A 57,671-nucleotide genomic window follows, 5' to 3' on the forward strand; every position below is an offset into this window, starting at 1 on the left:
GCGGCCGAACAGGTCCTTGCCGTGCGCCGCGTCCTGCTGGGCGACCGTGAGCTCGGGCCTGACGTCGACGATCGTCACGTCCAGCTGCTGCTCGACGGCGTCCCGCGTCCCGACGGTCTCGGCGAAGTGGTAGCCCGTGTCGAGGAAGAGCACGTCGACCCAGGGGATCTGCGCCGCGACGACGTGGGGGAGCACCGCGTCGGCCATGGAGCACGCGACCGCGACGGACGTCCCGAACTCGCGCGCCGCCCAGGCGACCACCTCGTCGGCGGTCGCCTCCGGGCGCGTGGCGCCCTCGACGCCGGGCGTGCCCACGCCGTGCAGCAGCTCGGCGCCGCGCCGCGCGATCTCGCGCAGCTGGTCGGTCGAGCGCTTCTCCCGGCCCTGCGCGGCCTGCCGCGCACGCTCCGCGTGGTGCGCGGCCTTCGCGCCCTCGCGCTGCTCCGTCCGGGCCCGCGCCGCGGCGCGCAGCGCCGCGAGCGGGTCGGTGCCCGCGGGTGCGGCGCTCCCGCCGGTCAGGTCCGCGGTCATCGGAGCGCCTCCTCGTCCGCACGGTGCGCCCACTCGGCGAACGTCTCGGACCCGTCCTTGTCGCTCTCGTAGCGCCGGACGACGCGCTCGACGTAGTCGGTGAGGTCGTCCGCGGTCACCTTGAGCCCGCGCACGGTCCGGCCCAGCCCCGCGAGCTCGCGGTCGTCGGAGGCCAGCCCGCCGCCCAGGTGGACCTGGAAGCCCGGGACCTGCCGGCCGTCGTCGTCCATGACGAGCTGGCCCTTGAGGCCGATGTCCGCCGTCTGGATGCGCGCGCACGAGTTGGGGCAGCCGTTGACGTGCAGGGAGAGCGGCTTCATCTGGGACAGGTCCCCGAGCCGCTGCTCGAGCTCGTCGATCGTCGCGGTCGCGGTGTCCTTCGTGTCGACGATCGCGAGCTTGCAGTACTCGATGCCGGTGCACGCGATCATGCTGCGCCGGAACGGGCTCGGCCGGGCGTCGAGGCCGTTCTCCTTGAGCGTCGACACGACGTGCTCGACGTGCTCGTCCGGCACGTCGAGGACGAGGAGCTTCTGGTGCGGGGTGAGGCGCACGCGGTGCGACCCGACCGACTCCGCGAGGTCGGCGACGTTCGCGAGGATCGTGCCGGACACGCGCCCGACGTACGGCGCCGCCCCGACGTAGTTGAGCCCGTCCTTCTGCTTGTGCACGCCCACGTGGTCACCGGGGACGGTCGGCTTGGGCGCCGGGGGGCCGTCGGGCAGCGCGTACCCGAGGTACTCGGTCTCGAGGACCTCGCGGAACTTCTCCGGCCCCCAGTCGGCGAGCAGGAACTTCAGGCGCGCCTTGTTGCGCAGCCGGCGGTAGCCGTAGTCGCGGAAGATCTGCACGACGCCGTGCCACACGTCGGGCACCTGCTCCTCGGTGACGAACGCCCCGAGGCGCTCCCCGAGACGCGGGTTCGCGGACAGGCCGCCGCCGACCCACAGGTCGAACCCGACGCCCAGCTCGGGGTGGCGGTGCGCGACGAACGCGACGTCGTTGATCTCGTGGACGACGTCCTGGCTCGGGTGGCCGGTGAGCGCCGTCTTGAACTTGCGGGGCAGGTTCGCGAGCTCGGGGACGCCGATGTACTTCTCGGTGATCCCCGCGACGGCCGGGCCGATGTCGATGAGCTCGTCGGCGGCGATGCCCGCGACGGGGCTGCCGAGCACGACGCGCGGGACGTCGCCGCACGCCTCGGTCGTCTGCAGCCCGACGGACTCCAGGCGGCGCCAGATCTCGGGGACGTCCTCGACCTCGACCCAGTGGAGCTGGATGTTCTGGCGGTCGGTGATGTCCGCGCTGTCGCGGGCGAACTCCGTCGAGATGCCCGCGACGACGCGCAGCTGCTCGGTCGTGAGCGCCCCACCGTCGATGCGGACCCGGAGCATGAAGTACCGGTCCTCGAGCTCGTGCGGCTCGAGCGTCGCGGTCCTGCCGCCGTCGATCCCGGGCTTGCGCTGCGTGTACAGGCCCCACCAGCGGAAGCGTCCGTGCAGGTCGTCGCCGGGGATGGAGTCGAAGCCGTCGCGCGCGTAGATCGTCTCGATGCGCTCGCGGACGGACAGGCCGCCGTCCTCCTGCTTCCACTTCTCGTTCGCGTTGAGCGGCTCGGTGCCGTCGACCTTCCACTGCCCGTTCGGTCGAGCGGCGCGCGCGGGGCGCTCGGCGGTCCGCGGCGGACGGGCGGGAGGAGTGCTGCCGTCCGTGGCCTCGGGCGCAGTCGGTGCCTGCGTCATCGGGGTTCCTCGTGTCCTCGTTGGGGGGCGGGGACGCGCGACGGCGAGCGCTCAGCGAGGATGCTGCGAGTGGCTGAGGACCGACGGCGCGCGCCGGTTCTCAGGGGTTCTCGGGAAGAGAGGCGAGCGACGGCTCGCGCTGAGTCGGGCGCGGTTCAGCGACAACAGCTCAGACACGTGTGCGCGCACGCCGGCGTCCCGTGACCGGAGGTCACGAGGAGGGTGCGGGCAGCCGTGGTCATGCCGAGAACAGTAGCCGCGGTCCGGACGCGTGGACAGCCCCGGTCCGCATGGTGGGAAACCGAAAATAGTAGACCGATTCGGTCTGCTTTGTCGAGCGCCGTAGATCGCCGGGCGCATCTCACCTTGTGCAAAGTTTCACGACAGGGTCGTCAGCAAATACCATGGGGTCATGGAGTTCCTCTACAACGTCTTCGTCGCGCTGCACTTCATCGGGTGGGCCATCGTGCTCGGTGGCTACCTCGCGTCCCTGCGCTCGCCGGGCCTGTACAAGGGCGTCTTCCACGGGGCGCTCACCGCGCTCGTCGCGGGGATCGCCATGGTCGGGATCGGTGAGGCCTCGGTCTGGGGCGACGGTGGCCCGGACATGGCCAAGATCGGCGTCAAGCTGGTCGTCGCCCTCGTCATCGCCGTCCTCGCGTTCGTCGCCAAGCGCCAGGGGGCCAAGTCCTCCGACGGCGCCGTGGCGCCGGGCCTCAAGCACGCCATCGGCGGCCTGACCCTCGTCAACATCCTCGTCGCCGTGTTCTGGAACTGACCGCACCACCGGCACCCGGCCCGTCGACGCTCCGCGTCGGCGGGCCGTCGTCGTCTCGGGAAGCGTTGACCTGGTTCTAGGTGCATGGTCCACTAGTCGCATGGTCCTTCGATACCTCGTGCTCGGGCTCCTCACGGTCCGGCCCATGACCGGCTACGACCTCAAGCGCGCGTTCGACACCTCGGTGCACCACTTCTGGGCCGCGGACCGCTCGCAGCTCTACCGCACGCTCGCGGCCCTCGTCGACGCGCGCCTCGCGGAGGTGGAGGTCGTGCCGCAGGAGAGCTACCCCGACCGCAAGGTCCACACGATCACCGCCGCGGGCCGCGCGGCGCTCCGCGACTGGCTCGCCGCGCCGCTCGAGCCGGAGGACGCGCGCGAGCCCTTCCTCGGGCGGCTGTTCTTCGCCGACCAGCTCGACGACGCGGGCGTCGCGGAGCTCCTCGCGTCCCGCCGCGCGCAGGCGGAGGAGGCGGTCGCGGCGCTCGCCGCCGAGCACGAGCGCGTCGCCGCCGTCCTCGCCGACGGCGGTACCGACGCCGACCGCGTCCGCGGCACCCGGGGGCTCGCCCTGCGCCTCGCCACGCTCCGCCACGGCCTCGCGCACGCCCGGACCGAGCTCGCGTGGCTCGACGAGACCGAGCGGGAGGTGCTCCCGTGACCACGCCGGACGCCGTCGGGCGCCACCCCGCGACGCCGCCCGACGGGTCCGGGGCGGACGAGGTCTCCGTCGTCCTGCTGCACGGCGGCAACGTCGCGTCGTGGATGTGGGAGCCGCAGGTCGAGCACCTCGCCGACCTCGACGTCCGGACGCCGGACCTGCCCGGCTTCGGGTCCCGGGCGGCCGAGGACGTCGTGTCGCTGGACGCCACCGCCGACGACGTGGCCGCCCTCGTCGCGGCTCTGCCCGCGGGCCGGGCCGTGCACCTCGTCGGGCTGTCGTACGGCGGGATCGTCGCCCTCCGTGCCGCGGCGCGGCACCCCGGGCTCGTGCGCTCCGTCCTCGCGTCCGGCGCTGCGGTCGACGGCGTGCCGGGTCTCGCCGGGGCCGTCGGGCGCGCCCAGCTCCGGGTGTGGGACCGGCGCTGGTACTGGGAAGCGCAGGCCCGCGCTTTCCGCCTCCCCGCCGACGCGCGCGACGTCTTCGTCCGGACCGGCCTCGCGATCCGCCGCGACAACATGGCCCGCACCCTGCGTGACGTCTACGGCGGCTGCTGGCCGACCGGCCTCGAGGCGTCGGGTACGCGCGTCCTCGCCGTCGCGGGCTCGCGCGACCTGCGCGCCGCGCGCTCCGCGCTCGGGACGATCGCCCGCCGGGTGCCGGACGCCGTCGTCCGCCTGGCGCCCGGCATGCACCACCAGTGGAGCGCGGAGGACCCCGACCTGTTCAGCGCGATGATCCGCTCGTGGGTGGTCGACGGCGTCGCGCACCCCCGGCTGGTCCCGCCCGCGGGGCGTGCGTAGCGCGCCGGACGTGCGAGGGTTTCCCCCGTGAGCGTCGGTGGAGAGGTCCTCGTCGGGCTGGCGATCCTGGTCGGGCTGATCGGGATCGTCGTGCAGATCCTGCCCGGGAACGTGCTCGTGCTCGGGGCGATCCTCGTGTGGGCGATCGTCACGGGCGGCACGGCCGCCTGGGTCGTCTTCGCGGTCGCGGCCGTGCTCGTCGTCGCCGCGGAGGTGTCCCAGTACGTCCTCGCGGGTCGGCACATGCGCCGGGCGGACGTCCCGTGGTCGACGCTCGTGTGGGGCGGTATCGCGGGCGTCGTCGGGTTCTTCGTCATCCCGGTGGTCGGGCTCTTCATCGGGTTCGTGCTCGCCGTGTTCCTCGCCGAGCTCGTGCGCCGCCGCGACCGGCGCGCCGCCTGGCGCGCGACGGTCGCCGCGATGCAGGCGACCGGCATCACGATCCTCGTCCAGCTCCTCGGCGGGCTGCTCGCCGCCGCGACGTGGGGCGTCGGGCTCGCGATCACGTGACCCGGGGGTGTCCCCGGTCAGCCGGGGAGCCCCATCACGTAGAGGGTGTTGCCGTCGGCGTCGCGCAGAGCGAACATCGGCGGGACCCCCTCCCAGCGCAGGAGCTCGCCTGTGTCCGCGCCCGCCGCGGTGAGCGTCGCGTGGTCGCCGGCGGCGTCCGTCGTCGTGAGGCGGATGCCGGTGTCGACGCCCGCGCCGCGGCTGTCGTCGGCCGGGACGAGCGCGACGGACGTCCCGGCGCCCGGGGGCGCGACCTCGATCCAGCGGAAGCCCTCCTGGAGCTCGCCGTCCATGCGGAGCTCGAAGCCGAGCGTCCCGGTGTAGTAGGCGAGCGCGCGGTCCTGGTCGGTGACCGGGATCGCGACGGTGTGCACGCCCGTGAGGTGCGTCGTCGTCATGGGGACTCCTTCGTGGTGCGGGCCGTGCTGCGCGCACGTGCGGCGGACGAAGGAGAGACCGGACCGGGCGGCAGGACTCATCGGCACGACCCGCCGGTGAGGACCGTCGGCGGACGCGCCGGGCGGGCGGTGCCGGGTGTGGGCGCGGGCGCCTAGGCTGGAGGGGCTATGGCTTCGCTCTTCGAGAACCTCCCGCTGCCCGGCCTCGACACGCTGTTCGACGGCCCGCGCGTCGACCACGGCGGCGAGTCCCGCCTCCCGCGGACCGCCCCGCGCTGGACCGACGACCCGGCCGTGCCCGACGGCGCGGGGTCGCCCGCCGGGGACGGCGCGCCGGGCACGACCGGCGGTGCGCCGTCGGGCGAGCGCCGCGGGCGGTACGCGCACCTCGACCCCGACGCTCTGCTCGACGGGCTCAACCCGCAGCAGCGCGAGGCCGTCGTGCACGCGGGCGGGCCGCTGCTCATCGTCGCGGGCGCCGGGTCGGGCAAGACGCGCGTGCTGACGCACCGCATCGCGCACCTGCTCGCCACGGGCCGGGCGCGGGCGGGCCAGATCCTCGCGATCACGTTCACCAACAAGGCCGCGGCCGAGATGCGCGAGCGCGTCGAGGCGCTCGTCGGGCCGTCGGCGCGGAACATGTGGGTCTCCACGTTCCACTCGGCGTGCGTGCGCATCCTGCGGCGCGAGGCGAAGACGCTCGGCCTGCGGTCGAGCTTCTCGATCTACGACGCCGCGGACTCCCAGCGGCTCATCACCCTCGTCACGCGCGAGCTCGACCTGGACCCGAAGAAGTACCCGGCCCGGTCGCTCGCCAACAAGATCTCGGACCTCAAGAACGAGCTCATCGACCCCGAGACCTACGCGCGCGACTCCGGCGCCCACGCGACGGACGACGGCCTCGCGGCGCGGGCCGGCCAGCACGGCGCGAACGTGCCCGAGTTCGACCAGGTGCTCGCCGACGTCTACACGCGCTACCAGGCCCGTCTCGTCGCGGCCAGCGCGCTCGACTTCGACGACATCATCATGACCACGGTGAACCTGCTCCAGGCGTTCCCCGCGGTCGCCGAGCACTACCGCCGCCGGTTCCGCCACGTGCTCGTCGACGAGTACCAGGACACCAACCACGCGCAGTACGTGCTCGTGCGCGAGCTCGCGGGCGTGGGGGAGGACTCCGCGGCGACCGACGCGGCGACGAGCGGCACGGGCGAGGCGCAGGTCCCGGCGCTCGACCCGGCCGAGCTCACGGTAGTCGGCGACGCCGACCAGTCGATCTACGCGTTCCGCGGCGCGACGATCCGCAACATCCTCGAGTTCGAGGCCGACTACCCGGACGCCCGGACCATCCTGCTCGAGCAGAACTACCGCTCGACCCAGAACATCCTCTCGGCCGCCAACGCCGTCATCTCGCGCAACCCCGACCGCAAGCCCAAGCGCCTGTGGACGGACTCGGGCGCGGGCGCGAAGGTCATCGGCTACGTCGCGGACAACGAGCACGAGGAGGCGCGGTTCGTCGCGGAGGAGATCGACCGCCTCGGCGACACCGAGGGCGTGCGTCCCGGCGACGTCGCGGTCTTCTACCGCACGAACGCGCAGTCCCGGGCGCTGGAGGAGGTGCTCATCCGCGTCGGCCTGCCGTACAAGGTCGTCGGCGGCACGCGCTTCTACGAGCGGCGCGAGGTCAAGGACGCCGTGGCGTACCTGCGCGCGATCGACAACCTCGACGACGACGTCAACCTGCGCCGCGTCCTCAACGTGCCCAAGCGCGGTCTCGGCGACCGCGCCGAGGGTGCCGTCGCGGCGCTCGCGGACCGCGAGCGCATCTCGTTCGGCGCGGCGCTCGCCCGCATCGACGAGATCCCCGGCCTGACGAACCGCACGCTCAACCCGCTGCGCGCCTTCGCGGAGCTGATGACCGGGCTGCGCGAGCTCGCCGACTCCGGCGCGAGCCCGTCCGAGATCCTCGGCGCCGTCCTCGACCGCACGGGCTACCTCGCCGAGCTGCGCGCGAGCGACGACCCGCAGGACGCGACGCGCGTCGAGAACCTCGCCGAGCTGCACGCCGTCGCGACGGAGTTCAGCGAGCTCGACCCCGAGGGCACGCTGTCCGACTTCCTCGAGCGCGTCTCGCTCGTCGCCGACGCGGACCAGATCCCCGCGGACGACGGCGCCGACGAGGAGGACGAGGGCGAGGAGAAGGAGGACCCGGGCGTCGTCACCCTCATGACGCTGCACACCGCGAAGGGCCTCGAGTTCCCCGTCGTCTTCCTCACCGGCATGGAGGACGGCACGTTCCCGCACATGCGGTCCCTGCACGACGACGCCGAGCTCGCCGAGGAGCGCCGCCTCGCCTACGTGGGCATCACCCGCGCGCGCGAGCGGCTCTACGTGTCGCGGTCCGCGGTGCGCTCCGCGTGGGGCATGGCGAACGAGTTCCCGCCGAGCCGGTTCCTCGAGGAGATCCCCGAGGAGCTGTGGGACTGGCGGCGGCGCGAGTCGTCGATGGCGACGCTGCGCGCGGGCGGGTCCGTTTGGGGCCGCGGCTCGGGCTCGTGGTCAGGTTCGCGTTCGGGATTCGGGTCGGGGGCGCGGACAGGCGCCGACGACGACGGGTCTACCATCCGCGGCCCTCGTTCCTCGGGCCGCTCCCGCCAGACCCGCCACGACCCGTCGTCGTCGGCCCCTGCCCGCGCCGCGTTCGGCTCGCCGTCCGGCGGGGCGAAGTTCGGGTCCGCGACGCCGCGGGCCGACGGGGACGTGCCGAACCTCGCCGTCGGAGACAAGGTCACGCACGACGCGTACGGGCTCGGGACGGTCGTCTCGCTCGAGGGCGCGGGGCCGAACGCCGTCGCGAAGATCGACTTCGGCGCGGACGGCACCAAGCGGCTGCTGCTGCGGTACTCGCCCGTCACGAAGCTCTGACGCTCCACGCCCCGACGCACCACGCTCCGACACACAGGGCGCTCGACCGGCCGGTCGGGCGCCCTGTGCGCGTGGGCCGTCTGCCGCGTCAGCCGATCGTGCCGAGCGCGCGATAGGCGAGGACGAACGCCGTGGCGACGACGGCGGTGCCCCCCGCGGCGACGGCCACCGGGACGGGGCCGCGCAGGCGCCGGGCCAGCACGGCGCCGAGCAGGACGAGCGACGCGAGCCCGATCACCACCCAGTACGTGGCGCCCGTCGTCTCGACGACCGTGGTGAGCCCGTACACCGACTCGCCGAGGCCGATGCCCGCGAGCACCGCCGTGCCGAGAGCCGCGCGCACCCCTGCCCGCCACAGCCACGCCGCCGCGACCCCGACGAACGGGCCGACGACGAGACCGACCACCCCGAACAGCGTCGGGTCGTAGAAGAACCCGCGCAGGTCGGCGGCGACCGTGTACCCGAGGGTGAGCAGCACGAAGCTCGCGGCACCGAGCACGGCGGCGTGCCAGGTCCGCGTCCGCGCGTCGCGGGCGGCCCAGGCGACGAGGAGCGCCGTGAGCAGCGTCCAGCCGCTCGCCGAGTTCGCGAAGGGGGCCGCGGCGTCGGGCAGGAAGCCCTGGGCGAAGGAGGTGAGGCCGCCGAGCAGGAAGCTCGCGGCGAGCACGACGGCGCCCCGCGCCCACGGCTGCCCACCGAGCGCCGGGGCGTCGGCGTGGCGACCCGGCGCGGGGCGCGTGCGGAGGGCGGGGGCGTCGGAGCGGGCGTCCGAGCGGCGGGGGAGCGCAGTCTGGTCGGGCACACCCCGACGGTAGGTGCGTCGGCCGCCACGGGGCGTCAGCCCGTCGTCGGGCACGAGCGCGCGCCCGGTCCTCCCGTGGCAGGACGACCGAGCCCGAGGAGCCTGCCGTGACGCTGCCGTCGGCCGCCCGTCCCGTCCCTGGCCCGACCGCGACGTGCGGCGCTGCGTGCCGGTCAGGACGCCGCGCGGTGGCGGGTCGCGAGCGCCGCGCGCAGCCCGGCGTCGTCGGACCCGGCGGCCGCGAGCGCGCCGGTGAGCGCCCGGTGCGCCGTCGAGCCCGTGCTGCGCGCGACGGCGGCGAGGACGTGGCCCGAGTCGATCACGCGCGACGCGTCGTGCACTGCCTCGCGGAGCGAGAGCTCGAGCACCTTCTTCGCCTCGGGAGTGAACGGGACGTGCGAGCGGCTTCGACGGCGCCCGCGGCCCCGCGCCTCGTCCCCTGCCCGGTCGAGCGCGCCGGGGCCGAACGCGGCGTCCGTGCGGGCCCGGACCTGGTCCAGGTCGATCCCGAGCGCCGCGAGCGCGGGGCCGTCGAGGGGATCGAGCCCACCGGCTGCGTCGACCTCGCGCTCGAGGTCGGCCGGACTCACGCCGACCGCACCGAGCGCGGCCGCCCCGGCGCTGCCCTCCTGCCGGGCGAGCGACAGGAGCAGGTGCACCCCGTCGATCGTGTCGTCGCCGCGTTCCCGCGCGACCTCCTGGGCGCCGACCACGGTCTCCCGGGCGTCTGCGGCGAAGCGTTCGAACATGTCACGACCTCCTCGTGGTGCGGGACGAGCCGTACTTCTTGTGCACGGCCTGACGCGTGACGCCGAGCCGGTCGGCGATCTCCTGCCAGGACCAGCCGAGCGACCGGGCGTGCTCGACCTGGAGCGCCTCGAGGCGCTCGGCCAGCACGCGCAGCGACCGCACGGCCCGCAGCCCGACATCCGGGTCGGTGCTGCTCGCGGCGTCCATGTCGACGGGTTCCATGCGTGTCAATCTAGGTTGACGCTCGGCGTAATGTCAACGGTGGTTGACGCTCGTCGTGCGGGGTGACGAAGGGAACACCGGTCCGCGAGCCACCGCAGCGGCCCCGGATAGGCGCGCCCCGGAGCGGGGGCTACCCTGTACGGGGATGTCTTGATGTCGAGACATCGGTCATGCCGCACACGGCGCATCAGACGGAAGGACGCAGCAGGGTGGACCTGTTCGAATACCAGGCGCGTGACATCTTCGAGAAGCACGGCGTGCCCGTGCTGGGCGGGGTCGTCGCGACGACGCCCGAGGAGGCCCGCGCGGGAGCCGAGAAGCTCGGCGGGGGCACCGTGGTCGTCAAGGCCCAGGTGAAGACCGGCGGCCGCGGCAAGGCCGGCGGCGTCAAGCTCGCCCACTCGCCCGAGGAGGCCGCCGAGAAGGCGTCCGAGATCCTCGGCATGGACATCAAGGGCCACACCGTCCACCGCGTGATGGTGGCGCAGGGTGCCAAGATCGCCGAGGAGTTCTACTTCTCGGTGCTGCTGGACCGCTCGAACCGCAACTACCTCGCCATGTGCTCCGTCGAGGGCGGCATGGAGATCGAGCAGCTCGCCGTCGAGCGCCCCGAGGCGCTCGCCAAGGTCGCCGTCGACCCGATCGTGGGCATCGACGAGGCGAAGGCGCGCGAGATCGTCGACGCCGCGGGCTTCGCCGAGGAGCTCAAGGCGCCGGTCGCCGACGTCATCCGCTCGCTGTGGACCGTGTTCACGGCCGAGGACGCGACGCTCGTCGAGGTGAACCCGCTCGTCCGCACCGAGGACGGCTCGATCATCGCGCTCGACGGCAAGGTCACGCTGGACGACAACGCGTCGGAGGTCCGTCACCCGGACCACGAGGCGCTGGAGGACAAGGAGTCGACCGACCCGCTCGAGGCCAAGGCCAAGGAGAACGGCCTCAACTACGTCAAGCTCGACGGCGAGGTCGGCATCATCGGCAACGGCGCCGGGCTCGTCATGAGCACGCTCGACGTCGTCGCGTACGCGGGCGAGGAGCACGGCGGCGTCAAGCCGGCGAACTTCCTCGACATCGGCGGCGGCGCGAACGCGCAGGTCATGGCGAACGGTCTCGACGTCATCCTCAACGACCCGCAGGTCAAGTCGGTCTTCGTCAACGTCTTCGGTGGCATCACCGCGTGCGACGAGGTCGCGAAGGGCATCGTGGGCGCGCTCGAGATCCTCGGCGACGAGGCGACCAAGCCGCTCGTCGTGCGCCTCGACGGCAACAACGTGGAGCTCGGCCGCGCGATCCTGCGCGAGGCGAACCACCCGCTCGTGACCCTCGCCGAGACCATGGACGGCGGTGCCGCCAAGGCGGCCGAGCTGGCCAACGCCTGATCGCCCGTAGACGCGGAAAGCTGAGACAGAGAACACCATGTCGATCTACCTGAACTCCGACTCCAAGATCATCGTCCAGGGCATCACCGGCGGGATGGGTGCCAAGCACACCGCCCTCATGCTCGACTCGGGCGCGCAGATCGTCGGCGGCGTCAACGCCCGCAAGGCCGGCACGACCGTCACGCACAAGGACCACGAGGGCAACGACGTCACGCTGCCGGTGTTCGGCACCGTCGCCGAGGCGATGGCCGAGACGGGCGCGAACGTGTCCGTCCTGTTCGTCCCGCCGGCGTTCACCAAGGACGCCGCGATCGAGGCGATCGACGCCGAGATGCCGCTCATCGTCGTCATCACCGAGGGCGTGCCCGTCCAGGACACGGCCGAGGTCTGGGCGTATTTGCAGGGCAAGGGCACGCGCATGATCGGCCCGAACTGCCCCGGCATCATCACGCCGGGCGAGTCGCTCGCCGGCATCACCCCGCACACCATCACGGGCAAGGGCCCGGTCGGTCTCGTGTCGAAGTCGGGCACGCTGACCTACCAGATGATGTACGAGCTCAAGGACCTCGGCTTCTCGACCGCCATCGGCATCGGCGGCGACCCGATCGTCGGCACCACGCACATCGACGCGCTCGAGGCGTTCGAGAACGACCCCGAGACCAAGGCGATCGTCATGATCGGCGAGATCGGCGGGGACGCCGAGGAGCGCGCCGCGGCGTACATCAAGGAGCACGTCACGAAGCCGGTCGTCGGCTACGTCGCGGGCTTCACGGCTCCCGAGGGCAAGACGATGGGCCACGCCGGCGCCATCGTCTCCGGCTCCGCGGGCACCGCCCAGGCGAAGAAGGAGGCCCTGGAGGCCGTCGGCGTCAAGGTCGGCAAGACGCCGTCCGAGACCGCCGCGCTCCTGCGCGAGGTCCTCGCCTGACCCCTGGCTCCGTCGGGCCGCACGGCCCGCTGCCACGCCGTACGACGCCCCGCGACCGGTCCGCCGGTCGCGGGGCGTCGTCGTCCCCGGAGCCGGGGGCGCCGGTAGTCTGGCGCGCCGGGGCGAATGCCCTGAACCGACCTCTCGATCGACGACGATGGGCACCATGAGCACCACCAGCACGACTCGCGGTGCGCGCACGCGCACCGTGGAAGGCAGCCCGGCACCCGCACCCGTCGGGGTGCGTCGTGCACCGTCCGGCGTGCTCGCCGCGCTCCAGGCGCTCACCCTGTCGCTCGCCGTCGTCGTGCTCCCGGGCGTCGTCGCCTTCCTGGCGTCCTCGACCGGGGCGTCCGAGGGGACGGGCTGGGGGCAGTCGGTCACCGTCGCGGCGGGCTTCTGGCTCCTCGGCCACGGCGTCCCGCTCGTCGCGAGCGGCACGACGGTCACCCTCGTGCCGCTCGGTCTCACCGCCCTCGCGCTCTTCTGCTGCTTCGCGTCGGCACGCCGCTCGGCGCACACCGCGGTCTCCGCCTGGGTGGCCGGCACCGCCACGTACGCGCTCGCGACGCTCGGCGTCGCGCTGCTCGCCGGCTCGACGCCGCCCTGGGGGCTCGGGGTCGCCGTCGTCGGAGGAGCCGTCGTCGGGGGGCTCGGGCTCGGCGGCGGGATCCTCGCGCGCCCGGACGCGCCGTTCGTCGCCGACCTCGCCGGGCGTCTCGACCGGGTCGTACCGCCGACGGTGCGGCTCGGGCTGCGGGGCGGTCTGCTCGGCACGAGCCTGCTCGCCGGGGCGTCCGCCGTGGTCGTCGGCGCGTGGCTCGTCGCGGGCCGCGCGACGTCGGGCGACATCGTCGCCGGGCTCGTGCCCGGGACCGTCGGGGGGATCGTCCTCGCACTCGGCCAGCTCGCCGTGCTGCCCAACCTCGTGGCGTGGGCCGGGGCGTGGCTCGTCGGCCCCGGGTTCGCCGTGGGCGAGGGGAGCACGTTCGCGCCCGGCGGGTCGGAGCCGGGCGCGCTGCCCGCGATCCCGCTCCTCGGGGCGCTGCCCGGCGACGACTGGACCAACGCCCTCACGCCCTGGGTGCCGGCCGGCGTCGTCGCGCTCGGCGTCGTCGCGGGCGTGTTCGTCTGGCGGCGCCTGCGCGACGTGACGGGCACCCACCCGGACGACGTCGTCCCCTGGTCCGCCGTCGTCCTCGCGCTCGCCGGCGTCGCGCTCGCGTCCGGCCTGCTCGTCGGGCTCGTGAGCTGGCTCGCCGGGGGAGCGGTGGGCCCCGGCCGGCTCGAGGTCGTGGGCGCGGACGCGCTCCTCGTCGGCGCGCTCGCCGCGGCCGAGATCGGCGGCGGCGCCGCGCTCGCCGTCCTGTGGTCCCGGCTGGAGGTCCTGGGCCGGCGCCACGGCGACGCCGGCTGACCCTCGCGCAGGCGGGTCGCCGGGGCGGACCGGGCAGGAGCTGCCGCGCGGCGTCGTCCGCGGCGGCCGGCCCCCCGGGGTCGCCGGCACCGTCACGCGTTCACCGTCGACGAGCTGCGTCGTGAACGGGTGAGGAGCCTCGACGCGTCAGGAGGACGCGGGGGCGGGGGTCGGGAACCAGCGGGCGAACTTCTCCTCGAGCGCGTGCGTGCGCTCGACGTCGCAGCGCTTCTCGGCCGAGACGGTGATCGCGCCGTCGAGGCACTGCTGGTGCGCGAGCGCGACGTCCCACGTGACGAGCGTCGAGACCATCTGGAGCGCGAGCATGGCCGAGAGCCCGACGCCGATCCCGAGGGCCGGGACGAGCGCGCCGCGCACGCGGGCGCGCCAGACGGCCAGCAGCGCCCGGATGCCCACGACGATCGCGCCGAGCGCGAGCGCGAGGCTCACGGCCTGCCACGGGAACGGCATGGTGCTCACGACGATGACGGCGAGCAGGAGCAGGCCGAAGTGCAGGGTGCGCCGCGTCGCCTGCCGGGCGAGCTCCGGGTCGGGCTCCGCGGGCTCGGGCGGCGCGGGGCGCCGGTGGCCCGGCCCGGCCTGCTGGTCCGGGCGCGCGGGGGCCGGGGGGATCGGCGCGGGGGCGGGGCCCGGTGCAGGCGCCGGCGCGTCCGGACGCGCTCCGTCCTCCGGCTGCGCGGGCTCGGGTCGAGGCTGCTGCGGCGCGTCGGGACGGGGCGGTGCGTACGGGTTGCCCACGGGCAGCTCCTCGGTCGGTCGGGCGGCTCGCGGTACATTCTCCCATCGGAGGCTGCGTGCCCCGACGGGCGTCCCACCGGCCCGCCGCCGCGGTCGCGCTCCGTGACCCGCGACCCCTCGAAACCCCGCAGGAGCACCGTGCAGACGCCGTCCGGCCACCCCGTCGAGTCCACCTCCGCCGCCCGCGTCGTCGTGCTGGTGTCGGGGGCGGGCAGCAACCTCGCGGCGCTCCTCGCCGCGCACGACGACGCTGCGTACGGCGCGCGCGTCGTGGGCGTCGTCTCCGACAAGGCGGACGCCGGCGGCCTGGACCTCGCCCGCGAGGCGGGCGTCGCCGCCGTGGTCGTGGCCCCCGGGGACTTCGCGGACCGGGCCGCGTGGAACGAGGCCGTCGCGCAGGCGGTGGACGTGTTCCGGCCCGACCTCGTGGTCCTCGCCGGGTTCATGCGCATCCTCGGCCCCGCGTTCGTGGGCCGCTTCGCGGGCCGCACGCTCAACACCCACCCCGCGCTCCTGCCGTCCTTCCCCGGCGCGCACGGCGTGCGCGACGCGCTCGCCTACGGCGTGCGCGTCACGGGCTGCACGGTCCACGTGGTCGACGACGGCGTGGACACCGGCCCGATCGTCGCCCAGGTCGCGGTGCCGGTCGAGGACGGCGACGACGTGTCGTCGCTGCACGAGCGCATCAAGGTGGCCGAGCGCGCGCTGCTCGTCGAGACCGTGGGGCGCGTGGCGCGCGAGGGCCTGCGCGTCGACGGACGCCGGGTCGTGCTGGGCTAGTCGGCGGGCGTCTCGGCCCGTCGGCCGGAGGCGTCCTCTCCCGGCGGGGGCGTGGGGTCGTCGTCGTCCGCCGGGGGCAGGTCGCGCGGGGCGAGCACCGCGAGCACCTGGTAGGTCTCGCGGCGCGCCTCGGGGTCCGCGCGCCCCTCCTCGAGCGCGCGCGTGTTCCAGCGCCCGACGAGCTCCTGGAGCTCGCGCGACATCGTCGTCGCCTGCTCGGGGCTGAGCACGAGCGTGCTCAGCGCGAGGATCCGGTCCTCGCGCGCACCCATCGCGCTCCCGCGGCGGAACGTCTCCTCGGCCCAGGCGAGCGCCGGGCGGACGACGTGGCGCACCGCGTCCGGCGTCCCGGGCTCCACCGCGTAGGTCTCCGCGACGTTCTTCCAGACGCGGTCCCGCCGGTCCCGGGCGTGCTCGGGCGCCTCGACGATCATGCCCGCCCGGGCAAGGACCCGCAGGTGGAAGCTCACGGAGTTGGCGGGCTCCCCGGTGGCCCGGGCGAGGTCGGCCGCGCGCGCGTGCCCGAGGACGGCGAGCTCCATGAGGATCCGTTGGCGCAGCGGGTGCGCGATCGCGCGCAGCGCCGCGGGGTCCTGGACGTGGAAGGTCTCGAGCACAGGCCGAGGCTAGCAACGCCCAAGTGTTCCGCACGGGGGAGTGCTCACCACAAAGTGCGCAACGACTATTGCGCAACTCTCGTTGCGCACGTAGGTTCTCCTCCATGTCGAACCCACCCCCCGCGCCCCCGGGACCCCGCACCGCTCCGTCGTCCGACCCCGGTGCCACGGTCGGCCTCGCGCCGGACGCGCCGCCGTCGCTCCTGCGCAACCGGTCCTACCTGCTGCTCATGACCGGGCTGACCGCGGAGTCGCTCGGTGCCGGGGTGGCGCTCTTCGCGGTGCCGCTCGTGGCGTACGGGCTCACCGGGTCCGTCGTGCAGGCGGGGGTGGTGGCCGCCGTCGGGCAGGTGGGGGCGCTCCTGGCGACGCTGCCCGCGGGTGTCGTCGCCGACCGCGTGGACCGCCGCCGCCTCGTCGTGGCCGCGGCGACCGTCGGGGCGCTGCTCTGGACGACCGTCGCGGTGGCCGCCGGCGCCGGGTCGCACTCCGCGTGGCACCTCGCCGCCGTCCTGTTCGGGGCCTCGGTCGTCGGTGCGCTCGTGGACCCGGCGACGAGCGGCGCGTTCCGCTCGGTCGTGCCGGTGCCGCAGCTCCCGACGGCGCTCGCGGCCGCCCAGGGCCGGGACGCAGTGGCGAGCCTGCTCGCCGGCCCGCTCGGCGGGGCGCTCTACGCCGTCGCGCACGCCGTGCCGCTCGCCGGGGCCGCGATCGGGCACGCGGCGACCGCGGTGTGCACGTGGCTCGTGCGCGAGCCGCTCAACGGCGACGTCGCGGCCGCGCGCGCCACCCGGCCCGTCGCGGCGCTGCGCGAGGGGCTGCGCTTCGTGTGGTCCGTGCCGCTGTTCCGAGCGCTGCTCGGCCTGTTCGTCGTCATCAACGTCGCGTTCGGCAGCCTCATGGTCGGCATCAACCTCGAGCTCGTGCGGACGGGCACCGCGCCGCTCCTCATCGGCCTGGTCGACCTCGCGGTCGGCGTGGGCGTGCTCGTCGGGGCAGTGCTCGTACCCCGGCTCGTCGCGCGGGTCCGCGCGGGGGCGCTCGTCGTCGCGGCGCTCGGGGTGCTCGCCGCGGGGTCCGTCGTCATGGCCGTGCTGGAGTCGTACGCGGCCTACCTCGCGGTGCTGCCGTTCGCCCTCCTGCTCGTGCCGGCCGTGAACGCGGGCCTGTCGGGGTACGCCGCGGCCGTCACCCCGCCGCAGCTCCAGGGCCGGCTCGCGTCCGTGCTCGGGCTCACCGGCCTCGCGGCGGGCCCGCTCGTCCCGCTCGTCGGCAGCGGGCTCCTCGACCGGTTCGGGCTCGGGACCGCGCTCGCGGTGCTCGCGGGGCTCCTCGTCGTCACGGTCGCGGTCCTCAGCGCGGTCCGCCCGCTCTGGCGGGTCGGCACGCCCGACACCTGGGCCGACGACGCGGCCGCCCTCGCGGCGTCGGGGGTCGTGCCCGGTGCGGTCCCGGCCGAGCCGGGGGCGCCGCCGTCGGGCCGCTAGACTGGACGACGGCCGCGACTGGCGAGGGTGGGAACGACCACCGGGGAGCGGCCGGATCTACCTGCTGGAGCGTCGACCGCCTGGGCGCCTGGGTTCTGCCACTCGCGTCGGCTCCGTCGGCGCGGCGACCGCGACCCAGAGGAGCCCCTCGTCATGTCCCACCCGGCCCCGCACGTGCCCTCCGCCCCCGACGTCCAGCTCACCGACGACTCGCGGCGCCCCGTGCGCCGCGCGCTCCTGAGCGTCTACGACAAGACGGGCCTCGTCGAGCTCGCGACGGCGCTGCACGCCGCGGGTGTCGAGCTCGTCTCCACCGGCTCGACGGCGTCGACCGTCGCGGCCGCGGGCGTCCCGGTGACGAAGGTCGAGGACCTCACCGGGTTCCCCGAGTGCCTCGAGGGGCGGGTCAAGACGCTCCACCCGCGCGTGCACGCCGGCATCCTCGCGGACTCGCGCAAGGCCGACCACCTCGCGCAGCTCGACGAGCTCGGCATCGCGCCGTTCGAGCTCGTCGTCGTCAACCTCTACCCGTTCGCCGCGACCGTGGCGTCGGGCGCGGGACCGGACGAGGTCGTCGAGCAGATCGACATCGGCGGCCCGTCGATGGTCCGCGCGGCGGCGAAGAACCACCCGAGCGTCGCGGTCGTCGTGGACCCGGCCCGGTACGACGACGTCGTCGCGGCCGTGCAGGCGGGCGGCTTCACCTACGCGCAGCGCAAGGCGCTCGCCGCCGCGGCGTTCGTGCACACCGCGACCTACGACGTCGCCGTCGCGTCCTGGATGGGCAACGTCGTCGCGCCGACGGACGCGGTCCCGGTCGAGGGCGGCGCCGAGGGCGAGACGGTGAGCACGGGCTTCCCGGCGTGGATCGGCGCCACGTGGGACCGCGCCGACGTGCTGCGGTACGGCGAGAACCCGCACCAGCGCGCCGCGCTCTACACGGTCGGCCACGGCGCGACGGGGCTCGCCCAGGCGACGCAGCTCCACGGCAAGGCGATGAGCTACAACAACTACGTCGACGCCGACGCGGCGTGGCGCGCCGCGCACGACCACGACGAGCCGGCCGTCGCGATCATCAAGCACGCGAACCCGTGCGGCATCGCGGTCGGGACGGACGTCGCCGAGGCGCACGCGCGCGCCCACGCGACCGACCCCGTGTCGGCCTACGGCGGCGTCATCGCCGCGAACCGCGCGGTGACGAAGGCAGCCGCTGAGCAGATCGCGCCCGTCTTCACCGAGGTGGTCGTGGCGCCCGGGTTCGAGCCCGACGCGCTCGAGGTGCTGCGGGCGAAGAAGAACCTGCGTCTCCTCGTCGTCGACGCCCCGCCGACGACGACCGTCGAGACCCGCCCGGTCAGCGGCGGGCTGCTCGTGCAGAGCACGGACCGGGTCGACGCGGTCGTGACCGACGCCGAGGGGAACGTCACCGGCGGCGACGCGCCCGAGCACTGGACGCTCGTCACGGGGGACGCCGCCGACGACGCGACGCTCGCCGACCTCGCTTTCGCGTGGCGCGCGATCCGCGCGGCGAAGTCGAACGCGATCCTCCTCGCGCGCGACGGGGCCGCCGTCGGGGTCGGGATGGGGCAGGTCAACCGCGTCGACTCGTGCCGCCTCGCGGTCGAGCGCGCCAACACGCTCGCGGACGGCGAGGAGCGGGCCCGGGGCGCCGTCGCGGCGTCCGACGCGTTCTTCCCGTTCGCGGACGGCCTGCAGATCCTGCTCGACGCCGGCGTGCGCGCCGTCGTCGCGCCGGGTGGGTCCATCCGCGACGCCGAGGTGATCGAGGCCGCCCGGGCCGCGGGCGTGACGATGTACTTCACGGGGACGCGTCACTTCGCGCACTGACCCGTCCCGCTCGACGGCCCGCCGGTCCTCGGACCGGCGGGCCGTCGCGCTCGCGGTCGCGGGCGAGGGGGCGAGGCGAGGGCGTCAGGCGAGGGCGTCGCGCAGGCGCCGGGCCGGGTCGAGCGCGACGTCGAGGTCGACGCGCAGGCGGCCCGTCCGGTTCATCGCCTTGCGCACGGGACCGACGTCGCGCGGCGAGTCGACCAGGAGCACGGCCCGGACGTCGGTGCCCCGGGCGGTCGGGTCGTCGGCGGCGGGGCCGCCGGGCTCGGAGCGTGCCGCGGGCGCGAGGTAGAACGCGGCCCAGCCCTCGTGGCCGGTGGCGCCGCCCGCGGGGTCGCCGCGCAGCACGACCTCGTCGCCCTCGGCGGGCACGCCGAACAGCGCGAGGTCGTGCCCGAGCTGCTGGGAGAACACGTACGGCGCGTGCGCGGCCCGGTCGCCGCCGTCGCCGAGCAGCGCCGCGACGGTCGCGTCCGGGTCGTGGAGCGCCGCCGACCAGTGCCCGCCCGGGACAGGACCGAGCACGGGGTGGTCGCGGTTCGCGCAGTCGCCGACCGCCCAGAGGCCGGGCAGCCCCGGCACGGCGCCGTCCGCGTCCACGGTGACGCCGCCGCGCGCGTCGCGGGGCACGACGCTGTCGAGCCAGTCGGTGGCGGGGCGGGCGCCCACGGCGGCGAGCACGACGTCGGCCGGCAGCTCGCGGCCGTCGGCGAGCCGGACGCCGTCGGGCCGGACCTCCGCGACGGTGGCGCCGGTGACGAGCTCGGCACCCGCGGCCGCGTACCAGGGCGCGAGGTGCACCCCGACGTCCGGGCCGAGCTGGCGGTGCAGCGGCGCACCCGCGGCCTCGACGACGGTGACGTGCGCACCGGCGCCCGCCGCGACGCCGGCGAGCTCCGCGCCGATCCACCCGGCCCCGACGAGGACGAGGCGCAGGCCCGGCCGGAGCGCGGCGCGCAGGGCGTCGGCGTCGGCCGCGGTGTGGAGCACGCGCGCGTGCTCCCAGCCGCGCGGCCGCACGGGCACGGAGCCGACCGCGAGCACGACGGCGTCGGCGACGAGGCGGTCGCCCGACCGCGTCTCGACGGACCAGCCGGAAGCGTCGGCGGTCCCGACCCGCTCGAGGCGCACGGCCGGGTCGGCGAGGCGGACGTCGTCGGCGAGCGCGTCGACGTCCACCCCGAGGTCGTCGGCGAGCCACGCGGGGGAGGGCCGGCTGAGGAGCTCCTTCGACAGGGGCGGGCGGTCGTACGGCGGCACGCCCTCCGCGCCGAGCAGCGTGACGCGCCCGGTGTAGCCGCGGCGGCGGAGCGCGGCGAGGGTCTGGGCGCCCGCGAGCCCGGCGCCGACGACGACCACGGACGACGGCGGCCCGCCGTCGTGCCGGGTGGTCGCCGGGCCGGCCGCAGGGCCGGTCGCGGGATCGGTCGAGGTGGCGGGGGGAGCGGACGGGACCGGCGGCACGACGGACGGCATGCACGTCACGCTAGGGCACGACGGTAGGCTTCCGGGCGTGGAAGGTGCAGCAGCGTGAGCGACGTCACCGCGGACGGGGGGACGCGGCACCGGCCACGCGCGACGCTCGTGCCGGTGTGGCACCACGTCGACGACGAGACCGGCGACGGGACGGCTCCCGAGGGCGCCCCGGTGCCCGACGACGCGACCCCGCCCCCGGTGCCCGAGCCGCCCGCGAGCCTCGCGCCGTCCCGCCAGCCCGCGATGTGGCTGGTCCTCGCGGGCGTCGCCGTCGCCACGGTCGTGGCCGTCCTCGCCGGTGCGCGGGCGGGCTGCTTCGCGCTCTCCGGGCTGCTCGCCGTCGCGGGCGTGTGCCGCGCGGCGATCCCGGGCCCCGGCCCGGTCGGCATCACCGTCCGGTCGCGCGGGCTCGACGTCTTCTTCTTCCTCGCGCCCGCAGCGGTCATGGCGTTCCTCGCGCTGAGCCTGGACCAGGGCGAGCTCTGACGTCCCCGCGCGGAGCGCGGCCGACGTGCGGCCCGCGCGACGTGCGCACCCGCGCGACGAGCGACCCGCACGAGGTGCGGCCTGCACGAGGTGTGGCCTGCACGACGACGGGCCCGGACCGCGTGCGCGGTCCGGGCCCGTCGGGCGTGCGAGAGGGTCAGGCCCGCGGGGCCGTGCCCTCGCCGGGGGCCGGGGCGTCGGGGTCGTCGGTCTCGACCTCCGTCTCGACGACCTCCTCGACCGCGACCACGTCACCGTTCTCGTCCGTGACGACGACGGCCTCCTCGACGACGGTGCCCGCACCGGCGCCGACGACGGCCGCGCCCGCACCGGCGGCGGAGCCACCGGCGACCTCGGCCTCGGTCAGCGTGACGACGTGGTCCTCGCCGAGCAGGTCGTCCTGCTTCGGGGCGAACGCGAACGCCCGGTAGAAGAGGCCCGCGATCGCGGCGCCGAGGAGCGGCGCGACCCAGAAGACCCACTGCTGCTTCCACAGGTCCCCGTCGCCCGCGAAGACGGCCGACGCCATGGAGCGGGCCGGGTTGAGCGAGGCGTTCGTGACGGGCACCGCGACGAGGATCAGGGCGGTGAGGGTGAGGCCGATGACGACCGGCGCGTACTGCACGGTCGCGCGCTTGTCGGTCACGCCGAGGATCACGCCGACGAACACCGCGGTCGCGATGGTCTCGATGAGCAGCGCGGCGAGCAGCCCGAACTCGGTGCCGCCCTGCGACGCCGTGGAGAGGGACGAGAAGTCGCCGTAGCCGTTCGCGGTCGAGACGAACAGGCCGCCGCGGTCCTCCTGCCCGACGAGCGCGGGCAGCGAGTTCGGGACGGTGGCGAGCAGGACGAGGCCCGCGAGGAGCGCGCCGACGAGCTGCGCGACCCAGTAGGGCAGCACGTCGCGCCACGCGGTGCGGCCGCCGATGGCGGCGCCGAGCGTCACCGCCGGGTTGAAGTGGCCGCCGGAGACGTTGCCGACGGCGGCGGCGCCGGCGAGCAGCGCGAGGCCGCCCGCGAGAGCGACCGCGAGGGCGTTCTGCTGGCTGACGAAGGTGTACAGCGCCACACCGATGATCGCGAGGACGAGGAAGAACGTGCCGAAGACCTCGGCGCCGAGGCGCGCGAGGAGGCTGGGCTGGACGACAGCGACGGCCTCGGTCTGCGCGGGGCGCGCGTCGTCGACGTAGCCCTCCGGTGCGCCGGGAGCGGTGGTGTCCTGGGACATGATGATCCTGTCTGGTTCGGTGGGAACTTCGGGCAGTCCCGGCCCGGTGTGCCACGGTGCGGCACCGGCGGGCCGTCGGGACGACGGCACGATGCCTGACCGAGTGCCCGGCCATTCCGGCATCTGGGGGCATCTTGCCACCACCACCCGGGAGATGCGTGGAGATCTGCGGTGCTGCACCTGAGAACGGACGCCGGGTCTCACGATCCGAACGGTCCGCCGGGCGTCGCCAAAGTATCTTGACGTCGAGAAGTCGAGTACCCTGGACCGCGGTCAGCAACGCCCTCGTGTGCGACGGACCGGGCCCACGGGCCGCACGGTCGCCGTCCGACACCCGGGGGCTCCAGTCCCCGACAGTTGGAGCGATCTGCGCATGGGCAAGATCAAGGTCGTCAACCCGGTCGTCGAGCTCGACGGCGACGAGATGACGCGCATCATCTGGCAGTTCATCAAGGACCGCCTCATCCACCCGTACCTCGACGTGGACCTCAAGTACTACGACCTGTCGATCCAGAACCGCGACGCGACCGACGACCAGGTCACGATCGACGCCGCGCACGCGATCAAGCAGTACAACGTCGGCGTCAAGTGCGCGACGATCACGCCCGACGAGGCGCGCGTCGAGGAGTTCGGCCTGAAGAAGATGTGGGTCTCGCCGAACGGCACGATCCGCAACATCCTCGGTGGCGTCGTCTTCCGCGAGCCGATCATCATCTCCAACATCCCGCGCCTCGTGCCGGGCTGGAACAAGCCGATCATCATCGGCCGTCACGCCCACGGCGACCAGTACAAGTCGACGAACTTCAAGGTCCCCGGCCCGGGCAAGATCACGATGACCTTCGAGCCGGCCGACGGCTCCGAGGCGCAGAAGTTCGAGGTCGTGACCATGCCCGAGGAGGGCGGCGTCGCGATGGGCATGTACAACTTCAACGAGTCGATCCGCGACTTCGCGCGCGCCTCGTTCGCGTACGGCCTCCAGCGCGAGTACCCCGTGTACCTCTCGACGAAGAACACGATCCTCAAGGCCTACGACGGCGCCTTCAAGGACATCTTCCAGGAGGTGTTCGACGCCGAGTTCGCCGAGGCGTTCGCCGCCAAGGGCCTCACCTACGAGCACCGCCTCATCGACGACATGGTCGCCTCGGCCATGAAGTGGGAGGGCGGCTACGTCTGGGCCTGCAAGAACTACGACGGCGACGTCCAGTCCGACACCGTCGCGCAGGGCTTCGGCTCGCTCGGCCTCATGACGTCGGTCCTCATGACCCCGGACGGCCAGACCGTCGAGGCCGAGGCCGCGCACGGCACGGTGACGCGCCACTACCGCCAGCACCAGCAGGGCAAGCCGACGTCGACGAACCCGATCGCGTCGATCTTCGCCTGGACGCGTGGCCTCATGCACCGCGGCAAGCTCGACGGCACGCCGGAGGTCACCGAGTTCGCGCAGACGCTCGAGGACGTCGTCATCAAGACGGTCGAGTCCGGCAAGATGACGAAGGACCTCGCGCTCCTCATCGGCCCGGACCAGGAGTGGCTGACGACGGAGGAGTTCCTCGCCGCGCTCGACGAGAACCTCAAGGCGCGCCTGGGCTGATCCGGCCCGCACCGCACGCCCGACGGCGGCGTCCCCTGCGCAGGGGGGGGCGCCGCCGTCGTCGTTCCCGGGGGCCGCAGAGGCGGGAGTCGGCACCGGCGGGCGCGCCGCCCCGCGCGTCCGGGCGGGTCGCGTTGTGGGAGAGTGAGCGCATGACTTCCCCCGTGAACGTGACGGTGACCGGCGCGGCCGGTCAGATCGGTTACGCGCTGCTGTTCCGCATCGCGTCGGGCCAGATGCTCGGCCCCGACACCCCCGTGCGCCTGCGCCTCCTCGAGATCCCGCAGGGTGTGAAGGCCGCCGAGGGCACGGCCATGGAGCTGGACGACTGCGCGTTCCCGCTGCTCGCCGGCATCGACATCTTCGACGACCCGACGCCCGCGTTCGAGGGCACGAACGTCGCGCTGCTCGTCGGCGCCCGTCCGCGCGGCCCGGGCATGGAGCGCGGCGACCTGCTCGAGGCGAACGGCGGCATCTTCAAGCCGCAGGGCCAGGCGATCAACGCGGGCGCGGCGGACGACGTCCGCGTCCTCGTCGTCGGCAACCCCGCGAACACGAACGCGCTCATCGCGGCGTCGAACGCGCCCGACGTCCCGAAGGACCGGTTCACCGCGATGACGCGCCTGGACCACAACCGCGCGCTCACGCAGGTCGCGAAGCGTGCGGGCGTCCCGGTGTCCGAGGTGCGCAAGGTGACCATCTGGGGCAACCACTCGGCCACGCAGTACCCCGACCTCTTCCACGCGGACGTCGCGGGCACGCCGGGCGCGCGGCTCGCCGAGGACCGCGAGTGGCTGGAGAGCACGTTCATCCCGACGGTCGCGAAGCGCGGCGCGGCGATCATCGACGCGCGCGGCGCCTCGTCGGCGGCGTCGGCGGCGAACGCGGCGATCGACCACGTGCACGACTGGGTCCTCGGCACGCCCGAGGGCGACTGGACGAGCGCGGGCGTCGTGTCGGACGGGTCGTACGGCGTCCCGACCGGCCTCATCTCGTCGTTCCCGGTGGTCTCGCGCGGCGGGTCGTGGGAGATCGTCCAGGGCCTGGAGCTCTCGGAGTTCTCGCGCGGGCGCGTCGACGCGTCGGTCGCGGAGCTCCAGGAGGAGCGTCAGGCCGTCGAGGAGCTCGGCCTGGTCTGAGCCGTACCGCCGCGGCCCGGGTCCTTCGGGACCCGGGCCGCGCTGCGTCCGGGGCCGACCCGAGCCGACGCTGGCCGGCCCGGGTCGTCCCCGCGCCGACCGGGCCGGGCAGGGGCTGCGGGCGGCGAAAATCCCTGCGTCGGCGGGGGTGGGTCGCCGTAGGGTCGTGGGGCCATGATCGACGCCTCCCTGCCGACCGAGCAGCCCACGAACCCCCCGTCCGACCCGCACGCCGCGCCGTCGGCCGCCGCCCCGCGCTCGACCGACCCCGCCCGGCGCCTGGACTGGCGCCGCCTGCGCGGCCCGCAGGCCGTCCTCGCGCTGCTCGCGCTCACCGTCGGCGCGGTCGGCGCCGCGCTGGGCACCGTCATCGCCGGGTGGCTCGCCGAGGACCCGACGACGGCGACGCTCCAGCTCCTCGCCGCGTGCGTCGTCGGCGCGGCGCTGCTCGACACCGTCGGCCAGGTCGTGTGGGCGGGCGTCGTCGACCGCGCCGAGGGCCGCCTGCGCGGCGACCTCCTCACCGCGGCGCTGCACCAGCCGCTCGCCACGCTCACGGAGCAGGCGGTCGGCGAGGTGCTCGACCGTGTCGACGACGACACGCACGCCGTCGGCACGCTCGTGCGCCGTCAGCTCTGGGGCGCGGGCCGCACCGTCGTCGGCGTGCTGCCGATGTGGGTCGTCGCCGGCCTCACGTGGTGGCCCGCGTGGGTCCTCTTCCCGGTGCTGGGGGCGGTCGCGTGGTTCATCGTGCGCCCGATGCTGGGCGAGATCGCGCGCCGCAAGGTCATCGAGGAGATGGCGTGGACGGACCACGCGGCAGCGTTCGAGGAGTCCGTGGCCGCGCGGGACGACCTGCGCACGAGCCTCGGGCAGTCGTTCGCGATCCGGCGCCTCGCCGAGCGCTCGGCCCGGGTGCACCGGAAGTTCGAGGCCGTGCTCGTCGTCGAGGCGCGCATGCTCCGCCGCGCCGGTCTCGTGCTCGCCTCGCTGCTCGCGGGCGTGGCCCTGGCGGGCGCCGCGCTCGCCGCGGACGGCGACCTGGGCGTCGACCGGCTCGTCACCCTGTTCCTCGTGACCGCGCTCTTCGTCGGGCAGGTGGACAACCTGGTCCACCACCTCCCGGACATCCAGGAGGGCCTGGGCGCGCTCACGCGCATCCGGCAGATGCTCGCCGTCGAGCCCGAGCCGACGGGCGGGCGCACGCTGCCCGCCGGGCCGGTCGGGATCGAGGTGCGCGACCTGCACTTCTCCTACGCCGAGGGCACGTTCGCGCTCGACGGGGTGGACCTGCACGTGCCCGCGGGGGAGACGGTCGCACTCGTCGGGCGCACCGGCTCGGGCAAGTCGACCCTCGCGTCGCTGCTCTCGCGCGCGGTCGAGCCGCCGCGCGGCGCCGTGCTCGTCGGCGGCGTGGACGTGCGCGACCTCGACCTCCAGGCGCTGCGCGCGGCGGTCGGCGTCGTCACGCAGCGCACCGAGATCCTCGCGGGCACGCTCGCGGAGAACGTCGCGCTGTTCGCGGACGTCCCGCGCTCCGACGTCGAGGCCGCCGTGCGCGAGCTGCGGCTCGACGACTGGGTCGCGGGCCTGCCCGACGGCCTGGACACCCTGCTCGGTCCCGGCGGGACGTCGCTCTCGGCGGGGGAGGAGCAGCTCGTCGCGTTCGCGCGCCTGCTGGTCCGCGACGTGCAGGTCGTCGTGCTCGACGAGGCGACGGCGCGCATGGACCCGCTCACGGAGGCGCGCGTCGTCGCCGCGTCGGAGCGGCTGCTCGCGGGGCGCACGGGCGTGCTCGTGGCGCACCGGCTCACGACGATCGAGCGGGCCGGGCTGCTGGCCGTCCTCGACCACGGCCGGGTCGTGCAGCAGGGCGAGCGCGCCGCGCTCGCCCACGCCCCCGGTCCCTACCGCGACCTGCTCGTCGCGAGCGTCGCGCAGGACGGCGGACCGCGCGGCGACGACGTCGACGACCTCGCGCCCGGCGACCCGGCGCCCGCCGCCGCGCCCGCGGCCGCGCAGGACCATGCGGGCGCCGAGGGCGACACGCCCGCGGCCCGCGCCTCCGACGCGGTCGGCGGACGCCGACGGCGCGGCGAGCCACCGGTCCTCGACGACCCGGGCGACGGGCCGAGCCTCGCGCGCGGCGTCGCGCACGCCCTGTTCGTCCGCCCGGCGTGGGGCGTGGTGGGCGCGGTCCTGTTCCTCGTCACGAGCCTCGTCTCGGCCCAGGGCGCCGTCACCGGCTTCCTCTGGGGCCAGGCGGTCCAGGACCTCGACTCCGGCTTCCCGGCGCGTCAGCTCGTGCCGCTCGCCGTGCTGCTCGTGGTCGCGCCCCTGTGCCTCGCGTGGGCGCTGTACGTCTACCCGCGCTGGTGGGTCGAGGTGCTGCTGCGCGTGCGCATGGCGGTCATGGCGGGCCAGACCCGTCAGCACCGGCTCACGGCCACGCCGCCCGGCGAGGTCGTCGCCCGTGCCATGGACGCCGACCGGTTCGTCCGGTACGCCGACCGCTGGGTCGACTTCGTCAACGGTCTGGTCATTGCGGGCGTCACCGCGCTGCTCAGCCGGTCGTGGCTCGCCGGCGCGGTGCTCCTCGCCGTCATGGTCGTGTCCGCGGCGGCGTCGGCGCTCGGGCGGCCGATCGCCGGGCGGTCGGCGACACGCTCGTCGGCCGCGCGCGCCCGGTTCGGCCGCGCGCTCGTCTCGGCGCTCGACTCCGCGCGGACGGTGAAGCTCGCCGCCCGTACGCCGCAGGTGCACGCGCACCTGCGCGAGGTGGACGCCGGGCGCGTGCGCGCCGCCGTCTTCGAGCACCGCGTGCAGGCCGCGCTCGACGGTGTCCCCCTCGTCATGATCCAGCTCGGCGTCGTCGCGGCGTGGGCCGGGCTGCTCACCGGGACGTGGGACCTCGCGACGGCGCTCCTCGTCGCCAACGCCGTGACCGGCTTCGGCTGGTTCGGGGTCGTCGCGGGCGCCGTCGTGACCGAGGCGCCCGGCACGCGCTCGTGGCAGCGCGCGACGAGCCGGTTCGCCGCCGGGACGGACCTCATGGACCTGCCGCCCGGCGTCGACCTGCTCACGGGCGCCGCCCCCACGCCCGACCCGGGCCCCCGGCGGCCGCTCGAGCGGATCGACCTGGACGGCGTGACCGCGCTGCACGACGACGGCACGATCGGTGTCCAGGACGTCGACCTGTCCGTCGGCCGCGGCGAGCTCGTGCTGCTGCTCGGGCAGGTCGGCGCGGGCAAGTCGAGCCTGCTCTCGGCGCTCGCGGGCCTCATGGAGCACACGGGCCGCATCCGCTGGAACGGCACGGACGTCGTCGACGCCCAGACGTTCCTGCGGCCGGGCCAGGTCGCGCACGTCGCGCAGGTGCCGCGCGTGCTGTCGGGGACGTTCGCGGACAACGTGCGGCTCGGCCACGAGCGCGACGTCCACGGGCCCGTCGCGGCCGCGCGGCTCGAGCGGGACGTCGTCGAGGCGGGCGGGCACGAGGCGCTCGTCGGGCACCGTGGCGTCCGGCTCTCGGGCGGCCAGGTCCAGCGGCTCGCCCTGGCCCGGGCGCTCGCGACCGACGCCGAGCTGCTGCTGGCCGACGACGTCTCCAGCGCGCTCGACGCGGCGACGGAGATCGAGCTGTGGGAGTCGCTGCGCGAGCGGGGGACCACGGTCGTGGGCGCGACGTCCAAGCGCGCGGCGCTCGCCCGGGCGGACCGCGTGGTCGTGCTCGACGAGGGCCGGGTCGCCGCCGTCGGGCCGTGGTCCGAGCTCGCCCCGCGCTGGGGCCATCTCGCGGGCTGACCACCGCGACCTCCCGGACCCGGGGCCGCCCCCGTCAGGACCTCCTGAGCGGGGCGACCCCGGGTTCGTCGTGCCCGGGCAACGGCGTTGCACGGCGCGGGCGCGTCGTTTGCCGAACCTTGCTGCAACTTTCTGCAACCAGTACAGTTCGGCTCAGCCGTACGCTGAGAAAGCCGCGGTCGACGTCGCCCGCTGCTGGTCCCGTCGTCCGCGTCCTTGCCGGCACCTGCCTGCTCACGCCTGCGGTCCCGCACCAGCCACCGGACGAGGGAGTCCTCATGACCTCCACGCCGCGACGTCGCCGCGTCCCGCGCACACCGTCGCCCCACCCATCCGACACCACGCCCCGCCGCACGCGCGGGGCCCGCACGACGGCGTCGGTCACCGCCGTCGCGCTCGCCACCTCGGGCCTGGCGGGCGTCACGCTCGCCGCGTTCGCCGCCCCCGCCGCGGGGGCCGACGAGCGCACGCTCGCCCTCGTGGGCGACCTCCAGTCCGAGCTCGGCTGCCCCGCCGACTGGGACCCCGCGTGCGCGGCGACCGAGCTCGCGCCCACCGACGCCGCCGGCATCTGGTCCGCCGACTTCGAGGTGCCCGCGGGCACCTACGAGTACAAGGTCGCCTACGACGACGCGTGGGACGAGGCGTACGGGCGCGAGGGCGGCCAGGACAACGCGCCCCTCGTGCTCGGCGGCGACGCGACCGTGCGCGTCACGTTCGACGAGTCGACCCACCGCATCGCGCTCACGCCGCTCGGGCTCGCGGGCGGCTACGACGAGGCGCAGGACGCCGACCTCGTGGTGCCCCCCGTGCGCCAGCCCGGGTCGGACGAACGCTTCTACTTCGTCATGACCGACCGGTTCGCGAACGGCGACCCGTCGAACGACACGGCGGGGCTCGGCGACGACCCGCTCGTCTCCGGGTTCGACCCGACGAACAAGGGCTTCTACCAGGGCGGCGACATCGCGGGCCTGCGGCAGAACCTCGACTACGTCGAGGGCCTCGGCACGACGGCGATCTGGCTCACGCCGTCGTTCAAGAACCAGCCGGTCCAGGGCACGGGCGCCGACGCGTCGGCGGGCTACCACGGCTACTGGATCACCGACTTCACGCAGATCGACCCGCACCTCGGCACCAACGCCGAGCTCGAGGCGCTCATCGACGAGGCGCACGACCGCGGCATCAGGGTCTACTTCGACATCATCACGAACCACACGGCCGACGTGATCGACTACGAGGAGAAGCAGTACTCGTACGTCGACCAGGCCACGTCGCCGTACCGCGACGCCGAGGGCACCGTGTTCGACCCGGCGGACCACGCGGGCACCGGCGACTTCCCGGCGCTGGACGCCGCGACGTCGTTCCCGTACACGCCGGTCGTCCCCGCGGGCAAGGAGGACCTCAAGGTCCCGGCCTGGCTCAACGACCCGACGCTGTACCACAACCGCGGCAACTCGACGTGGACCGGGGAGTCCGTGACGTACGGGGACTTCGACGGCCTCGACGACCTCATGACCGAGCACCCGACGGTCGTCGACGGGTTCGTCGACGTCTACCAGGACTGGATCGACCTCGGCATCGACGGCTTCCGCATCGACACCGTCAAGCACGTGAACTTCGAGTTCTGGGAGACGTGGACCACCGAGGTCCTCGACTACGCGCACGCGCAGGGCAAGGACGACTTCTTCATGTTCGGCGAGGTGTACGACGCCGACGCGGCGAAGCTCTCGCCCTACGTGCGCAAGACGGACATGAGCTCGACGCTGGACTTCACGTTCCAGTCCGCCGCGACGAGCTTCGCGAGCGGGAACAGCGCCAAGGGCCTCGCGTCGCTCTTCGCGAGCGACGACATGTACACGACGCCGACGACGAACGCGCAGGCACTGCCGACGTTCCTCGGCAACCACGACATGGGCCGCGTCGGGTACATGCTCGCGAGCACCGACGACCCGCTCGCGCGCGACGAGCTCGCGCACGACCTCATGTACCTGACCCGCGGGCAGCCGGTCGTGTACTACGGCGACGAGCAGGGCTTCGCGGGGAAGGGCGGCGACAAGGACGCGCGCCAGACCCTGTTCGCGACCCAGGTCGACGAGTACGCCGACCAGCCGCTCGTCACCGGCGAGCAGGCGGGCAGCGTGGACCGCTTCGGCACCGACGCGCCGCTCTACGCGCACATCGCCGAGCTCGCCGCGCTGCGCGAGGCGCACCCGGCGCTGGGCGACGGCGCCCAGGTGGAGCGCTACGTCGAGAACGGCGCGGGCGTGTACGCGTTCAGCCGCGTCGACCGCGAGGAGAAGGTCGAGCACCTGGTCGCACTGAACAACGCGGCGCAGGAGCGGACGGCGACGTTCACGACCCTCACGCCCGGCGCCTCGTACGAGGTGCTCTACGGCGAGCAGGCCGCCCCCGTCACCGCCGACGCGGACGGCGTCGTCACGCTGACCGTCCCGGCGACGGGCACCGTCGTGCTGCGGGCCGACCGCGAGGTCGGCGCGGACTCGTCGGGCGACATCGCCCTCACCGTGCCGCAGGCCGGGGGAGCGGTCACGGGCGTCGCGCCGGTGACCGCCACCGTCGACCCGGACGCGTGGGCCGAGACGTCGTTCGCGTGGCGCGAGGTCGGGAGCGCCGAGTGGCACCCGCTCGGCACCGCGGAGGACACGGCACCGCGCGTCTTCCACGACGTCGCGGGGCTCGCCGACGGCACGCTCGTCGAGTACCGCGCGGTGACGACCGACGCCGACGGCGACCGCGCCGCCGCGTCCACGTTCGCGAGCGTCGGGGTCGACGTGAGCGGGGTCGTGGGCGAGGAGCCCGAGCCCGAGATCGACCTCGTGACCGTGCCCGGCAGCCACAACGCGGCCATGGGCTGCGCGGGCGACTGGGCCCCGGGCTGCGAGGCCGCGAAGCTCACGAAGCGCGCGGACGGCGTCTACGCGGGCACGTTCGACGTCCCCGCCGGGACGTACGAGTACAAGGTCGCGATCAACGGGTCGTGGACCGTGAACTACGGCGTCGGCGGTGTGCAGGACGGCACCAACGCGACGTACACGACGGCCGGCGGCCCGGTGACGTTCTACTGGGACCCGGTGAGCAAGGACTTCTCGAGCACCGCGCAGGGGCCGATCGTCACGCTCGCGGGCTCGTTCCAGGACCAGGTCGGCTGCCCCGGCTCGTGGGCGCCCGACTGCCTGGCGTCCTGGCTCAAGGACCCGGACGGCGACGGCGTCTACACCTGGTCGACCGACCGCCTCGCGGCCGGCGCGTACGAGGGCAAGGTCGCGCACGGCCTGAGCTGGGCCGAGAACTACGGCGTCGGCGGCGCGCGCGACGGGGCGAACTACCAGTTCTCCGTCGGCGACGGCGAGCTGGTCACGTTCTCCTACGACCTCGCGTCCCACGTCCTGACGATCGACGTCGCGAACCCGCCTCTCCCCGGCACCGGCCAGCAGGCCGCGCACTGGGTGCGCGAGGGCGTCGTCGCCTGGCCGGGCGACCTCGGCACGGGCGACGAGTGGACCCTGTGGTCCGCCCCGCAGGGCGGGCTCTCGGTCACCCCGGGCGGCGCCGACGGCGAGGTGCAGGCGACGGAGGGCACGGCGTCGTACACGCTCCAGGTCGACCCGTCGGGCCTGCCCGACGACGTCGCCGCCGAGTTCCCGGCGCTCGCCGGGCACACCGCGCTGCGCGTGCTCGACGACGGCGAGCCGCTCGACCGCGCGGAGGTCGAGGCGGCGCTCACGGGCCAGCTGCTCGTCACCCGGGCCGACGACGGCGCGCTCACGGCCGCGACCGGGGTCCAGGTGCCGGGCGTCGTCGACGACCTGTTCGCCGAGGACGCCGCCGAGCGCGAGCTCGGCGTCTCGTGGCACGCCAACGGCAAGTGGGCGTCGTTCGCGCTGTGGGCGCCGACGGCGAAGGCCGTCTCGGTGCTCGCGTGGCCCGCGGGGGCGTCGCTCGACGACGACCCGCGCCGGTTCGAGGCAGCCCGCCAGGCCGACGGCACGTGGACCCTCGACGGCAAGGCGGCCGACAAGAAGCTCGGCGGCGCGGCCGTCGGCTGGAAGGGCGCGCGCTACCTCTACGAGGTGCAGGTCTACGTCCCGAGCACGGGGAAGGTCGAGACGAACGTCGTCACCGACCCGTACTCGGTGGGCCTGACGCTCGACTCCACGCACTCGGTGGCCGTCGACCTGGACGACCCCGCATTCCGCCCGAGCGCCTGGGAGGGCACGCCCGCCCCGGTCGTCGAGCGGTCGGTCGACCAGACGATCTACGAGCTCCACGTCCGGGACTTCTCGATCGCCGACGAGACGGTCCCGGCGGAGCGGCGCGGCACGTACCTCGCGTTCGCGGAGAAGGACTCGGCCGGCATGACGCACCTGCGCGAGCTCGCGGACGCGGGCGTCACCACGGTGCACCTGCTCCCGACGTTCGACATCGCGTCGATCCCCGAGGACCGCGCGGCCCAGGCCACGACCGGCGACCTCACCGGGTTCGCGCCCGACTCGCCCGAGCAGCAGGCCGCGGTCGCGGCGGTGCAGGCGCAGGACGGCTTCAACTGGGGCTACGACCCGTGGCACTTCAGCACGCCGGAGGGGTCGTACGCGGTCGACGCGGACGGCGGCGCGCGCGTGGCCGAGTTCCGCACCATGGTCGGCTCGCTCCACGGTGCCGGGCTGCAGGTCGTGCTCGACCAGGTGTTCAACCACACCGCCGCGAGCGGGCAGGACGCGAAGTCCGTCCTCGACAAGGTCGTGCCGGGCTACTACCACCGGCAGAACCCGACCACCGGTTCCGTCGAGACGAGCACGTGCTGCCAGAACGTCGCGACCGAGCACGCGATGGCGGGCAAGCTCATGGTCGACTCGGTCGTCACGTGGGCGAAGGACTACCGCGTCGACGGGTTCCGCTTCGACCTCATGGGCCACCACTCGAAGCAGAACATGCTCGACGTCCGGGCCGCGCTCGACGAGCTCACGCTCGCCGAGGACGGCGTCGACGGGAAGTCCGTCTACCTGTACGGCGAGGGCTGGGACTTCGGCGAGGTCGCGGGCAACGCGCTGTTCGAGCAGGCCACGCAGGGCCAGCTCGGCGGCACGGGCATCGGGACCTTCTCCGACCGGCTGCGCGACGCGGTGCACGGCGGCTCGCCCGTCGACGGCGCCACGACGTTCACGCAGGGCTTCGGCACGGGCCTGGCGACCGACCCGAACGGGCAGCCCGCCCGGGCGGGGGAGCCGGGGACCGTGAACGACGGGTCCGCGGACGAGCTCGCCGACCTCGGTCACCAGACCGACCTCGTGCGTCTCGGCCTCGCGGGCAACCTGCGCGACTACACGCTCGTCACGTCGACGGGCGAGGAGAAGCGCGGCGACGAGATCGACTACCGCGGGGCGCCGGCCGGCTACGCCGACTCGCCCGAGGAGGTCGTGACCTACGTCGACGCGCACGACAACGAGACGCTGTTCGACCTGCTCGCGCTCAAGCTCCCGGCCGACACGCCGATGGACGAGCGCGTGCGCATGAACACGGTCTCGCTCGCGACCGCGGCGCTCTCCCAGACGCCGTCGTTCTGGCACGCGGGCACGGACCTGCTGCGGTCGAAGTCGCTCGACCGCAACAGCTACGACTCGGGCGACTGGTTCAACGCGATCGACTGGACCGGTCAGGACAACGGGTTCGGCAAGGGCCTGCCGATGGCGGCCGACAACGAGGACAAGTGGCCGCTCATGGCCCCGCTCCTCGCGGACCCGGCGCTCAAGCCGTCGCCCGACGACATCGCCACCGCGTCGGCGCAGGCGCAGGACCTCCTGCGGCTGCGGCACTCGACCGAGCTGTTCCGGCTCGGCGACCCGGAGCTCATCCGGGAGAAGGTCACCTTCCCGGGTGCGGGGCCGGACCAGGTTCCGGGCGTCGTCGCGATGGCGGTGGACGACACCGTCGGCACCGACGTCGACCCCGCGCTCGACGGTCTGCTCGCCGTCTTCAACGCCTCCCCGGACGAGGTCACCGTCCCGCTGTCCGCGCTCGCGGGCCGCGAGTACGTGCTCTCGCCCGTGCAGCAGGAGGGGAGCGACGACGTCGTGCGCAGCACCGCGTGGGACGCGGCCACCGGCACGGTGACCGTCCCCGGGCGGTCCGTCGCCGTCCTGGTGCAGCCGCAGGCCGGGGCGGAGCTGCCCGTGTCCGTCGACGTGCAGACGCGCTGCCTCGCGGGCAAGGCGTACGTCGCGGTCCGGGCGACGAACGACGGCGCCGTGCCGGTCGACGTCCGGCTCGCCACGCCGTTCGGCGAGAAGCGGGTCGCGGACGTCGCGCCCGGCAAGAACGCCTACCAGTCGTTCGCGACCCGCCAGAAGGCGGTCGCGGCCGGCGAGGCCACGGTGACCGCCACCGCGGTGGTCGACGGCGAGGAGGTCACCTCGACCTTCACCGTCGAGCACGAGGCGGTCACCTGCTCCTGAGCCGAACGCCGAGGTAGAGCCCTGGTTCTCACCAGGGCTCTACCTCGGCGGACCGTGGCTCTCCCTCGGGAGACCTCGGCTCTCCCTCGGGAGCTCCCTGTGCTCTGTTCGCGGGGCGGGTGCTACGGTCGCGAGCCGTGACCACCTCGCCCCGGCCCGCCGTCCGCCCGACGGCGGGTCTCGCCTTCCGCGCGGCCGTCGCCGCCGACCTGCCCCGCGTGGTCGGGCTCATCGCCGACGACGCGATCGCCCGCGACCGCACCGGCGACGTCGGCCCGGAGCACGAGGCGGCGTTCGCCGCGATCGACGCGGACCCGAACAACGCCCTGGTCGTCGTGGAGCGTGACGGCGAGGTCGTGGGCACCATGCAGCTCACCGTGGTCCCGGGCATCTCCCGGCGCGGAGCCTCCCGGCTGCTGGTGGAGGCGGTGCGCGTCGACCGCCGGCTGCGGGGCCGGGGCGTCGGGCGGGCCATGATGGCGTGGGCCCACGCGTGGGGGCGGGACCGCGGCTGCGCCCTCGCGCAGCTCACGTCCGACAAGCGGCGCGACGACGCGCACCGCTTCTACCGGTCGCTCGGCTACGAGCAGTCCCACGAGGGGTTCAAGCTGACGCTCTGACGGCGGCCGCGCGCGGCCGCCGTCAGGGCGTCAGCGGAAGACGACCGTGCGATGCCCGTCGAGCAGCACCCGGTGCTCGGCGTGCCACCGCACGGCGCGCGCGAGCGTCTGGCGCTCGACGTCCTCGCCGATCGCGACCAGGTCCTCGACGCGGCGGGAGTGGTCCACGCGCTCGACGTCCTGCTCGATGATCGGGCCCTCGTCGAGGTCGCCGGTCACGTAGTGCGACGTCGCGCCGATGAGCTTGACGCCGCGGTCGTGCGCCTGGGCGTAGGGCCGCGCGCCCTTGAAGCTCGGCAGGAACGAGTGGTGGATGTTGATGATGCGGCCGGGCATCTCGCGGCACAGGTCGTCGGAGAGGATCTGCATGTAGCGCGCGAGGACGACGAGCTCGACGTCGAGCTCGTCGACGAGCGCGCGCAGCCGGGCCTCCGCCTCGGCCTTGGTGTCGCGGGTCACGGGCACGTGGTGGAACGGCTTGCCGTAGAAGGTCGCGATGTCCTCGAGGTCCCGGTGGTTGCCGACGACGCCGACGACGTCGATCGGCATGCCCTGCGAGCGCTCGCGGTAGAGCAGGTCGACGAGGCAGTGCGGCGCCTTCGAGACCATGAGCAGGGTGCGCACCCGGCGCCCCACGACGTCGAGCTGCCACGTCATCGCGAAGCGCGCCGCGACCTCGCCGACGGCGTGCTCGATCGCGTCGCGCGACGCGGCCGCCGTGACCTGGACGCGCATGAAGAACAGGCCCGAGAGCGGGTCGCCGAACTGCTGCGACTCGGTGATGTTGCCGCCGAGGCGCGCGAGGGCCCCCGCGACCGCGTGCACGATCCCCGGACCGTCGGGGCACGAGAGCGTGAGGACCCAGTGCGTGGGGTCGTCGGTCGGGGGCTGTGCGGCGGGGGCGTCGGTCGCGCGGGGCGCGACGCCGGGGTCAGTCGTGGACACCCCTCAGAGGGTAGTCGCGCACCCTGGCGGGTGCGGCCGTCGTCCCGCCCGCGGACGGGGGCGCCCGACATCACCCGGGACGCCGCGGTACCGCGCGCGGATGTCTGACACCATGAGCCCATGAGCGACGCGCAGATCACGACCCGCCTCGTCACCGACGCCGAGGCAGGTGAGCTCCTGACCCTGCGCCGGGCGGCGTTCGTCACCGAGGCGCAGCTGTACCAGGACCCGAACATCCCCCCGCTGACCCAGACCCTCCACGAGCTGCGCGAGGACCTCGCGCGCGAGGACGTCGTGACGATCGGCGCCTGGCTCGGCCCGCGCCTCGTCGGCTCCGTCCGCGTCGAGATCGAGGAGACCAAGGCGACCCTCGGACGGCTCGCCGTGGCGCCCGACATGCAGGGACGCGGCATCGGCACGCAGATGCTCTTCGAGGTGCTGCCGTACCTGCCGGAGCAGACCACCGAGATCTGGGTCTTCACGGGCAAGGACTCCAAGCAGAACCTCGCCATGTACACGAAGCACGGCTACGAGGAGCAGTACGACAAGGCGGCCGGCGACCTCACCTACACCTACCTGCGCCGCATCCTCGGCGCCGCCGAGGTGGGCGACGAGCCCCGCGCCTGACGGGCGTCGCGGGGCCCTCAGCCCCGCGGGCCGAAGGGTCCGGCGCTCACCCGGTCGCGCGAGCCGCCGACGCCGGTCGTCGCCCCGGTGATCGCGGCGATGATCTCCTCGTAGCTCGCGCCGGGACCGGAGAAGCTGCCGTTGTTGCGTCCGTGGCGCAGCACCTCGACGCGGTCGGCGACGGCGCGCACGTCGGTCATGTTGTGGCTGATGAGGATGACCGCGTGCCCCATGTCGCGCAGCCGCTGGATGTGCGTGAGGACCTCCGCGGACTGCGCGACAGAGAGCGCCGCGGTCGGCTCGTCGAGCACGACGATCCGGGGCTCGCCGAGCAGCGTGCGCGCGATCGCGACGCTCTGGCGCTGCCCGCCGGAGAGCGTCGAGACCGGCACCCGCACCGACGGCACGCGGGCGTTGAGGTCGGCGAGCACGCGGCGCGCGGTCTCCTCCATGGTGACCTCGTCGAGCCCGCGACCGCGGCGCAGCTCGCGCCCCAGGTAGAGGTTCGAGACGACGTCGAGGTTGTCGCACAGCGCGAGGTCCTGGAAGACGGTGGCGATCCCGAGGGCGTGCGCGGCCACGGGGCTCGGGATGGTGACGGGCACGCCGTCGGACTCGATCATGCCGGCGTCCGGGGTGAGCACGCCCGCGACGACCTTCGCGAGGGTCGACTTCCCGGCGCCGTTGTCGCCGACGAGCGCCACGACCTCGTGGCGGTGGATCTCGAGCTCGACGCCGGTGAGCGCCTGGACGGCGCCGAAGGACTTGTCGATGCCGTGCAGCGCGAGCGCCGGCGGAGCGGGGGTGGAGGTCACGACGGGTCACCTTCGGTCGAGGGGGAGGGCGCGACCGCGAGGCCGTCGTTGGCCAGGTCGGTCGCGGCGAGCGCGAGGGCGAGCGCGCCGAGGATCTCGGCGCGGGCGCCGAGGTCGGAGGCGAGGACCTCGACCGGGGCGATGGTGTTGGGCACGAGGTGGCGGCGCATCGACTCGCGCAGCGGGCCGAGGAGCACGTCACCGGTCGCGGCGAGCTCGCCGCCCACGACGACGGCCCGGGGGTTGAGCGCGGTCGCGAGAGCGGCGACCACGGCGCCGATGCGGTCGCCGGCGTCGGCGACGACGCGCCGGCAGCCGGGGTCGCCGTCGAGCGCCTCCTGGACGAGGTCGTTCAGGGTGAGCTCCCCGTGGCTCGTGCGGACGAGCGCGAGCAGGGCGTCGGAGCCGACGACGGTCTCCAGGCACCCGCGGTTGCCGCACCGGCAGATGGGCCCGGACGGGTCCACCTGGACGTGGCCGATCTCGCCCGCGGTGCCGGCGTAGCCGCGGTGGAGCCGACCCCCGAGCACGATGCCGGCGCCCGTGCCGTACGACGCGCGCACGAAGATCGAGTCGCGGTACCCCCGGGTCGCGCCGAGCTGGTGCTCGGCGAGCGCCGCGAGGTTGGCGTCGTTGTCGACCAGCACGGGCCGGGCCAGGCGCTTGGCGAGCACCTGGCCCACGTGGACGTCGTCCCAGCCCCGCAGGACGCCGCGCACCGAGATCATCCCGGTGTCCTCGTCGACGGGGGCGGGCAGGGCGACGCCGACGGTCAGCAGCTCGTCCATGGAGGCCCCGACGCGCTCGAGCAGCTCGACGACGAGCAGCGCCGCACGGTCGAGGCCCGTGTCGAGGCGGTGGTCGACGGGCAGCGGCATGTGCTGCTCGGCGAGGATCTCGCGGTTCGGGTCCCCGAGGGCCACGGTGAGGCGACGCCGCCCGAACTGGACGGCGGCCACCACGCCGAGCCGCCGGGCCAGCGTGACCATCTGCGCGCGGCGCCCGGAGCGAGACGTGGGGCGTGTGTCGACGACCCCGGCGCCCGTGAGCTCCTTGACGATCGTCGACACGGTCGCCGTCGAGAGCCCCGTCGCCTCCGCGAGCTCGACCTGGGTCAGCCCTCCGTAGCGACGGATCGCGTCGACGATCCGGAGTCGGTTCGCTTCTCGGAGGGAGGTCTGCGATCCGGGGGTGGACCGGTCGCTGTTCACAGGCCGCAGATTACACGCTCGGCCCGTTCTCGGACGGGTCGGAGCGCGGCTCACCCGATGAGTTAGAGCCTCGAACACAATTCGGTAAAGGTGGCCACCTAGCGCTTGACTGTCGAACTCAACCCTGGCTACGTTCCCTGCCGTGCCCGTGGAAGCGGTCCCGTCCGACGTCGGACGCCCGCACGAGAGCCACGGCCCGTCGTGCCGCCCGGGAACGGGGGCACGGCCTTCGACGACGAGAGGGAACGACGATGACGTCCTTGCGCAGAAGGGTCGCCGCGCTCGCGGGGACCGCACTCCTGGTCGGTTCGCTCGCCGCGTGCAGCGCGGAGCGGGCGAGCGAGTCGGGTGACGGCGAGACGACCGCCGACGCGGGGGAGACCCTCGTCGGCATCGCGATGCCGACCCGTAGCCTCGAGCGCTGGAACAACGACGGCGAGCACCTCGAGGGCCTGCTCCAGGAGGCCGGGTTCGAGACGACGCTGCAGTACGCCGACAACAAGGTCGACCAGCAGATCACGCAGCTCCAGAACATGATCAACCAGGGCGCCGACGTGCTCGTCATCGCCTCGATCGACGGCACCGCGCTGGGCCCGGTGCTCGACCAGGCGGCCGAGAACGACGTCCCGGTCATCGCGTACGACCGCCTCATCAACGGCTCCGAGCACGTCGACTACTACGCGACGTTCGACAACGAGCTCGTCGGGACGCTCCAGGGCCAGTTCATCGTCGACCAGCTGGGCCTCGAGGGCGGCGCCGGGCCGTTCAACCTCGAGCCGTTCTCCGGCTCGCCCGACGACAACAACGCGAAGTTCTTCTTCAAGGGCGCGTGGGACGTGCTGAGCCCCTACATCGAGTCGGGGCAGCTCGTCGTGCCGTCCGGCAAGGCGCCCGCGACGGCCGACGACTGGGCGTCGATCGGCATCCAGGGCTGGGAGTCCGCGAAGGCCCAGTCGGAGATGGAGAACCGGCTCAACTCCTTCTACACGGACAAGAAGGTCGACGTCGTCCTGTCGCCGAACGACTCGCTCGCGCTCGGCATCGAGCAGGCGCTCGAGGGCGCGGCCTACACGCCGGAGGACTGGCCGATCGTCACGGGGCAGGACGCCGACGAGGCGAACGTGAAGAACATGCTCGCGGGCAAGCAGTCCATGACGGTGTGGAAGGACACGCGCACGCTCGGCGACCAGGTCGCCACGATGGTCCAGCAGATCGTCGAGGGCGGCGAGGTCGAGGTCAACGACACCGAGACGTACGACAACGGCGCCAAGGTCGTGCCCTCGTACCTGCTCCCGCCGGAGGTCGTCACGGCCGACACGGTCGAGGACCGGCTCGTCGGGTCGGGCTTCTACACCGCCGAGCAGCTCGGTCTGTGACCGGGGCGGGGCTGCCGCGCGCCGCCCCGCCCGCCTGCCCGGCCCCACGACCACTCGTGGGGCCGGGCGGAACCACCCGAACGCCGGGCGGCGTCGTCGACCCGCCCGTGGACCAGACAGGAGCTGGGATGGTTCTCGAGAACGTGCTCGAGACGGGGAACATCCTCGAGATGCACGCCATCAGCAAGGAGTTCCCCGGCGTCAAGGCGCTGCAGGACGTGACGCTCGAGGTGCGTCGCGGCGAGGTGCACGCGATCTGCGGGGAGAACGGGGCCGGCAAGTCGACCCTCATGAAGATCCTGTCCGGGGTGTACCCGCACGGCTCGTACACGGGCGACGTCCTCCTGGACGGCCGGCCCTGCGAGTTCCGGGGGATCCGCGACAGCGAGGCGCGCGGCGTCGTCATCATCCACCAGGAGCTCGCGCTCGTCCCGTTCCTCTCGATCGCCGAGAACATCTTCCTCGGCAACGAGAAGGCGAGCGGCGGCGTCGTCGACTGGAACCGGACGGCCGCTGAGGCGGCCCTCCTGCTCGAGCGGGTGGGGCTCGCCGAGAGCCCCGCGACGCTCGCGGCGGACATCGGGGTCGGCAAGCAGCAGCTCGTCGAGATCGCCAAGGCGCTGTCCAAGCGCGTCGACCTGCTCATCCTCGACGAGCCGACGGCGGCGCTCAACGACGAGGACAGCGCGCACCTGCTCGGTCTCATCGACCAGTTCCGCGAGGCCGGCATCACCTCGATCATCATCTCCCACAAGCTCAACGAGATCGCCGCGATCGCGGACCGCGTGACGATCCTGCGCGACGGGCGCACGATCGAGACGCTCGACCTGCACGGCGACGAGCCCGTGAGCGAGGACCGGATCATCCGCGGGATGGTCGGGCGCGCGCTCGAGAGCCGGTTCCCGGTGCGCGAGCCGTCGGTCGGGGCCGAGGTCCTGCGGATCGAGGACTGGACGGCGCACCACCCCGTCGACACCGAGCGCGTCGTCGTGGACCACGCGAACCTCACGGTGCACGCGGGCGAGATCGTCGGGCTCGCCGGCCTCATGGGCGCGGGCCGCACCGAGCTCGCCATGAGCGTGTTCGGGCACGCGTACGGCACGCGCATCTCGGGGACCGTCTACAAGGACGGGGTCCCCGTGCGGACGCGCACGGTCGCGGAGGCGATCTCGCACGGGCTCGCGTACGCGACCGAGGACCGCAAGCGCTACGGCCTCAACCTCATCCAGACGATCCGCGAGAACATCTCCGCATCCGCGCTCGGCAAGGTCGCGAGCTGGGGCGTCGTGCAGCGCGAGGAGGAGGTCACGGTCGCGGAGCGCTACCGCCGCGACTTCGGGATCAAGTCGCCCACGGTGGAGTCCCTCGTGGGCAAGCTCTCCGGCGGGAACCAGCAGAAGGTCGTGCTCGGCAAGTGGGTCTTCTCCGACCCCGACGTCCTCATCCTCGACGAGCCCACGCGCGGGATCGACGTCGGCGCCAAGTACGAGATCTACTCGATCGTCAACGCGCTCGCCGACGCGGGCAAGGCCGTCCTCGTGATCTCCTCCGAGCTGCCCGAGCTCCTCGGCATCTGCGACCGCATCTACGCGATGAGCCAGGGGCGGATCACGGGCGAGGTCGCCCGCGCCGAGGCGACGCAGGAGACCCTCATGCACTACATGACCATGGACAAGGGAGTCACCGTCCGATGAACGCCGTCAGGGAGTACCTCGGCCGCAACGTCCGCCAGTACGGCATCGTCGCGGCTCTGCTCGTCATCGTCCTGCTCTTCCAGGTGCTCACCGACGGGCGCCTGCTCTACCCCAACAACGTCGCGAGCCTCGTGCAGCAGAACGCCTACGTCATGGTGCTCGCGATCGGCATGGTCATGGTGATCGTGGCCGGGCACATCGACCTGTCCGTCGGGTCCGTCGTGGCCTTCGTCGGCGGGCTGTGCGCCATCATGATGACGCAGTGGGAGCTGCCCTGGCTCGTCGCCGTGCTGCTCTCGCTCGTCGTGGGGGCGCTCGTCGGCGTCTGGCAGGGCTTCTGGGTCGCCTACGTCGGGATCCCCGCGTTCATCGTGACGCTCGCCGGGATGCTCGTCTTCCGCGGGCTCGCGATCGTCCTCGTCGGCACGACCGTCGCGGGGCTGCCCGGCGGCTTCAAGGCGATCAGCAACGGTTCCCTGCCCAACTGGTTCGGGTTCGTCGGGGACCTCGACGTCGTCACGCTGTGCGTCGGGGCGATCGGGATCGTCGCGTTCGCCGTCGCGCAGTGGCGCTCGCGGACCGCGCTGCGCAAGCACGGGCTCTCGGTCGAGCCGATGTCGGCCTACGTCGTCAAGGTCGTCGTCGCGGCCCTGCTCATCGGGGTCGTCACGTACTGGCTCGCGCTGAGCGCGGGCGGCACGCCGATCGTGCTCCTCATCGTCGGCGCGCTAATCATCGCGTACTCGTTCGTCCTCAACCGCAGCGTGTTCGGCCGTCACGTCTACGCCATCGGCGGCAACCGGCACGCCGCCGTCCTGTCGGGGGTCAGCGCCAAGCGCGTCGACTTCGGCATCTTCGTCAACATGGGCGTGCTCGCCGCGGTCGCCGCGGTCATCACGACGTCGCGCGCCGGAGCCGGCGTCGCGGGCGCGGGCGTCAACTACGAGCTCGACGCGATCGCCGCGTGCTTCATCGGCGGGACCGCGGTCACGGGCGGCGTCGGTCGCATCTCGGGCGCCATGATCGGTGCGCTCATCATGGGCGTGCTCAACATGGGCCTGTCGATCATGGCCGTCGACGCCGCGTGGCAGCAGGCGATCAAGGGCCTGGTCCTGCTCGCCGCGGTCGCGTTCGACATCGTCAGCAAGCGCCGCGCGGCCCTGCGCTGACCGCCCGCGCGGGCGGCGCGCCGTCGGGCACCTCCGCACAGGGGTGCCCGACGGCGCGCGTCCCGGAGGGCTCCCGCGGCCCGGGGGCGTGGGTTAGTATCGATCGCGTCGCGACTGGCGCAACCCGCCCCGACGCCTCGTGCCCCGCACGAGCCGTGGGCCGGGGGATGGTGGATCACCACCGGGGAGCGGCACGCTGTGCAGACGACGGGTCGTTCGCCTGGGCCCCGGGTCACCCCCTGGTGGGGCGTACCCGGCGAGCCGGGAACGTGACCACCGACGACGACTGCCAGACACCCGCGGAGGAGACGCCATGAGCGCCCAGCCAGCCGACAACGTCCTCGACACCCCGCTCGCCGAGCTCGACCCCGAGATCGCGGCCGTCCTCGACGGGGAGCTCGCGCGCCAGCGCGACACCCTCGAGATGATCGCGTCCGAGAACTTCGTCCCGCGCGCCGTCCTGCAGGCGCAGGGCTCCGTGCTCACCAACAAGTACGCCGAGGGCTACCCGGGCCGCCGCTACTACGGCGGCTGCGAGCAGGTCGACATCGCGGAGAACCTCGCGATCGCCCGTGCCAAGTCGCTGTTCGGCGCGGAGCACGTCAACGTCCAGCCGCACTCGGGCGCCCAGGCGAACGCCGCCGTCCTGCACGCGCTCATCAACAAGGGCGACCGGATCCTCGGCCTCGAGCTGGCGCACGGCGGCCACCTCACGCACGGCATGAAGATCAACTTCTCCGGCAAGCTCTACGACGTCTCCGCCTACGGCGTGGACCCGCAGTCGTACCGCGTCGAGATGGACGAGGTCCGCAAGCAGGCCCTCGAGACCCGCCCCGACGTCATCATCGCCGGCTGGTCCGCGTACCCGCGCCACCTCGACTTCGCGGCGTTCCGCGAGATCGCGGACGAGGCCGGCGCGAAGCTGTGGGTGGACATGGCGCACTTCGCGGGCCTCGTTGCCGCGGGCCTGCACCCGTCCCCGGTGCCGTACGCGGACGTCGTGTCCTCCACGGTCCACAAGACGATCGGCGGCCCCCGCTCCGGCTTCATCCTCAGCAAGGAGGAGTACGCCAAGAAGATCGACTCGGCCGTGTTCCCGGGCCAGCAGGGCGGCCCGCTCATGCACGTCGTCGCGGCCAAGGCCGTGTCGTTCAAGGTCGCGGCCACCGACGGCTTCCGCGACCGCCAGGAGCGCACCCTGCGCGGCGCGAGCATCATCGCGGACCGCCTGACCCAGGCCGACGTCGCCGAGGCCGGCGTCTCGGTCCTCACGGGCGGCACCGACGTGCACCTCGTCCTCGTCGACCTGCGCCACTCGGCGCTCGACGGCCAGCAGGCCGAGGACCTCCTGCACGAGGTCGGCATCACCGTGAACCGCAACGCCGTGCCGTTCGACCCGCGCCCGCCGCGCGTCACGTCCGGCCTGCGCATCGGCACGCCGGCGCTCGCGACCCGCGGCTTCGGCGACGCCGAGTTCACCGAGGTCGCCGAGATCATCGCGACCGCGCTGCGCGAGGGTGCCGCGACCGACGCCGACGCGCTGCGCGCCCGCGTGCAGAAGCTCACGGCCGACTTCCCGCTGTACCCGGGCCTCCAGCAGTGACCGCGCGGATCCTCGACGGCAAGGCCACCGCCGCCGCGATCAAGGCGGAGCTCAAGGACCGCCTCGCGGTCCTCGCGGAGAAGGGCGTCGTGCCCGGGCTGGGGACGCTCCTCGTCGGCGACGACCCGGGGTCGCAGTGGTACGTCGCGGGCAAGCACCGCGACTGCGCGGAGGTCGGGCTCGCGTCGATCCGGGAGGACCTGCCGGGCGACGCGACGCAGGAGGACATCGAGGCCGCCGTCCGACGCCTCAACGAGGACCCGGCCTGCACGGGGTACATCGTGCAGCTCCCGCTCCCGCGGGGCATCGACACGAACCGCGTGCTCGAGCTCATCGACCCGGCCAAGGACGCGGACGGGCTGCACCCGACCAACCTCGGCCGGCTCGTGCTGCGCGTCAACGAGGAGGTCACGTCGCCGCTCCCGTGCACGCCGCGCGGGATCATCGAGCTCGTCGAGCGGCACGGCATCTCCCTCGCGGGCAAGGAGGTCGTGGTCGTGGGGCGCGGCGTCACCGTCGGCCGCTCGATCGGCCTGCTGCTCACGCGGCGCGCGGTCAACGCGACCGTGACGCTGACGCACACCGGCACGACCGACCTCCCCGCGCTCGTGCGCCGCGCCGACGTCGTCGTCGCGGCCGCGGGCGTCCGCGGGATCGTCACGCGCGACATGGTGAAGCCCGGCGCCGTCGTCATCGACGTCGGCGTCTCGCGCGAGGTCGACCCCGAGACGGGCAAGAGCCGCGTCGTGGGGGACGCCGCGCCCGACGTCGCCGAGGTCGCCGGCTGGATCTCGCCGAACCCCGGCGGGGTCGGCCCGATGACGCGCGCGATGCTCCTCGCGAACGTCGTCGACGCGGCGGAGCGCGCCTCCGCCTGACGTCCCGAGCGGTCCGGCCCGGCGCCCCGTGCGCCGGGCCGGGCTCCGGACGCGGTGCGGCGAGGACCGTCGGCCGGACGTGGTGGCGACCGTCCGGCCTCAGGTTCCCCCACGGGCCAGGACGAGCATGCGCTCCTCGATCGTCGCGGGCACGGGCTCGACGCGCGCTTCGGTCCCCGTGCCCGCGAGAGCGGTGCGGACGCTCTCGACGCTCGAGTCCGCGACACGCACCGACCGGCCGTCGAGGGTCACCGGGAGCCCCGCGCGGTCGAGCGCGGAGAACGCGGTCGCCCAGTCGTCGGTCCGCACGGCGAGCGCGCGCGTGTCACCGATGATGTCGCGCTCGCTGCCCTGCGCGACGAGCCGTCCCTGCGACATCAGCAGGAGCCGGTCGCACTGCTGCGCCTCCTGCATGTAGTGCGTGGTGACGAGCACACCCACGCCGTGGTCGGACTGCTCCCGGATCGTGTCCCACAGGCGGGCGCGGGCGAGCGCGTCGACGCCGGACGTCGGCTCGTCGAGCAGGACGGCCTCCGGGCGGTGGGACAGGGCCGCCACGAACGCCGCCCGGCGTTGCGTGCCGAGGGGCAGAGCGCCGACGAGGACGTCGGAGTCGCCCGCGAGATCGTCCGGGATCCGCGCGGCACCGGTGCCGTACGTGGCGCCGACGAAGTCGAGGTTCTCCCGCAGCGTCATGTCCGTGTACAGGCCGAGGTTCTGCGGCAGGTAGCCGATGCGACGACGGCGGCCGCGGTTCGGCGGACCGCCGAGCATCTGCACGCTCCCCGCCGTCACCGGCAGGAGCCCGAGCAGCATCCGCATGAGGGTCGTCTTGCCGGCACCGTTCGCCCCGAGCAGTCCGACGACCTCGCCCGCCCCGACCCGCATCGAGACGTCGTCGACGGCGGGGAACGACCCGAATCGGCGTGTCACGCGCCGGGCCACGAGGACGGGGTCGGTCATCCGAGGACCTCCTGGGGTGAGCGCCGCGCGAGGGAGAGCGCGATGACGATGTCCTCCAGGTCGGGCTCCACGACCGGCAGGTCCGGCGGGGCGGCCGCGCCGGGCCAGTACTCGTGCCGCTCCCTGCCGCGACGCCACGACCAGGCCGGGCGCCGCGCGACGCGGCCCCGGGTGACGGTGCCGCGGAAGCCGGCACGGACGTCGTCGTACGAGCCCTGGACGAGCACCCGGCCCTCGTCGAGGACGACGAGGTGCCCCGCCCGCTCCGCCTCGTCGAGGTACGTCGTGGACAGGACGACGGCCGCCCCTGAGGCCGCGGCCTGCGAGACGAGCCGCCACAGGTCGACGCGGCTGACGGGGTCGACGCCCGTGCTCGGCTCGTCGAGGACGACGAGCCTCGGCTCGTGCACGACGGCCAGGCAGAACCCGAGCTTGCGGCGCATCCCTCCTGAGAGCCGGGAGGCGAGCCGGTCGGACGCCCCGGTCAGGCCGGCGCCGGCCAGCAGGGTGGCGCGCCGGGACTCCAGCGCCGCCCCGGTGAGCCCGTAGACCCCGCCCACGAAGTCGATGTTCTGCGCCACGGTGAGGGCCGCCCAGCTCCCGGACGAGGCAGGGAGGAACCCCAGCTGCGCCTTCTCCGGGGAGCTGACCTGCCCGGAGTCGGGGACGACCTGCCGCACGAGGGTCCGCAGCAGCGTCGTCTTGCCGGCGCCGTCGCCGCCGACGACCGCGACGACCTGGCCGGCGGGCACCTCCACCGTGACGTCCTGGAGCGCGCGCCGCTCGCCGAAGGACACGCTGACGGACGTGACGCCGTAGCTCATGCCGCGCCCCGCCCGGGCTCGGCTGCCCTGCCGGGGGCGTCCCGGACGCGCCGCTCGGGGGCGAGGTCCCGACGAAACCGCAGGGTCGCTGCCGAGAAGATGACGACAGCCATGACGGCGAGCACGGCGAACGCCCACCACAGGGACCCGAACGTGGCGCCGCGCAGCATGACCCCCTGGGAGATGATCGTGAAGTAGGTGAGGGGCAGGAGATAGCCGATCCACCGCACGCCGGCGGCCATCGCGTCCAGGGGGAAGATCATGCCCGACAGCAGGATCTGCGGCATGAGGACGAAGAACGCGCTCTGGATCGCCTGCCCGGCGGTCTGCGAGATCGTGGAGATGAACACCCCGATGCCCAGGACGACGAAGAGGAAGATCGCGGCCCCGAGGGCGAACGTGAGGACGTTGCCGTTGAACGGCACGTCGAACAGCAGCACCCCGAGCACGGTCACGACGATCATGTCCGCGGCGGCGAGGAGGAAGTACGGCGCGATCTTGCCGAGGATCACGGTGCTCGGCGCGATGGGCATCACGGCGAGCTGTTCCAAGGTGCCCGCCTCGCGCTCGCGCACCAGGCCGATGCTCGTGATGATCGTGCCGATGAAGGTGAGGATCAAGCCGATGATCGCGGGCACCATGACCCACGACGTCTCCAGGTCGGGGTTGTAGAGGACCTCGGTCGTGACGGGCGTCCCGGAGCCGGCGCCCACGCGCGCGAGCTCCGCGAGCGCGGACTGCGCGGCGAACAGGTTGGAGCCGTCCACCAGCGCCTTCGGCGTGCCGGCGCCGGTGACGATCGCGACGTCCACGGCGTTGTCCCGGAGCATGTCGCGCGCGCCGGCCTCGTCGTCGGCCGGCGCGGTCGTCGTGACGTCGAAGAAGTCCGGGAGGGTGCCGGCCACCTGCTCGGCCTGCGGGCCGACCACCGCGGTCTCGACCGTCGAGACGTAGAAGTTCGCGGCGTACCCGAAGATCACGAGCAGGAGCAGGGGCAGCGCGATCAGCAGACCCAGGGTGCGCCGGTCACGGACGAGCTCCCGGAGCTCCTTGACGATCATCGCCCTCATACCGCCGACGGTACGGCGCGAGCGGTGCACGCTCCAGCGCGCCGTCGAGACGCTACTCTGCGCGGGTGACGGAGCGCATCGCGACGACGGCAGCGTACGCCGTGCAGGGCTTCGGGTTCGCGGTGGTGCTCACGAGCATCCCCGGATACAAGGACCGGCTCGGCATGGGCGACGACGTCGTCACGCTCGTCGTGCTGGGCGTGTGCGTCCTCGCCGGCCTGGGCAGCGCGCTGTCGGGCGTCGTGGCGGCCGTCCGCGGCGCGCGTGCCGTGGTCGTCGGCGGCCTGCTGCTCGCCGCGGCGGCGGTGGCGGGGATCGGTCTCGCGCCGTCGTGGCACCTCTTCTTCGGGTCGATCGGCCTCTACGGGCTCGCGCTCGGCGCCGTGGACGCCGCGATGAACATGCTCGGGATCGACGTCGAGCGCGCCCACGGCCGCAGCCTGCTCGCGTCGTTCTACGCCGCGAACGCGGCCGGGGGAGTGCTCGGCGCGCTCGCGGTCTCGGGCGGCGCGCTGGCCGGTCTCGGCCAGCCGGTCGCGCTCCCGCTCGCGGCGCTGCTCGTCGCCGCGGGCGCGGCCTGGCTCGCGCTGCACCTGCCCGACGGCGGCCGTGCCGTCCCGGGTGCCGTCGCCCCGGACGCCGTGGTCCGGGATGCCGTGGTCAGCGATGCCGTGGCCCGAGACGCCGTCGTGCGGGACGCCTCGGCCGGCCCGGGCGCCGTGGCGACGTCCGGACCGGTGACGTGGGTCGCGGCGGGCACGATCGCGCTGCTCGGCGCGGGGATGCTCGCGTTCCCCGTCGCCGACTCCGCGGTGTCGAGCTGGAGCGCGACGTTCCTGCGCGACGTCCTCGCGGCGAGCGCGGCCGCCGCCCCGCTGGGGTACGCGGCGTACCAGGCGGCGCTCATCGTGTCGCGGCTCGTCGGGGACGGTCTCGTCGAGCGTCTCGGCCGGGTCCGGGTCGTGCGGCTGGGCGGCACGCTCGGCGCCCTGGGGTTCGTCGCGGTGGCGGCTGCCCCGGCCTGGCCCGTCGCCGTGCTCGGCCTCGCGGTGACCGGCCTTGGGCTCGGCGTCGTCGCGCCGCTCGCGTTCTCGGCGGTCGGGGACCGGGCCCGTGAGGCGGTCGCGTCGGGCCGGGCGGGAGCGGCGGCGGAGCCCGCCGCCGGGGTCGTGGCGACGGTCACCGACCGGGCGGTCGCGCGGCTCAACGTCTTCACCTACGCGGGCGCCGTGCTCGGCGGCGTCCTCACCGGCGTCTTCGCGACCGCCCACCACCTCCGGGTCGGCTTCGTGGTGCTGGCCGTGCTCGCCGCCGTCTCGGCGGTCCTCGCGAGCGCGTTCCGGCCCGCCCGCGTCGTCGCGGCGCCCGTGAGCGAGGCCACGCCGCCCGCCTGACCCCGGGGCCCGTCGTTGTCGGTGGCGTGTGATGGGATGGCCCGCGTGCTGACCCTCGCCACCGCCAACGTCAACGGAATCCGCGCCGCCTACCGCCGGGGGATGGACGCCTGGATCGCGTCCCGGACGCCCGACGTCCTGCTGCTCCAGGAGGTGCGCGCGCCCGACTCGGTCGTCAACGACCTGCTGGAGGGCTGGCACGTCGCCCACCAGGCGTGCGACATCAAGGGACGCGCCGGGGTCGCGGTCGCGTCCCGCCTGCCGGTGTCCGCGGTCCGCGTCGGCCTCGGGGCCGGCGAGCCCGAGCCGCCCGTCGACACCGGTCGCTGGGTCGAGGCCGACCTGGAGCTGCCCGACGGCGGCCGTCTCACCGTGGTCTCGGCGTACATCCACTCGGGCACCGTGAGCCAGCCGGAGACGATGGTCGCGAAGTACGCCTACCTGGAGAAGGTGACCGCGCGGTTGCGCGAGCTCGTGGCCACGGGCGAGAAGGTCGTCCTGGCGGGCGACCTCAACATCGCGCACCGCAACGTCGACATCAAGAACTGGAAGGGCAACCTCAAGAGCGCGGGGTTCCTCCCCGAGGAGCGCGCCTACGTCGACGTGTGGCTGGACCAGGTCGGGCTCGTGGACCTGGGCCGCGTCCACGGCGGCGAGGGCCCGGGCCCGTTCACCTGGTGGTCCTGGCGCGGGCGCGCGTTCGACAACGACTCGGGCTGGCGCATCGACTACCAGCTCGCGACGCCCTCCCTCGCGGAGCGCGCGGTCAAGGTCGAGGTCGACCGCGCGCCGTCGCACGAGGAGCGCTGGAGCGACCACGCGCCCCTCGTCGTCACCTACGACGTCTGAGCGGGACCGCTCAGGCGACCCGCTCGGCGGGCGCGGACGGCGTCGCGAGCAGGAAGCCCGGGGCGCCGAGCCCTTCGCGCTCGAACGCGGCGCGCACGGCGTCGGCGACGGCCTCGACCTGGTCCGCGCGCACGAGCGCGATCGCTGAGCCGCCGAACCCGCCGCCGGTCATCCGCGCACCGAGGGCGCCCGCGACGCGCGCCGCGTCGACCGCGACGTCGAGCTCGACGCTCGACACCTCGTAGTCGTCGCGCAGCGAGGCGTGCGATGCGTTCATCAGCGGTCCGACGGCGTCCGGCCGGCCCTCGCGCAGGAGCGCCACGAACGCGCGGACGCGGCCGATCTCGGTGACGACGTGGCGCACGCGGCGGCGCGCGACGTCGTCGGGCAGCGCGTCGAGCGCCCTGGCGAGCGCGACCGCCGGGTCGTCGCTCGCGTCCACCGCGTCGGCGAGCTCGCGCAGCGAGCCGATCCCGAGCGTGCGGGCGGCGTCCTCGCACGTGGCGCGGCGCTGCGCGTACTGGCCGTCGACGAGCCGGTGCTCCGCCCGGGTGTCCATGACGAGCAGGGCGAGGCCCGCGGCGTCGAGGTCGAACGGCACCTGCGTGGCGGACTCGACCGGGTCGAGCCCGGGACGGCAGTCGAGGAGGAGCGCGTGACCGGCCTGCGCGCGCAGCGCCGCCGACTGGTCCATGCCGCCCGTGGGCGCGCCCGCGATCTCGTTCTCGGCGCGGACGCTCGCCGTGGCGAGGACGGCGCGGCCCGCGTCGGTCGCCGCGAGGCCGAGCCCGGCGACGTCGTCGAGCGCGACGGCGACCGCGCACTCGAGGGCCGCGGACGACGAGAGCCCGGCGCCGAACGGGACGCTCGAGTCGACGGCCGCGTCGAACCCGGGGACGGCGGCGGGGTCCGCGCCCTGGGCGACGAGGTGTTCGCGCAGCGCCCAGGCCACGCCCGCGACGTACGAGCCCCAGCCGGCGACCTCGCCCGGGCCGACGTCCTCGAGGCGGGCCGTCCACGTCTCGCCGGGCGCCTGCGCGGACGCGAGGCGGACGAGCGAGTCGGTGCGCGGCCGCAGCGCCACGTAGGTGCGGTGGGGCAGCGCGACCGGCAGGCACAGGCCCGCGTTGTAGTCGGTGTGCTCCCCGATGAGGTTGACGCGCCCGGGCGCGGCCCACACGCGGACCTCCTCGCCGGGCTCGTCCGCGCCGAACGCCTCGGCGAGCACGGCACGGGCGCGCGCGGCGCCGTCGTCGTCCGACAGCGCGGGCACCCAGCCCCGGGCGGCGCTCGTCGGGGCGAGCTCCTGGAGCCGTGCGGCGATGCGCTCGGGCGTCGTGTCGCTGATCCACGCGCCCATGCCGGACTCCGAGCCCGCGAGGTACTTGAGCTTGCCGGGCGCGCGGAGCACGGAGAACACCTGCAGGTGCAGCCGCGCGAGGGTGACGTCGTCGGTGCCGCCGTCGGCGACCGAGCGGCCCTCGCGGGCCGGGGCCTGGTGCCACGCGGCGATGTACGGCAGGGCGATGGGTGCGCCGTCGGCCGTCTCGAAGAACCGGTCCAGGCGGCGCAGCAGCTCGAGGTAGGCGGTGGCCAGGTCGTCGCGCTCGGCGTCCGTGAGCGCGGGCAGGTCGGGGACGTCGCGCCGCGGCGCGAGGTGGACCTCGACGGGCCAGCGCGCCGCGTAGGGCACGTACGCGACCCAGTGCTCCGTCTCGAGGACCACGCGGCGGCCGTCCGCGAGCTCGGACTCGAGCACGTCGCGCAGCAGGCTGCGGCCGGTGCGGCGGTGGTGCTCGCGCGCCTGGTCGAGCAGCGTGCGCGTGCGCGGCGTCACGTACGGGTAGCCGTAGATCTGGCCGTGCGGGTGGTGCAGGGTGACGCCGATCTCCTGGCCGCGGTTCTCGAAGCAGAAGACCTGCTCGACCCCGGGCTCGGCGCCGAGAGCGGCGGTGCGGTCCGCCCACGCGTCGATGATCGTGCGCACCCGCTGCGGCGGGAGCGCGCCGAAGGACGTGCGGTGGTCGCTCGAGAAGCACACGACCTCGCACCGGCCCGCCGCCGGGGCGTGGTGCTGGAGCGGCGCGTCCTCGACCACGGCGTCCGGGGCGCCCGGCACGCGCTGGAGCGACGGGAAGCGGTTCTCGAAGACGACGACGTCGTAGTCCGTGTCGGGCACCTCGCCGTCCGAGTACGCGCTGCCGGGCCGCGCGGGGCACAGCGGGCACGAGTCCGCGGCGGGCAGGAACGTGCGGTTCATCCGGTGCGCGGCGAGCGGGACCCAGTCGCCGGTGAGCGGGTCCCGGCGCATCTCCGGGCCGACGTACGGGTGCGGGGTCCCGTCCGGGCTCGGCACCGGGGCGAAGCGGTCCGGCAGCGGGCGCGGGTCGTCGAGCCGTCGCGTGCGCTCGCCCGAGACGTACGCGGGGGAGTCGTCGAAGTAGACGAGCTCGCGGCCGTCGGCGAGCCGGGTCGAGGTGCGGCGCAGGTGCGGGTTCATGCGTGGGGTGTTCCGATCGCGGTGCGTGGGGAGTGCGGGGAGCGGGGGACGAGGTCGCCGGTCAGGCGACGACGAGCTGCTCGACGAGGTCCTGGACGCGGGCGCGCTCGTCCTCGGCGAGCCCGGCGTCGGTGACGAGGACGTCCACGTCGGCGAACGTCGCGAAGACGCGCAGCCCCGTGGTGTGCCACTTCGTGTGGTCGGCGAGGACGACGGTGCGCCCGGCGGACTCGATGAGCGCGCGGTTCGTGGCGGCCTCGTCGAGGTTCGGCGTCGTGAGCCCGATCTCCGGGTCGACGCCGTGCGCCCCGACGAACGCGAGGTCGACGCGCAGCCCGGACAGCGCGGCCTCGGCGAGCGGGCCGACGAGCGCGTCGGACGGCGTGCGGCTGCCGCCGGTGAGGATCGTCTCCAGGCGCGGGTCGTTCGCCCGGTGCAGGATCTCGGCGACCGGGAGGGAGTTCGTCACGACCGTCAGGGGGCGCAGCGCGGGATCCGCGGCGATGCGGGCGGCGAGCAGGTGGGTCGTCGTGCCGGCGCTCAGCGCGACCGACGCGTTCGCGGTGATGAGGCGGGCGGCGGCCGTCGCGATGGCCTCCTTCTCCGCGGCCTCGCGCGAGCTCTTCGCGGCGAACCCCGGCTCGTGCGCGGTCGTGTGCGGCGCGACGGCGCCGCCGTGCACCTTGCGGACCAGGCCCTGGTCGGCGAGCTCGACGAGGTCGCGCCGGATCGTCATGTCCGACACCCCGAGCTCCCGGGTCAGGTCGCCGATGCGGACCGCGCCGTGGTCCCGGATCTCCGCGAGGATGCGCTCCTGGCGCTGTGAGGCGAGCATGCGGACAGTATTGTCCACATCGTCGAGAAATCCAACACGATCGAACACGACCGAACATCGCTCGACCCGGCGACGAGGCCGGGCCGAGCGGGTCAGTAGCGGATCGCGTCGATCACCTTCACGCGCACGGCGACGAGCGCCGGGAGGAGCCCGGCGAGCGCGCCGACCCCGACGGCCGCGAGCATCCCGGTCACGGCGGCCGAGAACGGGAAGCCGGGCGCGTCCTGGACGGCCGAGCCCATGAGCACGTCGAGCGGGACGTTGTGCAGCACGACGACCGCGACCGTCACGCCCAGCACGCCCGCGACGGTCGTCGCGACGACGCTCTCCATCATCACGGAGAAGAAGACGCGCCCCGAGCTCGCGCCGAAGCTGCGGCGGATCCCGATCTCGCGGATCCGGTACCGCACCGTGACGAGCGCGATGTTCACGAGCCCGAGCCCGCCGAGCAGCAGCGCGATCGCGCTCACGCCGAGCACGACCCACCGGATCGCGCCGTCGACGACCGTCGCCGACGGCGAGTCGGACCGGTAGACGTCGGCCTGGACGCCCTCGATCGCTCCCGCCACGTCGCGGCGCACCGTCTCGACGAGCGCGTCGGACATGTCGTCGGGCACCCACAGCTCGAGCCGGGGCGGCCCCATCATCTCCAGCGACTCGGGCGTGACCCACGTCGACTGGGCGTCGACCAGCGCGTACGCGACCGGGTCCATGTCCGGCCAGTCGTCGGGGAAGGCCCCGACCACGGTCGCGACGACCGGGTTGTCCCCGCCGATCGTCACCGTCGGGTGCTCGGCCACGGTCACGCCGCCGAGCGCGTCGAGGAACGCCTGGTTGACGACGAGCGCGGGCGCGAGACGGTCCGCGTCCGCCTCGGTGAACCAGCGACCCGACGTCACCTGGAAGCGGTGCATCGTGGCCCAGTCGGGCTCCACCCCCGTCGTGGTGATCTCGCGCGTGCCGCCGGGGAACCGCACCGGTGCGGGCGCGTCGCGCAGCATCGAGGAGTAGCCGATGCCGTAGCGGTCGACGATCTCGTCGTACACCTGCTCGTACTCCTCCGCCGCGGGCATGACGCTCCCGCCGTCGCCCGTGGGCCATGCCGAGACCTGGAGCGTCGCGGGGCGACCGCCCCAGCGTTCGTTCTGCTCGGCCGAGACCTGGCGCAGCATCTCCCCGGCGGCCGAGATCGTGGTGATCGCGCAGACCGCGACGGCGACGCCGACGAGCGCGAGCAGCACCCGGACCTTGTGGACGCGCAGCTCGTCCCACGCCTCGAGGAGGGCGCCGACGACGCCGGTCATGCCGTCTCTCCCGCGTCGTGCCCGGTGCCGGCCGAGACGCTGGTCGAGCTGCCCGCCGGACCGCCGACCGAGGCTCCTGCCGGGGTGCGGGCGGCGAGCACCGGGCCGGTCCCGACGAGCGGGCGGGCCACGTGCTCGGCCTGGTGGTCGTGGCTCGTCCCGGGGTCGGTCCCGGGATCGTGGTCGGTGCTCGGCGCGGTGCCGAGCGCCCCGAGGGACCCGGCGCTGCGCGCGCTGATGGAGATCGGGGTGAGCACGCCGTCCGCGAGCCGGAACTGGCGGGCGGCGCGCGACGCGACGGCGAGGTCGTGCGTGATCGCGATGAGCGCGGACCCGTTCTCGCCGGCGATGGCGTCGAGCAGGTCCATGACCTCGCTCCCCGTGTCGACGTCGAGCGCTCCCGTGGGCTCGTCCGCGAGGATGACGCGCGGGACCCGCACGAGCGCACGCGCGATGGCGACGCGCTGCTGCTCGCCGCCGGAGAGCTTCTCCGGGGTCGTGTCGAGCCGGTCGCCGAGGCCGACCCGCTCGAGCATCTGGGCGGCCAGCGTGCGCCGCTGCCAGAACTGCCGTCCGCGCGCGTAGAGCAGCGGGGCGACGACGTTCTCGAGCGCGGTACGGCCCTGCAGCAGGTTGAACTGCTGGAACACGAACCCGAAGTCCGTGCCGCGGCGCCGCGCCCGGGCGCGGCCCGAGAGCCGGCCGATCGGGACGCCGTCGAGCAGGTAGTCCCCGCTCGTCGGGCTGTCGAGGAGGCCGAGGATGTTGAGCAGGGTCGACTTGCCCGTCCCCGAGCGCCCCACGATCGAGACGTGCTCGCCCGCGCCGACCGTGAGGTCGATGCCGCGCAGGATCTCGAGCTCGCGGTCGTCGGGGAGCAGCACCGAGCGGGTGACCCCGCTGAGCTCCAGGAGGCCCATCAGTACGAGGCCTCGCTGTCGTCCGTCATCATCATGTCGTCCATGACCGGCATGACGTCCTGACCGGGCACGAACTCGAGGACCTCGTCGCCCTCGGCGAGTCCCTCGGTCACCTGGACGACCGCGCCGTCGGTGAGTCCGAGCGTCACGGTGCGCTCCTCGGGCTCGCCCTCCGCGCCGACGACCCACACCTTGCCCTGCTCGACGCGACCGAGGACCGCCGTCACGGGCACCACGAGGGCTCCCTCGACGGATCCCGCGGTGATCTCGAGCTCGGCGGCGAGCCCGGCGAAGACGGTGACGTCGCCCGGGACGGCGCACGTCACGCTCGCGGACGACGCACCGCCGGCCGGGTCGGGTGCGCCCTCCTCGGGCGCGTTCTCGGGGGCGGCGGCGGCGCCCATGCGGAGGTTCGTGCACACGAACGGCGCGGGACCGCCGGTGACCGTGACGGTCGCCTCGCCGGGGATCTGGAGGAGCCGGAACTGCTGCTCGGCGACCATGCTGGCCGTGACCGAGAGCGTGCCGGGCGAGATGGTCGCG

At 74.2% G+C, this 57,671-nt stretch carries 46 protein-coding genes, 1 pseudogene and 2 riboswitches (2 of these 49 cut by a window edge); of the genes and pseudogenes, 25 read left to right on the forward strand and 22 right to left on the reverse strand.

All coding sequences use genetic code 11. The annotated features are described in order from the left end of the window. Positions 1-531 carry the 5' portion of a phosphoadenylyl-sulfate reductase gene (locus BXA05_RS11845; protein WP_083711833.1) on the reverse strand. Its footprint begins 357 nt before the window's first position, so only the first 531 of its 888 coding nucleotides appear in the window; its start codon is at positions 529-531; its stop codon lies off the left edge, out of view. Then, positions 528-2,273 carry a nitrite/sulfite reductase gene (locus tag BXA05_RS11850; RefSeq protein ID WP_076405115.1) on the reverse strand — a complete coding sequence of 582 codons (1,746 nt, stop codon included), beginning with the start codon at positions 2,271-2,273 and terminating at the stop codon, positions 528-530. The genes BXA05_RS11845 and BXA05_RS11850 overlap by 4 nt, the downstream gene beginning before the upstream one ends. Before the next feature lie 412 nt (positions 2,274-2,685). Between BXA05_RS11850 and BXA05_RS11855 the strand changes: the two genes are divergently transcribed. From BXA05_RS11855 to BXA05_RS11870, 4 genes are all read left to right on the forward strand, one after another. Further along, a complete protein-coding gene (locus BXA05_RS11855; protein WP_021482514.1) occupies positions 2,686-3,051 on the forward strand; it encodes a hypothetical protein in 366 nt (121 codons plus the stop codon). A gap of 100 nt (positions 3,052-3,151) precedes the next feature. Further along, positions 3,152-3,712 (forward strand): PadR family transcriptional regulator, encoded by a 561-nt coding sequence (locus BXA05_RS11860; RefSeq protein ID WP_076405116.1) that lies wholly within the window; start codon positions 3,152-3,154, stop codon positions 3,710-3,712. Next, positions 3,709-4,515, forward strand: coding sequence for an alpha/beta fold hydrolase (locus tag BXA05_RS11865; RefSeq protein ID WP_083711834.1), 807 nt, complete (start codon positions 3,709-3,711; stop codon positions 4,513-4,515). Before BXA05_RS11860 ends, BXA05_RS11865 begins: the two co-directional genes overlap by 4 nt. Positions 4,516-4,542: 27 nt before the next feature. Then, positions 4,543-5,025, forward strand: coding sequence for a DUF456 domain-containing protein (locus tag BXA05_RS11870; protein ID WP_076405117.1), 483 nt, complete (start codon positions 4,543-4,545; stop codon positions 5,023-5,025). Positions 5,026-5,042: 17 nt separating this feature from the next. Here the strand turns inward: BXA05_RS11870 and BXA05_RS11875 are convergent, their stop codons facing one another. Further along, positions 5,043-5,423 (reverse strand): VOC family protein, encoded by a 381-nt coding sequence (locus tag BXA05_RS11875; protein ID WP_076405118.1) that lies wholly within the window; start codon positions 5,421-5,423, stop codon positions 5,043-5,045. A gap of 168 nt (positions 5,424-5,591) precedes the next feature. Here BXA05_RS11875 and pcrA point away from each other — a divergent pair, with 168 nt between their 5' ends. Next, positions 5,592-8,345, forward strand: coding sequence for a DNA helicase PcrA (gene pcrA / locus BXA05_RS11880; protein ID WP_076405119.1), 2,754 nt, complete (start codon positions 5,592-5,594; stop codon positions 8,343-8,345). An 88-nt stretch (positions 8,346-8,433) separates the two neighbouring features. On the opposite strand, the gene BXA05_RS11885 is transcribed toward pcrA, so the two are convergent. The 3 genes from BXA05_RS11885 to BXA05_RS11895 form a co-directional block, all read right to left on the reverse strand. Next, positions 8,434-9,147, reverse strand: a complete 714-nt coding sequence (locus BXA05_RS11885) for a DUF6518 family protein (RefSeq protein WP_143311137.1) — start codon at positions 9,145-9,147, stop codon at positions 8,434-8,436. A gap of 173 nt (positions 9,148-9,320) precedes the next feature. Then, a complete protein-coding gene (locus BXA05_RS11890) occupies positions 9,321-9,896 on the reverse strand; it encodes a Clp protease N-terminal domain-containing protein (protein WP_076405120.1) in 576 nt (191 codons plus the stop codon). 1 nt (position 9,897) lies between these two features. Then, entirely contained in the window at positions 9,898-10,119 is a 222-nt protein-coding gene (locus BXA05_RS11895) for a helix-turn-helix domain-containing protein (RefSeq protein WP_076405121.1), read from the reverse strand. A gap of 209 nt (positions 10,120-10,328) precedes the next feature. Here BXA05_RS11895 and sucC point away from each other — a divergent pair, with 209 nt between their 5' ends. From sucC to BXA05_RS11910, 3 genes are all read left to right on the forward strand, one after another. Then, positions 10,329-11,498 carry an ADP-forming succinate--CoA ligase subunit beta gene (sucC, locus tag BXA05_RS11900; protein WP_021482339.1) on the forward strand — a complete coding sequence of 390 codons (1,170 nt, stop codon included), beginning with the start codon at positions 10,329-10,331 and terminating at the stop codon, positions 11,496-11,498. A 37-nt stretch (positions 11,499-11,535) separates the two neighbouring features. Further along, complete coding sequence (gene sucD / locus BXA05_RS11905; protein WP_021482340.1) at positions 11,536-12,426, forward strand: succinate--CoA ligase subunit alpha; 891 nt, start codon at positions 11,536-11,538, stop codon at positions 12,424-12,426. A gap of 166 nt (positions 12,427-12,592) precedes the next feature. Beyond that, the gene (locus BXA05_RS11910) at positions 12,593-13,843 is read left to right on the forward strand and encodes a cell division protein PerM (RefSeq protein WP_076405335.1); all 1,251 of its coding nucleotides are present in this window, start codon (positions 12,593-12,595) and stop codon (positions 13,841-13,843) included. 147 nt (positions 13,844-13,990) lie between these two features. Here the strand turns inward: BXA05_RS11910 and BXA05_RS20715 are convergent, their stop codons facing one another. Continuing rightward, positions 13,991-14,602 (reverse strand): hypothetical protein, encoded by a 612-nt coding sequence (locus BXA05_RS20715; protein ID WP_061266880.1) that lies wholly within the window; start codon positions 14,600-14,602, stop codon positions 13,991-13,993. Positions 14,603-14,740: 138 nt separating this feature from the next. Between BXA05_RS20715 and purN the strand changes: the two genes are divergently transcribed. After that, complete coding sequence (gene purN / locus BXA05_RS11920) at positions 14,741-15,382, forward strand: phosphoribosylglycinamide formyltransferase (protein WP_076405122.1); 642 nt, start codon at positions 14,741-14,743, stop codon at positions 15,380-15,382. Here purN and BXA05_RS20295 read toward each other — a convergent pair. Beyond that, a complete protein-coding gene (locus BXA05_RS20295; protein ID WP_076405123.1) occupies positions 15,379-15,999 on the reverse strand; it encodes an ArsR/SmtB family transcription factor in 621 nt (206 codons plus the stop codon). The two genes, purN and BXA05_RS20295, sit on opposite strands and share 4 nt — an antisense overlap. Before the next feature lie 104 nt (positions 16,000-16,103). Between BXA05_RS20295 and BXA05_RS11930 the strand changes: the two genes are divergently transcribed. Both BXA05_RS11930 and purH read left to right on the forward strand, forming a co-directional pair. Then, the gene (locus BXA05_RS11930) at positions 16,104-17,486 is read left to right on the forward strand and encodes an MFS transporter (RefSeq protein WP_076405124.1); all 1,383 of its coding nucleotides are present in this window, start codon (positions 16,104-16,106) and stop codon (positions 17,484-17,486) included. 4 nt (positions 17,487-17,490) lie between these two features. Beyond that, a riboswitch (ZMP/ZTP riboswitch) is annotated at positions 17,491-17,579 on the forward strand. A 60-nt stretch (positions 17,580-17,639) separates the two neighbouring features. After that, on the forward strand, positions 17,640-19,334 hold the full coding sequence (gene purH, locus BXA05_RS11935; protein WP_076405125.1) for a bifunctional phosphoribosylaminoimidazolecarboxamide formyltransferase/IMP cyclohydrolase: 1,695 nt from the start codon (positions 17,640-17,642) through the stop codon (positions 19,332-19,334). A gap of 84 nt (positions 19,335-19,418) precedes the next feature. On the opposite strand, the gene BXA05_RS11940 is transcribed toward purH, so the two are convergent. After that, complete coding sequence (locus BXA05_RS11940) at positions 19,419-20,813, reverse strand: FAD-dependent oxidoreductase (RefSeq protein WP_083711835.1); 1,395 nt, start codon at positions 20,811-20,813, stop codon at positions 19,419-19,421. A 54-nt stretch (positions 20,814-20,867) separates the two neighbouring features. On the opposite strand from BXA05_RS11940, the gene BXA05_RS11945 reads away from it, so the two are divergent. After that, entirely contained in the window at positions 20,868-21,299 is a 432-nt protein-coding gene (locus BXA05_RS11945) for a DUF3017 domain-containing protein (protein ID WP_061266885.1), read from the forward strand. Positions 21,300-21,456: 157 nt separating this feature from the next. Here the strand turns inward: BXA05_RS11945 and BXA05_RS11950 are convergent, their stop codons facing one another. Continuing rightward, positions 21,457-22,527, reverse strand: a complete 1,071-nt coding sequence (locus BXA05_RS11950) for an MIP/aquaporin family protein (protein WP_076405126.1) — start codon at positions 22,525-22,527, stop codon at positions 21,457-21,459. 373 nt (positions 22,528-22,900) lie between these two features. On the opposite strand from BXA05_RS11950, the gene BXA05_RS11955 reads away from it, so the two are divergent. From BXA05_RS11955 to BXA05_RS11975, 5 genes are all read left to right on the forward strand, one after another. After that, on the forward strand, positions 22,901-24,118 hold the full coding sequence (locus tag BXA05_RS11955) for an NADP-dependent isocitrate dehydrogenase (RefSeq protein ID WP_021482263.1): 1,218 nt from the start codon (positions 22,901-22,903) through the stop codon (positions 24,116-24,118). Positions 24,119-24,270: 152 nt separating this feature from the next. Further along, entirely contained in the window at positions 24,271-25,257 is a 987-nt protein-coding gene (locus BXA05_RS11960) for a malate dehydrogenase (RefSeq protein WP_076405127.1), read from the forward strand. A 174-nt stretch (positions 25,258-25,431) separates the two neighbouring features. Then, positions 25,432-29,061, forward strand: coding sequence for an ATP-binding cassette domain-containing protein (locus tag BXA05_RS11965; RefSeq protein ID WP_076405128.1), 3,630 nt, complete (start codon positions 25,432-25,434; stop codon positions 29,059-29,061). 278 nt (positions 29,062-29,339) lie between these two features. Further along, positions 29,340-35,531, forward strand: a complete 6,192-nt coding sequence (gene pulA, locus BXA05_RS11970) for a pullulanase-type alpha-1,6-glucosidase (RefSeq protein ID WP_083711836.1) — start codon at positions 29,340-29,342, stop codon at positions 35,529-35,531. A gap of 137 nt (positions 35,532-35,668) precedes the next feature. Beyond that, positions 35,669-36,151 (forward strand): GNAT family N-acetyltransferase, encoded by a 483-nt coding sequence (locus BXA05_RS11975; protein WP_076405129.1) that lies wholly within the window; start codon positions 35,669-35,671, stop codon positions 36,149-36,151. Between the two features lie 30 nt (positions 36,152-36,181). Here the strand turns inward: BXA05_RS11975 and purU are convergent, their stop codons facing one another. Further along, the gene (gene purU, locus BXA05_RS11980) at positions 36,182-37,096 is read right to left on the reverse strand and encodes a formyltetrahydrofolate deformylase (RefSeq protein WP_076405130.1); all 915 of its coding nucleotides are present in this window, start codon (positions 37,094-37,096) and stop codon (positions 36,182-36,184) included. A gap of 120 nt (positions 37,097-37,216) precedes the next feature. On the opposite strand from purU, the gene BXA05_RS11985 reads away from it, so the two are divergent. Beyond that, on the forward strand, positions 37,217-37,723 hold the full coding sequence (locus BXA05_RS11985; RefSeq protein WP_021481782.1) for a GNAT family N-acetyltransferase: 507 nt from the start codon (positions 37,217-37,219) through the stop codon (positions 37,721-37,723). Positions 37,724-37,740: 17 nt separating this feature from the next. Here BXA05_RS11985 and BXA05_RS11990 read toward each other — a convergent pair whose 3' ends face one another. Together BXA05_RS11990 and BXA05_RS11995 are read right to left on the reverse strand one after the other, a co-directional pair. After that, the gene (locus tag BXA05_RS11990) at positions 37,741-38,538 is read right to left on the reverse strand and encodes an ATP-binding cassette domain-containing protein (RefSeq protein WP_076405131.1); all 798 of its coding nucleotides are present in this window, start codon (positions 38,536-38,538) and stop codon (positions 37,741-37,743) included. After that, positions 38,535-39,749, reverse strand: a complete 1,215-nt coding sequence (locus tag BXA05_RS11995) for an ROK family transcriptional regulator (RefSeq protein ID WP_076405132.1) — start codon at positions 39,747-39,749, stop codon at positions 38,535-38,537. The genes BXA05_RS11990 and BXA05_RS11995 overlap by 4 nt, the downstream gene beginning before the upstream one ends. 251 nt (positions 39,750-40,000) lie before the next feature. Between BXA05_RS11995 and chvE the strand changes: the two genes are divergently transcribed. The 5 genes from chvE (at position 40,001) to BXA05_RS12020 (ending at position 46,469) form a co-directional block, all read left to right on the forward strand. Continuing rightward, positions 40,001-41,125, forward strand: coding sequence for a multiple monosaccharide ABC transporter substrate-binding protein (gene chvE, locus BXA05_RS12000; protein WP_076405133.1), 1,125 nt, complete (start codon positions 40,001-40,003; stop codon positions 41,123-41,125). 128 nt (positions 41,126-41,253) lie between these two features. Continuing rightward, on the forward strand, positions 41,254-42,819 hold the full coding sequence (gene mmsA, locus BXA05_RS12005) for a multiple monosaccharide ABC transporter ATP-binding protein (protein WP_076405134.1): 1,566 nt from the start codon (positions 41,254-41,256) through the stop codon (positions 42,817-42,819). Then, positions 42,816-43,988, forward strand: coding sequence for a multiple monosaccharide ABC transporter permease (gene mmsB / locus BXA05_RS12010; protein WP_021482570.1), 1,173 nt, complete (start codon positions 42,816-42,818; stop codon positions 43,986-43,988). Before mmsA ends, mmsB begins: the two co-directional genes overlap by 4 nt. Positions 43,989-44,088: 100 nt before the next feature. Next, positions 44,089-44,221: riboswitch (ZMP/ZTP riboswitch) on the forward strand. An 80-nt stretch (positions 44,222-44,301) separates the two neighbouring features. After that, complete coding sequence (gene glyA / locus BXA05_RS12015; protein WP_021482754.1) at positions 44,302-45,591, forward strand: serine hydroxymethyltransferase; 1,290 nt, start codon at positions 44,302-44,304, stop codon at positions 45,589-45,591. Beyond that, positions 45,588-46,469 (forward strand): bifunctional methylenetetrahydrofolate dehydrogenase/methenyltetrahydrofolate cyclohydrolase, encoded by an 882-nt coding sequence (locus BXA05_RS12020; protein ID WP_076405135.1) that lies wholly within the window; start codon positions 45,588-45,590, stop codon positions 46,467-46,469. Before glyA ends, BXA05_RS12020 begins: the two co-directional genes overlap by 4 nt. 99 nt (positions 46,470-46,568) lie before the next feature. Here BXA05_RS12020 and BXA05_RS12025 read toward each other — a convergent pair whose 3' ends face one another. From BXA05_RS12025 to BXA05_RS12035, 3 genes are read right to left on the reverse strand one after another with little or no spacing between them, the layout of a single operon-like run. After that, the gene (locus BXA05_RS12025; RefSeq protein ID WP_076405136.1) at positions 46,569-47,432 is read right to left on the reverse strand and encodes an ABC transporter ATP-binding protein; all 864 of its coding nucleotides are present in this window, start codon (positions 47,430-47,432) and stop codon (positions 46,569-46,571) included. Then, positions 47,429-48,256, reverse strand: coding sequence for an ABC transporter ATP-binding protein (locus BXA05_RS12030; RefSeq protein WP_076405137.1), 828 nt, complete (start codon positions 48,254-48,256; stop codon positions 47,429-47,431). Before BXA05_RS12030 ends, BXA05_RS12025 begins: the two co-directional genes overlap by 4 nt. Further along, the gene (locus BXA05_RS12035; protein WP_076405138.1) at positions 48,253-49,326 is read right to left on the reverse strand and encodes an ABC transporter permease; all 1,074 of its coding nucleotides are present in this window, start codon (positions 49,324-49,326) and stop codon (positions 48,253-48,255) included. The genes BXA05_RS12030 and BXA05_RS12035 overlap by 4 nt, the downstream gene beginning before the upstream one ends. 65 nt (positions 49,327-49,391) lie before the next feature. Between BXA05_RS12035 and BXA05_RS12040 the strand changes: the two genes are divergently transcribed. Together BXA05_RS12040 and BXA05_RS12045 are read left to right on the forward strand one after the other, a co-directional pair. Beyond that, entirely contained in the window at positions 49,392-50,720 is a 1,329-nt protein-coding gene (locus BXA05_RS12040; protein ID WP_076405139.1) for an MFS transporter, read from the forward strand. A 45-nt stretch (positions 50,721-50,765) separates the two neighbouring features. After that, complete coding sequence (locus tag BXA05_RS12045; protein ID WP_083711877.1) at positions 50,766-51,569, forward strand: exodeoxyribonuclease III; 804 nt, start codon at positions 50,766-50,768, stop codon at positions 51,567-51,569. 10 nt (positions 51,570-51,579) lie between these two features. Here the strand turns inward: BXA05_RS12045 and galK are convergent, their stop codons facing one another. From galK to BXA05_RS12070, 6 genes and pseudogenes are all read right to left on the reverse strand, one after another. Beyond that, entirely contained in the window at positions 51,580-52,842 is a 1,263-nt protein-coding gene (gene galK, locus BXA05_RS20300; protein ID WP_280174311.1) for a galactokinase, read from the reverse strand. Positions 52,843-52,866: 24 nt separating this feature from the next. Next, positions 52,867-54,069: pseudogene (galT, locus tag BXA05_RS20555) on the reverse strand (galactose-1-phosphate uridylyltransferase); the annotation flags it as partial. A 61-nt stretch (positions 54,070-54,130) separates the two neighbouring features. Beyond that, positions 54,131-54,904 carry a DeoR/GlpR family DNA-binding transcription regulator gene (locus tag BXA05_RS12055; protein ID WP_031315539.1) on the reverse strand — a complete coding sequence of 258 codons (774 nt, stop codon included), beginning with the start codon at positions 54,902-54,904 and terminating at the stop codon, positions 54,131-54,133. A 92-nt stretch (positions 54,905-54,996) separates the two neighbouring features. Then, complete coding sequence (locus BXA05_RS12060; protein ID WP_076405141.1) at positions 54,997-56,208, reverse strand: ABC transporter permease; 1,212 nt, start codon at positions 56,206-56,208, stop codon at positions 54,997-54,999. Continuing rightward, positions 56,205-57,128, reverse strand: a complete 924-nt coding sequence (locus BXA05_RS12065; RefSeq protein WP_083711838.1) for an ABC transporter ATP-binding protein — start codon at positions 57,126-57,128, stop codon at positions 56,205-56,207. Before BXA05_RS12065 ends, BXA05_RS12060 begins: the two co-directional genes overlap by 4 nt. Beyond that, positions 57,128-57,671, reverse strand: partial view of an efflux RND transporter periplasmic adaptor subunit gene (locus BXA05_RS12070; protein WP_061266897.1) — the 3' portion only. 485 nt of this gene lie beyond the right edge of the window; only the last 544 of its 1,029 coding nucleotides appear in the window; its start codon lies beyond the right edge, outside the window; its stop codon occupies positions 57,128-57,130. Before BXA05_RS12070 ends, BXA05_RS12065 begins: the two co-directional genes overlap by 1 nt.

Source organism: Cellulosimicrobium funkei (assembly GCF_900155925.1).
Taxonomy (GTDB): domain Bacteria; phylum Actinomycetota; class Actinomycetes; order Actinomycetales; family Cellulomonadaceae; genus Cellulosimicrobium; species Cellulosimicrobium funkei.

Excerpts from the sequence above, each read along its gene's own strand:
- chvE (WP_076405133.1), top strand. The coding sequence starts at position 40,001 with ATGACGTCCTTGCGCAGAAGGGTCGCCGCGCTCGCGGGGACCGCACTC.
- BXA05_RS11850 (WP_076405115.1), bottom strand. The coding sequence starts at position 2,273 with ATGACGCAGGCACCGACTGCGCCCGAGGCCACGGACGGCAGCACTCCT.
- BXA05_RS12055 (WP_031315539.1), bottom strand. The coding sequence starts at position 54,904 with ATGCTCGCCTCACAGCGCCAGGAGCGCATCCTCGCGGAGATCCGGGAC.
- glyA (WP_021482754.1), top strand. The coding sequence starts at position 44,302 with ATGAGCGCCCAGCCAGCCGACAACGTCCTCGACACCCCGCTCGCCGAG.
- BXA05_RS12025 (WP_076405136.1), bottom strand. The coding sequence starts at position 47,432 with ATGACCGACCCCGTCCTCGTGGCCCGGCGCGTGACACGCCGATTCGGG.
- BXA05_RS11910 (WP_076405335.1), top strand. The coding sequence starts at position 12,593 with ATGAGCACCACCAGCACGACTCGCGGTGCGCGCACGCGCACCGTGGAA.
- BXA05_RS11860 (WP_076405116.1), top strand. The coding sequence starts at position 3,152 with ATGGTCCTTCGATACCTCGTGCTCGGGCTCCTCACGGTCCGGCCCATG.
- BXA05_RS11985 (WP_021481782.1), top strand. The coding sequence starts at position 37,217 with ATGAGCGACGCGCAGATCACGACCCGCCTCGTCACCGACGCCGAGGCA.
- BXA05_RS11895 (WP_076405121.1), bottom strand. The coding sequence starts at position 10,119 with ATGGAACCCGTCGACATGGACGCCGCGAGCAGCACCGACCCGGATGTC.
- pulA (WP_083711836.1), top strand. The coding sequence starts at position 29,340 with ATGACCTCCACGCCGCGACGTCGCCGCGTCCCGCGCACACCGTCGCCC.
- BXA05_RS11960 (WP_076405127.1), top strand. The coding sequence starts at position 24,271 with ATGACTTCCCCCGTGAACGTGACGGTGACCGGCGCGGCCGGTCAGATC.
- BXA05_RS11930 (WP_076405124.1), top strand. The coding sequence starts at position 16,104 with ATGTCGAACCCACCCCCCGCGCCCCCGGGACCCCGCACCGCTCCGTCG.
- BXA05_RS12065 (WP_083711838.1), bottom strand. The coding sequence starts at position 57,128 with ATGGGCCTCCTGGAGCTCAGCGGGGTCACCCGCTCGGTGCTGCTCCCC.
- BXA05_RS12060 (WP_076405141.1), bottom strand. The coding sequence starts at position 56,208 with ATGACCGGCGTCGTCGGCGCCCTCCTCGAGGCGTGGGACGAGCTGCGC.
- pcrA (WP_076405119.1), top strand. The coding sequence starts at position 5,592 with ATGGCTTCGCTCTTCGAGAACCTCCCGCTGCCCGGCCTCGACACGCTG.
- BXA05_RS11950 (WP_076405126.1), bottom strand. The coding sequence starts at position 22,527 with ATGTCCCAGGACACCACCGCTCCCGGCGCACCGGAGGGCTACGTCGAC.
- BXA05_RS11955 (WP_021482263.1), top strand. The coding sequence starts at position 22,901 with ATGGGCAAGATCAAGGTCGTCAACCCGGTCGTCGAGCTCGACGGCGAC.
- BXA05_RS11875 (WP_076405118.1), bottom strand. The coding sequence starts at position 5,423 with ATGACGACGACGCACCTCACGGGCGTGCACACCGTCGCGATCCCGGTC.
- BXA05_RS11855 (WP_021482514.1), top strand. The coding sequence starts at position 2,686 with ATGGAGTTCCTCTACAACGTCTTCGTCGCGCTGCACTTCATCGGGTGG.
- BXA05_RS11890 (WP_076405120.1), bottom strand. The coding sequence starts at position 9,896 with ATGTTCGAACGCTTCGCCGCAGACGCCCGGGAGACCGTGGTCGGCGCC.
- mmsB (WP_021482570.1), top strand. The coding sequence starts at position 42,816 with ATGAACGCCGTCAGGGAGTACCTCGGCCGCAACGTCCGCCAGTACGGC.
- mmsA (WP_076405134.1), top strand. The coding sequence starts at position 41,254 with ATGGTTCTCGAGAACGTGCTCGAGACGGGGAACATCCTCGAGATGCAC.
- purH (WP_076405125.1), top strand. The coding sequence starts at position 17,640 with ATGTCCCACCCGGCCCCGCACGTGCCCTCCGCCCCCGACGTCCAGCTC.
- sucD (WP_021482340.1), top strand. The coding sequence starts at position 11,536 with ATGTCGATCTACCTGAACTCCGACTCCAAGATCATCGTCCAGGGCATC.
- BXA05_RS11965 (WP_076405128.1), top strand. The coding sequence starts at position 25,432 with ATGATCGACGCCTCCCTGCCGACCGAGCAGCCCACGAACCCCCCGTCC.
- BXA05_RS12030 (WP_076405137.1), bottom strand. The coding sequence starts at position 48,256 with ATGAGCTACGGCGTCACGTCCGTCAGCGTGTCCTTCGGCGAGCGGCGC.
- BXA05_RS11940 (WP_083711835.1), bottom strand. The coding sequence starts at position 20,813 with ATGCCGTCCGTCGTGCCGCCGGTCCCGTCCGCTCCCCCCGCCACCTCG.
- BXA05_RS12035 (WP_076405138.1), bottom strand. The coding sequence starts at position 49,326 with ATGAGGGCGATGATCGTCAAGGAGCTCCGGGAGCTCGTCCGTGACCGG.